Origin of the sequence: Actinoalloteichus hoggarensis, from assembly GCF_002234535.1 — a bacterium.
Classification (GTDB): Bacteria; Actinomycetota; Actinomycetes; order Mycobacteriales; family Pseudonocardiaceae; genus Actinoalloteichus_A; species Actinoalloteichus_A hoggarensis.
This window is the reverse complement of record NZ_CP022521.1, coordinates 3799079-3856749: the sequence shown is the minus strand read 5'-3', so window position 1 is coordinate 3856749 and position 57671 is coordinate 3799079. Positions and strand designations below refer to the sequence as shown.

Genomic DNA, 57671 nt, shown 5'->3' with positions numbered 1-57671 from the left:
GGCCGCCAACCTGATCGAGGCCGCGCGGGCCGAGGGCGTCCCGCAGTTCGTCCACACCTCGGTGTCCGGAGCCGGGCAGCACACCGAGTTCCCCGGCTGGGCCGAGGGCCGCTGGGCACCGATGGAGCCTCACTACACCGCCAAGGCAGGCATCCAGGACCGGGTGCGAGCGGCGGGCTTCCCGTACTACACGCTCCTCAAGCCCGCGTTCTTCATGGACAAGCTTCGGCCTGAGGAGGCGTTCCTGTTCCCACGCGGCCTCGACGGCGGCCTGGTCAGCGTGCTGAAGCCTGCGACCATGATCTCGTTGACCGCGGTCGGCGACATCGGCCGGGCGGCCGCGGCGGCCGTCGCCGATCCCGGCCGGTTCCACGGTGTGGAGCTGGAGCTGGCGAGCGACCACCTGTCGATGACCGCCATCGCCGAGATCCTCTCGCGGGTCCTCGGCAGGGAGCTGCCCGCGCCGGACATGACCGCCGAGGAGGCCGCGGCCGCCGGGATGCCTGCGATGGGCGCCTTTCACGAGATCCTGAACGTGGCGGGTCAACCCGCGCGACCCGAGTTCGCGCGGGCGTTGGGCATCCCGCTCACCGGCTTCGAGGACTGGGCTCGCGAGCACCTGCGGGCGGGCTGAGTCGAGCGGCGGCACCGCTTTCGTGCACCGCCGCGGCCACCGGTCGCGCGGTTCGGTGACCGACAGCCGGTCCGCGGCGCAATGACGGCGGTGATCGCATCGAGGCGATGCGCCCCCGCCCGCGTTCCGGCCGTGGATGAAGCCCGCACGGCGGTGTGGCGTGCGGCGGACGACTCATGTCGCGGCGCGTGGCCGGCAGTCCGTCGCGGCGGCGCGGGCCGTGTCGGACGCCGCCACCGTCGTTCAGCGGCCGGTGCCCCGTCGTGTGGTGACGGACGTGGGCAGGCCGCGCCATCGAGATCACCGTCTCCCCGCCGGCCCCGACACGAGTCCGCCGGAGGCGAGCCTGGCTAAGCCGTCCGTACCGATGAGGACGGTGCGGCTGACGCCGCCCGTCGTGTGATCGCCTCGCGGTCGAGCACCCGCCGCGATCGATCCGACGCGGCAGGCGGACCCCGGCTCGACCGCCGGACCGCCGCGCCGCGGCCGATGTCGGGAGCCCGGCCGGTCGCCGACTCGGCGCGATGACCGTCGCCACCTGAGTGCGACTCAGTGCCGGTGATCGTCGCCGCGCGCGTGCGACTCGGCGAGGACGAACGCGCCGACCACGGCGATCACCGTGCCGGCGAGCAGTTGGAGCAGGTCGACGAAGGGCACCAGCCCGGTCTGCGTCGTGGGCATGCCCGAACCGGCGACTCCGGCCAGGAGCAGGACCATCGAATACAGACCGCTGCCGAAGACGGCGCCGCCGCCGACCCAGCCCAGCGCGAGCGGAACCGCCGTCCGCAGGCGTGGCGGGCGCCGGAAGGCCAGGGCGAGCAGCGCCGCCGCGGCGGCGACCGCGAACGACGCGGTGCCGGCGTCCGCGAGCCGCTCGGCGAGTCCTCGACTCTCGACGAGACCAGTGGACAGGCCCCAGGTCGCCCCGAACGCCCAGGACAGCCGTGCCGCGGCCACGATGACGAGAAGCGTCGTGACCAGCAGGGAGAACAACACCACCACGGGCTGGTGGAGACCCGGCGGTCGATCCCGTACCCGCCCGGTGAGCACCTGCGGCCAGCGGTCTCGGGCGTAGAGCACGAAGGAGGCCGCGATGCCGATCGCCTGCGCACCGAAGCTGAGGTAGACCAGCGGACCGACCCAGGGGGCCATCGAGCCGTCGCCCACGGCCGACGAGTCGATCAGGACCGACGCCGCGACCACCGGACCGGTGATGACGAACGGCGCGAGCAGGCCCGTCCCCACCCAGGTGGGGGCCAGTACCAGGAACGCGGGCACCCGTGCACCCCAGGCGTGGGTGAACAGGAGGATGATCCCGATCGCGCCGATCTCCAGGGCCGCCGTGGCGATGTTCCCGCCCTGCACGACCGCCGCGTCGATGGACGAGGCGCCCGTGATGCCGATGGTCGAGCCGGCGATCCAGGCTGCCTTGAGGAGGAAGTACGGCAGGACGGCCACGATGGCCGCGTACCCCACGATCAGCCGGACACGAGAGTCTCGCCGCCCGCGTGGCGCGGGGGTCGGCACGGTCGCGCCGGCGTCCGTCGCCGTCGATGCGGAACTCATGGGATTCCGACGGTCCTTCCTTGTCGCTCCATGCGGTCTGAGCCCACAGGGAGCGCCGAGGCCCGGCGCCGCGGGCTACGGTCGCCCGCACCTGAGATGTGGGCGACCGTAGCCGAGCGACCGCGACGACGTCCGGCGAACACCGGGATCGGTGCCTCGACCGCGCGTCGCGGAGCGCCCTCAGGGTGCGAGGCGCGTGCCTCCGTGCGGCGCGGCGTCGTCGGTCTGGTGATCCGCCTGTCGCGGCCGGGGGACCGGAATCTTGGACCAGTCCGTGCAGGCGCTCGCCCCGCGCCACCGCATCGCGTCGCGCGTCTGCGGTCCGTAGGTTCCGTCGACGGTGATTCCATGCCGCCGCTGGACGTTCCGCACCGCGGTCTCGGTTCGCGGACCGTAGACGCCGTCCGCCGAGATGTCCTGGCCGTTGCAGACCCGGAGGTGGTTCTGCAACGCTCGTACCGCCGATCCCTGGTTGCCGACGCCGAGGATGCAGCCGACCCCGCTGCTGGTGCTCGCGGGGATCACGCCGACGCTGCCGGGAATCGACCAGGCCGTGTTGCAGCTCGCCTGAGCCGCCGATGCCGAGTCGGACTCCGTCGCGCTCGCGACGGTGACCGACGATGCCAGCAGGATCAGTGCCGCGCCGAGTGAGGCGCTCGCGTTACGCCAGTCCATGAGAGTTCCCCCTGTTCCGTGTCGACGACGGGCGCCGTCGCCTGTCCTTCGATCGATCGAGTGATCGCCTTATCGGTGAGGCCGGGGTGGTCGCCGCCGACAGGCGCCGGGACATCACCCATGCACTGTCGGCGGGCGTAGCCGAGATTCGCGGACGGCAGCCGTGAACCATGACGAGGCGGCGGGCGCGCTCCTGGACGTCGACTGGCCGCCTGCTGATCATCGCCGCCCGGATCGTCTTCGGGATGACGGCGAGAGGTGCGGCGTCACCGTGCTGAGCGGCCCGCGAAGCGTCGGATCACCGGATGCCCAGTCTGCTCCAGGGACCGCAGCCGTTCCTGCCGAACCACAGCATGGCATTGCGTGTCTGCGATCCGTAGACCCCGTCGACGGTGGCTCCGTACCGCCGCTGGACCATCTCCACGGCCGCCTTGGTCTGCGGACCGTAGATGCCGTCCGTCGAGACGGGCTGACTGTTGCAGATTCGCAGGTGGTCCTGCAGGGCGCGGACCGCCGATCCCTGATTGCCGACGCCGAGGATGCAGTTCGATCCGCTGCCGGTGTTGGCGGGCACCACGCCGATCATGCCGCCGCCGGGGATGCGCAGAGTCGTATCGCAGCTCGCCTGCGCCACCGAACCCGAATCCGAGTCGTCCGCCGCCGCGCCGGAGACGGACGAGAGAATCAGTACCAGTGCCGTGCCGAGCGAGGCACCTGTCTTTCGCCACACACCCATGAGAAGACCCCCGTTCTCCATGGCCGATGACGAGTCGTCGACGACTCGTCGATCAGATGAAGCATTCCCCGGCGAGTCAGGGTAGGCGTGCCTGTGCGGCCCGCGCAGGCGTTTCTCGAGAACCGGCGGCGGAATGCCTCGTCGTCTTCTCGGTGGGACGGGCGGCGACGTCGGGTGCCGTCGGGTGGGAATTCGGTGGTGAACAGCGGCGACACGACGAGGCGCGAACGTGGGCGCGGGACCTCGGAGAACCGGCGCGGCCCGGGCGACTCGGTTCGGGCACACCGCCACGTACGGCCTGCCACGGGGCGTGCCGCTCGTCCGCGTCGTACGGGTGTCGACCGTGCGACGGCGACTCGGCGACCACGCGGACGACGCGGTGCGGCGCCCCGGCGCGCCGCACCGGCTGCACCCACCGTCGGGCGCCCTCGGGAGGGCCGATCCACACCTCGTGGCTCCCGTCGGGGGCCATTGTCACCCCGTATCGGTCGGGGGTCGGTCCGCCCGCCGCCGGCCACCACTCGTAGGCGGTGTCGAGCTCCGTCCACAGTCGACGCGGCCCGAGTCGCCGAACCGTCCATGCGTCCGAGTTCCTGATCATGGCGACCCGTGCCCACGACGCGGAGCGCACGTCGTGCGGCTCGATCACCCTGCGGTCGGCGTCGAGGTCCTCGACCGTCGGAGAGCAGAACGGCACCCGCGGTCCGATCGTGAGGCGGCCTCCGCGAAGGCGACCACTCGAACAGCCGCCGGCCGCTACGCACGGCCCGCGTCGTCCCAGCCGTGGCCGGCGCCGATCGGCTCGGTTCGAGGGTGTCCCGTCGTTGTCGCCGAAGCCGCATGAAGGCGAGCCCACGCCCGCACCCACCGGACGCCCCGCCCATCTCGTTCGACCACGGCACGAATCGAGGCGTCCGGGCCGTAACCAGTGCCCCATGGGGTGACGATCGCCGCGCCCGGCGGGGCCTGCGCGATCCACGCCGAGGGGATCGCGCGCACCGAGGTGGTGCGGACGAGCCGCTCGTTCGGCGCTTCCGACGGATGGCCGAGGCACCGTCGCCGGTCACCACCGAGGGCGATCCGTCCACGCCTGCCGGCGCGCGGCGGGCGGCGCCGGCCACGGTCGGATCGATCTCCACCGACACCGCCGGCCCGGCGCCGCCCACCCGAGCGGTCAGGCACGCGGCGTTCCAGCCGGTGGCCGCCCCGATCTCCCGCACCCGATGCCCCGGTCGGACGTCCAGTGCCGTGAGCAGACCGCGACCAGCGACGGCTGGCTGCACGGGCCGGACGGCCACCCGCCGACGCCGGCCGGTGGTGTCGCACCGTCGTCGACCGACGCCTGCCGGCGCGGCGGAGCGTCGACCCACACCGCCGAGGAGATGAATCGATCAGGGGGGACGGCGAGCGCCGTCCGCCAGTCATTCACGGTGAATCGAATTCCCATTCGTCGTCCGCATGTTTGTTCGCATCGCTTCCGTCGCCCCGGTTCTCCCGTCTCTCGGGCTGCGCGTCGCCCTGGCCGCCCCGGGGGAGTCCTTCTCGCCCATGTCGTCCACTCCGTCCTCCGCCATCGGCCCGCGCGACGACGGCCGTGCGTCGACGATCGTGCGCCGCGGGCGGGTGAGAAGAGATTCCGCTGTGGTCGAGATGAAGACGGGAGGTATCTGTTCCGAACCGAGGAGAAGATCCACGACCCGATCGATACCGGACGACTCGCCGGATCGGTGCCGTCGAACAAGCCGGCCTCCGATACTGACGCCCCGGTGTCGAGAACGCCCCGGCAGCGCGTCGCCGCCGAGGACGAGTCCGCCGGATCGTCGTGGACCGGCGTCCGGACGCCCTGACCGCCGCGGGCCGTGATCCCGTGACCTGGCGGATTCCGGACGGGTCGACCCGACCACGGACGGTGAAGTTCCCGGTCCTCCAGGCACGGGTTCGGGTTCCGTGTCGCCGTCGACATCCGGCGGCGACCGCGTCGTCACTGCTCAGCACGGCTCGAGAGCCCGGCGACGGAAGACGGCGTCGTCACGGGGCGGACACGTACCGTTGATGAGATCACCCCCTCAGTCGCGCGCGTCCGCCGCGCGCGTGTCGGGCTGCGATGGGAAGGTTCGTCGGTTCAGCACAGGAATCCAGCACTATGGGAGCGACAAGACATGAGCACAGTGACATCGCACGACGGCACCGCAATCGCCGTCGACCGCTCGGGGGAGGGGCCTGCGGTGATCCTGGTCGGCGGGGCCTTCGACACCCGGACCTCGGCGGCACCGCTCGCCGAGGTCTTGGCGGCGCGCTTCACCGTGTTCACCTACGACCGACGCGGCCGAGGTGACAGCGGTGACACCGCGCCCTACGCCGTGGCCAGAGAGGTGGAGGATCTCGACGCCGTGATCCAGGCGGCGGGCGGTTCGGCACTCGTCTACGGCCGTTCCTCCGGAGCCGCCCTCGCCCTCGACGCCGCCGCGGCGGGACTCTCGATCAGCAGACTGGCGCTCTACGAGCCGCCGTTCATCATCACCGACGGCCCGCGGGAGGGCTCGACCGAGTACACCACCCGACTCGGCGAGCTGGTGTCCACCGGGCGGCGCGGCGAGGCCGTCGCCTTGTTCCTGTCCTCCACCGGGATGTCCGCCGAAGCCGTCGCCGGGATGCGTGCGACGCCGACCTGGGCGGGCCTCGAAGAGCTGGCGCACACCCTGCTCTACGACAACGCCGTGATGGGCGACGGATCGCTGCCCGCGGAGTCGGCCGCCGCCGTGACGGTCTCGACTCTGGTGCTGGCGGGCGGCGCCAGTTCGGCGGCCTACCGGGAGTCGGCCAAGGCGCTCGCCGACGCCGTGCCCAGCGGCAGGCAGCGCGTCCTGGACGGCCAGGGACACGACGTGGCCCCGGCCGCGGTGGCCCCGGTGTTGACGGAGTTCTTCACCGGCTGATGCCATGCCGGCGGCGGGGCGGCGGCCTGTCTGCCCCGCCGATCGTCCGCCGACGTCGGCTCCGCCGCCCGGCGGGTTTATCCACGGCGCGCCGTCGGGTATGGCTGCTGACATGGCTGTCGAGACCGAGGTGTTCTTGGACCGACCGGCCGCGGGCCGGCTGCTCGCCGCCCGCCTGCGGGGACGGCCCTGGCACGAGCCGGTGGTGCTGGGACTGGCGCGAGGCGGGGTGCCGGTGGCCGCCCAGGTGGCCGGGGAACTCGGCGTCCCGCTCGACGTGGCGGTGGCCAGGAAGATCGGCGTCCCCGGACAGCCGGAGTTCGGCGTCGGGGCGGTCACCGCCGACGGCCCGCCCTACTACGCGGAGCGGACGCTGACGATGCTCGGGCTCGACGCCCGGGACCTGAGTCGGGCCTGCGCCGACGAGCGCGAGGAGGCCCGGCGTCGGGTGCGCCGTTATCAGGGCGACCGGCCCCCGACGCCGACTCGCGGCCGCGACGTCCTGGTGATCGACGACGGGCTGGCCACCGGGGTCACCGCCACGGCCGCGCTGCGAGCCCTCCGGCGCACGGACCCGCGACGGCTCGTCTTCGCGGCGCCTGCCTGCGCGCCGGACGCGGCGCAGGCGTTGACCGCCGAGGCCGACGAGGTGGTGTGCCTCTCGCTGCCGTCGTCCTTCGTCGCCGTCGGGCAGTGGTATCAGGACTTCGGCCAGACCACGGACGACGAGGTCATCGCTCTGTTGACCGCCGGGGCCGAGGAACGGCCATGAGCTGATGACCGCGCACCGTGCGGGGCCCCGTCCGCGCGGTCGGGGCCGGTGGTCGACGCCGGATAGGCTGGGCCGGATGAGACGGAAGCTCGCCTCGCCGCTGCCGCAGCGCAACGGCCTCGACCCTGCGCGGCTGCGGCTGCCCGCCGAGGGGCCGTGGGCGACCATCCGCGACCACCTCGTCGAGCGGCTCCCGATGGTCGCGCCCGCCCGGATCGACGAGATGCTGGCCGGTCGGGAGATCGTCGGAGCCGACGGACCGGTGGCGCCCGACGCGCCGTTTCGTCCCGACTCCTTCGTCTGGTTTCACCGCGACCTCCCCGACGAGGTGCCGGTGCCCTTCGACGTCCGCGTCCTGCACCGGGACGAGAACATCGTGGTGGTCGACAAGCCGCACTTCCTCGCGACGATCCCGCGCGGCAGACACGTGCTGGAGACCGCGCTGGTCCGGCTGCGGCGCGAACTCGACCTGCCGTTGCTCAGCCCCGCGCACCGGCTGGACCGGGTGACCGCCGGGCTGGTCCTGTTCGTCGCCCGCCGCGAGCTGCGCGGGGCGTACCAGACGATGTTCCGCGATCGGCGCGTGTACAAGGAGTACGAGGCCGTCGCACCCGTCGAACCCGCGCTGGACCTGCCGCGCACGGTGCGCAGTCGCATCGTCAAGGAACGCGGGATCATCACCGCCCGGGAGGTCGACGGCCCGCCCAACAGCGAGAGCCGCATCGAACTGATGGAGCGGCGCGACGGTCTGGGCCGGTACCGGCTGCTGCCGAGGACGGGGCGGACCCATCAGCTGCGCCTGCACATGAGCGGTCTCGGAGTGCCGATCCTGGGCGACGACTTCTATCCGACGCTCGTCGAGACCGCGCTGGACGACTTCCGCCGCCCGCTGCAACTGCTGGCCACGGTGTTGGAGTTCACCGATCCCGTCAGCGGCGAGCCGAGGCGGTTCGAGACCCGGTCGAGACTGCTGGCCTGGACGTCCTATGCCGAGTGGGCGGGCGTCGAACACTCGGCGGCCTGCCCCACGGCGTAGCGGTGCGCCCGGCGGCCCCCGGGCACGGTCACGCGCGGCGGTCCGGCCGTCTCTCTCGGGCAGGCGTCGGCGGGCTCGGGCTCGTGTGCCGCCTTCAGCCGCTGACGCACGGGGTCGGAAGCGTGGCGCACTCGCCGCTGTCGTGGGACGCGTTCATCACGATCGACGCCCGCGGCTCCCGCCTCGTGACGGCGACCGCCGACGGCGGCGGATCAGTCTGCCGTAGGCGCCTGCGGGGCGCGGCGGACCGCCACGGGCTCGACGTGGTCGGCGAGCGCGTGGATCGGGTCGTCGTCGCCGGCGTCCAACACGAGGCCGCCGCGGCGCAGCGCCGCCACGATGCGGTCCGCGGCGTTGCGCCGTCCGTTCGGGCTCGCCCGGATGACCAGCGTGACGGCGGCCCCGTCGCCGGTGGACTCGACCCGGTAGGAGGTCGCGCGGATGCTGCGCAGGGCACGGGTCGCCTCGGCCACCAGGTCGGCGGTCATCGGTTCGTCCTCTCCTGCCTCGCCGGGCGAGGTCGGTCGGTGCCCGGCCGCCGGCGCAGCGCCGAGGCGGCGCCCGCCGAGCTGGGCGGAGCGGGTCGTGGTGCCGCGGCGTCGTGTCGACGCCGCGGGCGGATGCCGTGGTCCGGCCGGTTTCCACCGCGCGGCGCGTCACGGGGATGCGGGTAGCGCGGACGGCACCTCGGCCGGGTGGTGTCGTGGGCGCCGCCGGAGTCAGGAGACGGCGCGCAGCAGGACGGCGAACTCGGCGTCGTCCAGGTCGATGGTCGCCGCGGCCACGTTGTCCTCCAGATGGGTCACGCTGGAAGTGCCCGGAATGGGCAGCATCACCGGGGAGCGTTGCAACAGCCAGGCCAGCGCGAGCTGCGAAGGGCTCGCCCCGTGCTCCCGCGCCGCCGCCGCGAGCGGGCCCCCCGGCCGGGCCAGTTCGCCCGTGGCCAGTGGGAACCACGGGATGAAGGCCAGGCCGGCCGTCTCCGCGTACTCCAGCAGCGGCTCGGCGTCGCGGCGCGCCAGGTTGTACATGTTCTGCACCGACACGATCGTGGCCGTCCGGCTCGCCTCCTCGACCTCGGCGACGGTGACCTCGCTGAGGCCGAGGTGACGGATCTTGCCCTCCTGCTGGAGGGCGGCCAGCTCCCCGACCTGGTCGGCCAACGGGACCTCGGGGTCGATGCGGTGCAGCTGCAGCAGGTCGATGCGCTCCAGGCCGAGATGCCGCAGGCTCAGCTCCACCTGCTGCCGAAGGTATTCGGGCCTGCCGATCGGCACCCATCTGTCGGGGCCGGTGCGGGAGAAGCCCGCCTTCGTCGCGATGACGAGATCGTCCGGATAGGGGTGCAGGGCCTTCCGCAGCAGGTGGTCGGCGACGAAGGGGCCGTAGGCGTCGGCGGTGTCGATGAAGGTGACGCCGAGCTCCACCGCGCGGCGCAGCACCCGTACCGCCTCGTCCGGGTCCTTCGACTCGCCCCACACGCCGGGGCCGGGCAGCTGCATCGTGCCGTAGCCCAGTCGGGTCACCGGCATGTCGCCGCCGATGGCGAACGTGCCTGCCGCGGCGGCCGGTCGCTCTGCGCTGTTCATCGAGACTCCCCTCACCGAAGTGGGCGCCGAGCGCACCCCGGCGGGCGTCGCCGAGCGCGTCGCCGATCTTAGGGTGCCCGCGACGGCCCGGGTCTACGCCGGGCGGGCGCGGCGACCGCCGCCGCGGTCGTCTCGCCGTCGTGGCTCCGCCCGCGGCGCGGCCAGTCGGACGGGTCCCTGCGTCACCGCCGCGTCCAGCTCGAACCGTCCCGCCCGGCTTCTCGGACAGGTTCGCCGTCAGCGTGGGCATGGCCGGACGGTGGGGGAGGACAGCACCACGGGCCACCGCCGCGATCCGGGCAGGGCACCGCCTTCGAGGACGTGGATCGGGCTCGTCCGCAGCGGCGAGGACCTCCCCCCGACTGCGCGAGCATCATCAGCGCCCCGCCGGTGGAGCGACGTTCGTCGAGCCGCTCGACCTCCTCGACGACGAGCCGGTCCCGGCCGGAGAACCACGGTGCCCGGCGCCGACGGAAGACCGCCAGACCCGATACGGACACGGCCCCGGTTCGGCCCGCGCCGTCGCCCGTCGCGTGGGGGCGCGGGTCCTCGTGGAAAGTGAGGCGGCGGCCGCGTTCGGCGACGTACCGATCATCGGACCCCAGGCAGATCGATGTCTCGTCCGAGGCCCGCGCGTTCATCCGGCCGCGGTCGCGCTCGTGTTCGCGCCGGGGAGGCTCGTCTTCGATCCCGGTCGTCGCCGCACAGCGCGGCCGAGGCACGGCGGCGCCGCGATCGACGCCTCCGCCGAGCGCACCGCGGGCGAGGCCTCGCGTTCGGCGCGGCCCACCGAAGCCGATCGAGTCGGGACGGCGGACCCCCGCGTGGCCGGGACGCCCGGCTGCCGGCCGCCCGAACGGGTCGACGCGGTCAGGGCGAGAGACATGGCACCTCACCGCCGACGAGTGATGGTCGAACCGTGCGTGACAGCCGTCGAGGTGATCAGGAGTTCGACGGAGATCGCCGCGCCGACAAGGATCCGCTCTCCTGTCGCGTTCGGCCGCCCTGCCGTGCCGGCAGGGCTCGTGGCCGGTCACGGGTCGTCCGACGTGCCCTGGTGTTCGGACCGATCGATCGGCGGTCGGCCGAGCAGCGGCCGCAGGACCTCGGCCTGCGGGTCGCCGAGTTCGTCGAAGATGACCAGGGCCCGGCGTCGGTGACGCAGTGCTGTGTCCGTGTCGCCCGTCGCCTCCAGTGCACGGGCCAGGCCGATCAACGCGCGGGCCACCATCCGCTGATCGCCGACGCGCTCGCTCACCACGACGGCCTCCCGATGATGTCGCGCCGCCTCGGCCCAGTCGCCGCCGTCGTGCAGCAGATCGCCGAGACAGGTCAGGGTGAAGCGCAGACTCGCCTGATCGGTCATGTCATGCTGGATGTGCAGGGCCTCCTGAAGGTGCGCGGTGGCCTCGGCACGCAGGCCCAGTCTGCGCAGCGTGTCGCCGAGATTGCTCAGACAGATGCCCTCGCCCTGACGGTCGCCGGTCTCCCGGAAGCCCGGCAGCGCCGCCGCGAAGCAGCCGCGAGCGTCGTCGAGCCGCTCCAGATCGATGTAGCCGATGCCCAGGTTGTTCAGGTTCCAGGCCTGCCCGTTGCGATCGCCCACCGTGTCCAGGATGCGCTGCGCCCGTTGATAGCAGTCCACGGCCTCGGTGAAATGCCGGAGATCGTGCTGTGCGATGCCGAGCCCACGCCAGATGAGGCCCTGTCCGTGCTGCTCATCGAGCGCCCGGGCCGCCTTCAAGGCGATGCGGTGCGTCGTCAACCAGTCCGCCCAGTGGCTGCGCCGGTAGTAGAAGTTCAGCAGGATCGACGGAAGCTGCCAGGCGATCGAGAGCTGTTCGATCTCCAGCGCCGCGTGCACGGCGGCGAGCAGCCCGCCCCGCTCGGCCTCACACCAGGCGAGGGCCTGTTCGTGGTCGGCGGGGACCGGCACGGGATGCCGGGTCAGCAGCGGGTGCAGCCGGACCGGTTGGCCGCGGTGCGGCTCCAGGAGTCGCCTGGCGCCCTCGGCGGCGTGCAGGTACCAGCTGAGGAGCCGGGTCACGGCCCCGTCGCGGTCCGACGCCGACTCCTCGGCGTGGGCGCGCTCCCGGGCGAAGCTGCGCAGCAGGTCGTGGAAGTGGTAACGGCCGGGCGTGGACTGGTGCAGCAGATGTTCGTCGAGCAGGTCCTCCAGCAGGCTCTCGGCGTCGTCGGGGTGCAGGTCGCCGAGCGCGGCGGCGGTGTGCGCGGTGATGTCGTCGCCGGGGTGCACGCCGAGCAGCCGGAACAGGCGGCGATGCCGGGGCGGCAGCGCGCGATAGGAGAGGTCGAAGATGACATGCACGCCCAGGGCGCCCGCCGAGAGCCGGGCCAGTCGTCGCTCGGCGTCGGCGAGCCGCTCGACCAGGTCGCCGACCGTCCAGGACGGACGGTTGCGCAGCCTGCGTGCCGCCAGGACCACCGCCAGCGGCAGCCCGCCGCACAGCTCGACGACCCGCCGGGCCGCCGTGGGCTCGGCCTCGACCCGACCGTCCCCCGCGATGTGGGCGAGCAGCGCGACTGCCTCCGCGGTGCCCAGCACGCCCAACGGCAGCGGCCGGGTGCCGTCCAGCCCGGACAGCCTGCGTCGGGTCGTGATCAGCACGAGACAGTCCGCCGTGCCCGGCAGCAGCGGCCTGACCTGTTCTTCGGTGGCCGCGTTGTCGAGCAGCACCAGCACCCGTCTGCCCACCAGCCGGTCCCGGTACAGCGCCGCGCGCGCGTCCAGACCATGCGGGATGTGCTGCCCCGGCACGCCGAGCAGCCGCAGGAATCCCGCCAGCACCTCGGCCGGGTCGGCGGGCGGATGCTCCGGGTCGAAGCCGTGCAGGTCCGTCCAGAGCTGCATCTCGTCGAAGCGGCCCTGCCCGACGATCCGATGTGCCGCGTGCACGGCGAGCCGGGTCTTGCCGACCCCGGCCATCCCCTCGATCGCGATGACGGGCACGGCCGTGGCCGCCGGGTCGCCGTGCTCCTCGACGATGCGCAGCATCCTGGTGAGCTCGGCCGTGCGGCCGGTGAACTCGACGATGTCCATCGGCAGCTGTCGATAGGCGCGTGCCACCGAGACGGCGTCGTCGGCGTGGGCGGACCCGTCCCGCACGCCGGCCTCGATCGGCTCGACGGACAGGATCTCCTGGTGCAGGCGTTGCAGGCGCGGACCGGGTTCGATCCCGAGATCGGTGACCAGCCGCTGCCGGACCTGGGTGAAGGCGGCGAGCGCGTCGGCCTGCCGGTCGCCGTGGTAGAGCGCCAGCATGAGCTGCGCCCACAGTTCCTCGCGGTAGGGATGCTCGGCGACGAGGGCTCGCAGGCCGCCGATCACGAGGTCGGGCCTGCCCAGGGCGATCCAGGCCTGCGCGTGCTGTTCCACCACGGCCAGTCGGCGATCCTCGATCCGGTCCGCCTCCGCGGCCAGCAGCGTCCCCAGCGTGCTGCCCTCCAGAGGTCTGCCCCGCCACAACGCGAGTGCCCGTTCGAGGTGGTCGACGGCCCTGGTGAAGTCCCGTCGTCGCACCGCGTGCTCGCCCTCACGGGCGTGTTCCTCGAAGACGGCGAGGTCCAGTTCACCGGGGCGGACCGCGAGCAGATACCCGCCGGAGCGGGTGGCGATCCGGTCGTCGGACTCGCCGACCCCGCGCAGGGCTCGCCGCAGCCCCGCGACATAGGTACGGATGTTGGACTCGGGGGCGGCGGGCGGGGTCTCCCAGATCGCCTCGGCGAGGTAACCGGTTCCGGCGACCTCGTTCGAACGAAGCAGCAACGCCGCGAGCACGGAGCGCTGCCGACGACCGCCCAACGAGACGACCGCGCCGTCCCGGCGAGCCTCCAACGGTCCCAAGAGTCGAAACTCCACAGTCACCCCGTGTCCACAGTCACCGAAGCATCGTCGATCAGAACCGTCATGCGGCGGGCTGCTCACGCAGTTCTCGATTGATCTTCGAAATCTACCGTCACTCGCGTCCGGACTGTGCACGATCTGTGCGGCCCGGCTGGGATCATGGAGGTTCACCCTGGACGAGGCAGACGTGGCTCCCCCGGATCACGTCGGGTCTCGCCTGCGCGGACACGCTGCGACTCGCCCGCTCGCGGCACGGGACGTCCGACGATCAGACGATCGCCTGTGCGCGATCTGGGCGGACGATGCGGCATGATCGACCCACACGGGACGGAACGACCACAGCCGAGGATCGACGAGCGGCCTGGTCGAGACGTCCGTGTCGTCCAGTCGGCTGCCGGACGCTCAGGGACACGGATTGATCGGATGTATGGCGACGTCGCTCCGCGCGACGCGGCGCACCCGGCGACCGGGTGTCCTCGGGATACCGGTGGTGGATCGGACGCCCGCAGGCGTCGAGAACGCAGGGAGGACAGTGCACACCACCCGGAGTGTCGGACACACACCGGACCGGACCGACGCGACGGTGTCCCGCCCGGCACACGCGATCACCCGCCGCATCGGATGCGGCCCCGCAGGCGTCCGGCCCGTGGTCCTGTGGCGTGCGCCCTCCGCTGCTCCACCCGCGACGTCTCGTGACCACGTCAGGAACCCCCACCACGCCGACGGCACGCTTCGCCGCAGGCGGTTCCGACGCGGCAGGCGAGGCCGGGTCCGTTTCCGCGACCGCGAGCACGGACCATCCGCCGGGAGACATCCCCGGCGACCAGTCTTCCTCGGCTGTTCGGAGACCGTGGTCCTCGCCGCCCGCCCCGCCGATCGCGGCGACCTTCTCGCGTGGAATCCGCGCGACGCGATCGGTCGATCCCACTCGGTTCTGTCATTGTCGCCGGCTGCCCGGTGAGAACGGAAGTGATGCACAGTTCAGAGAAGAGCTTCACAGTCGATTTCGCGCCGATGATCTGAATCCGTGGCCGCCGGGCCGCCACCGCCGTCATTCGAACCGATCGGGCGGCGAACGTCTCGGCGGTCGCCCGGAACATCGGTCGTCGAAACAGCTCGGACGTGTGTGATGAGACGACGGCGCGCCGCGTCCTGTCTCCCGGGTTCTTGGGGGTTTCGGGAGGCGGGACGCGGCGCTCTGGGGGGGCTGACCTCGATTCGAACGGCTGTGGGGAGCCGTCTTCTCGGGTGATGCGGCAGTTCGCGGGCGTGTGTCGTCGACGCGCCGTGAACTCCGCGCCGTCGATTCTCGGCGGCGCGGATCATCACGCATCGAGACTCCGGGCGGAGAACCCGGCAGCGCCTGACTCCGCATCGAATCGTCATCGCCCCCGATGAGACGAGACGAGTCGACTGCTGCCGGTCTTGTCAGGTCGACAGATCGGCGTGCGAGGCGAGTCGACGGATCGGCACCCCCTTTCCGGGCGGCGACTCGAATCGGGCGTCATGTCAGAGAGGTGAGTTCTCATCATGCCGAGGCCCCCGCGTTCCCAGGCGTCACTGGTCGGCGAGTTCTCGTGGACGGCCGTGGCTGCCTGCTGAAGCAGCAGGCCGATCCGGCGGGCGGCTCCCTCCCCGAGCCGCCCGCCGTGCCTTCTCCCTCCCGCGCGTCAGTGGCCGACGTGATCCGGGTCGTCATCGTGGACGACGACGCGCTCGTCCGAGCGGGACTCGTCGATGATGCTCGGCGCGGGACGACATCGCGGTGGTCGGGCAGGCCGCCGACGGGCGTGCCGGACTCGACGTGATCCGACGGGGAGCAGCCCGTCGCCTGATGGACATCCGGATGCCCAGGATGGACGGGCTCGCCGCGACCGAGGCTCTGCGTGCGGCCGTCCCGAGCCCGCGATCATGTTGACCACCCTCGACACCGACGACCACGTCGTGCGGGCGCTGCGGCTCGGTGCCGACGGCCTCCTGCTCGAGGACACGCCTCCGCTCCGCATCCTGGAGTCGATCCGTCGGGTCGCGGAAGGGGAGACGATGCTCTCGCCCGCCGTCATCGACAGCTCATCGGCCGCGTCGTCCGGGGCCGGGAGGCGGCGGGCCAGGAGTCTGCCGGCCACCAGTCCGCGGGCCACGACTCGGAGGGCCCGGGCCCGACGAACTGGGGTTCGAGAGGTGGGGATTCGACGAATCCCGATCCTCTGGAGACCGCCGCCGTTCCCTGCCGACGCGGCCGGGCCGAGCGGGCGCGCGGCGCCGGCCGTGCTGACGCAGCGGGAACGCGAGGTCGCCGAGGCCGTCGGCGCGGGGCGATCGAACGCCGAGATCAGCGCCGAGCCGTACGTCACCGTCGCCACGGTCAAGGCCTACGTCTCCCGTGTGCCGGCCAAGCTGGAGCGCGCCGATCGGGTGAGGTGGCGATCCTGGTGCACGAGGCACGCGCGGCCGCGAGGTAGACCGCAGTGTCGTTCGCGCGACCCGCGGTGAACGCACATTGCGCCGGGCGGCGGTTGCCTCCCCCGCGGGTCTGTACGTGATCGTGGTCACACGGAACTGTGTCCGCCGCACCGGCGACGAGGGGACGCGAGATGCGTATCGGAGTCGGCCTGCTCGGCCTCGCCCTGCTCGTCGGGTCGACGGCCGGACCTGCCGTCGCCGCCGGACCGATCGCAGCGGACCCGGTCGTCGCGCGGGACGCCGCGTGGGAACACGTGGTGAGCGACTCCTTCGGCAGCTACGCCGCGTTGGAGTCCGAATGGAACTACGGCTACCCGTGGGGATCGGATCACAACGGCACCGCGCGGATGTACGGCAGCCCGACCGACCACGGACACGTGTGGCTCGACGGCGGCGTGCTGAACCTCAAGGCGACCCGTATCGACTGGGACGAGGGCAACAGCGGCGCCGATCCGTTCCTGCCGATCCGCTATCACTCCGGCGCGGTGCACGCCAAGGACCACATCGTCGTCAACGATCGGGACCCGACCTATGAGGTGCGTGGCGAGTTCCAGGCCCCATCCACCAGGGGGACCTGGCCGGCGTTCTGGCTGACCGGCGTGAACAGCCGGCCGCCGGAGAGCGACATCCTCGAGTTCAAGGGCGACTCCCGGAACTGGTTCAACACCTTCCGCAGCCCGACCGACGTCTCCACGACCATCGTCGACGTCGCCGAGCCGGGCAGCTGGCACGAGTATCGGGCCTGGATCGCCAAGGTCGATGACACCGACGTCGACATCCACTACTACCTGGACGGCAGGTGGGTCGCCCAGCACCGCGCGGCGGACTTCGTGAACCAGTCGCTCTGGGTGATCACCAACCATCCAGATGGAGGGTTCCTCGGGTTCGCCCGGCCCCGACGGCGACACCCACTATCGCGCCCGCGACGTCTACATCGGCCGGAGCACCGCCTGAGCGTGGGCGGGCCCTCGCGCTCGGTCGGGGGTCGAGGGCCCGCCGCCCGACGGCTCGGGCCGACGTCGTCGATGCCCGTGTCCGCCACGGCGCCCCGCGGACGTCGACCGGACCGGCGGACTCGGACGAGGGGAACGCGGATGACCGTGCTGTGCGGGGACACCCGGCGGAACCGAGCACGTCGCCACCGGGACGGCCGGACGCGTCGGCAGGAAGCAGGCAGGCACGGCGGGCGGCGAATGACGGACGTACGCCGCGGGCGGTCCGGCGGGCCGCTCCGATGTCCGGACGACGGACGGCATCCCGGTAGGCCGATCGGATGATCGAGTCGCCGTCCGCCACGCGGGCCCGACGGCCCCGTCCGGTCGAGTCTCCTCGGCGGCGGACGCGATCGGGCCCCGGTGTACGGCTCGGCGACGCGCCCGGCGCTCAGTCCTGCTCCTCCTCCTCGTCTCCGGACCGCGACCGGGTCACCCGCAGCTCGCCGACCGCCTCGCGGAGGGACTGCTGCGCGCCGCTGCTCAGCTGATCGTCGGTGATGAGGACGTCGGCCTGGTCCAACCGGGCGATGGTGCTGATCCCGATGGTGCCCCACTTCGTGTGATCGGCGAGCACGACGAGCCTGCGGCCCGCGGCGATCAACGCGCGATCGGTGTCGGCCTCCAGCAGGTTCGGGGTGGTGAAGCCCGCCTGTGAGTCCATGCCGTGGACCCCGAGGAACACGATGTCCAGGTGCAGCATCTGGAGGGTCGAGACGGCGACGGGCCCGACCAGGGCGTCGGAGGGAGTGCGCACGCCGCCGGTGAGCACGACGTTGGGCGCGGTGGGGCCGGAGCCGTGCAGCACGCCCGCGATGCGCATCGAGTTCGTGACCACCGTGAGATCGGGGATCTCCCACAGCAGCCGGGCCAGCGTCCAGGTCGTCGTCCCGGCGGACAGGCCGATGGCGGAACCGGGGCTGATCAGTGCGGCCGCCTCGGCCGCGATGGCCTGCTTCTCGGACGTCTGCTGCACCCATTTCGCCTCGAAGCCCGGCTCCTCGGTGCTGGGCGCGCGGCGGACCGTCGCGCCGCCGTGCACCTTGTCCAGTCGGTGATGCGCGGCGAGGATGTCGAGGTCGCGCCGGATCGTCATGTCCGAGACGTTGAGCAGCTGCGACAGCTCGCTCACCCGTACCGCGCCGCGTCGCTGAACCTCTTCGAGAATGTGTGCCTGCCTCTCGGCTGCGAGCACGGCGTGTCCTCTTTCGCTCGGGGCGCCGAGTCGGATGCCTCCACTCGGCGTGTCATCAGTCAAGCACGTCGATGGGCATTCTTGATCGAGACTGTGTGTTTGTCGCCCCCTTCTCTGCACCGTCCTGTTGAAATCTGATCGAACCTGGTGGTGATCGTTGACATCCGATCGTCATCTGTGTGAAATGGATCACGCGCCCGAGTGTGCTGGGCGTGAAATCGACGTCCCAACGTCACCACGCCGGACCTGCACCGGCATGGCGACCGGTTTAGAAGGGTGTTCGACCTTGACTCCTCCTGGATCGTCGAAACGACGGCACAGACGACGTGGCTCCGTTTCCGCCGGTGCACTGTTCCTTTCCGCGCTGCTGGCGACGGCGGTGGTGTCTCCCGTCGCGTCGGCTCAGAATTCCGAGGACTGGCAGATGGGCGAGCCGAGACTGCCCACGCCCTGGACCGCCGAGGTCTCGCCGGACAACGCGCTGCCGGAGTATCCGAGACCACAGCTCACCAGGAAGAACTGGGAGAACCTCAACGGCGTCTGGGAGTACGCCGCCGCCTCCGAAGGCGAGGCGCCGCCCTTCGGTGAGACGCTCGACGAGCGGATCCTCGTGCCTTATCCGCCCGAATCGGTCCTCTCCGGCATCGAACGGCACGACGATCGCATGTGGTACCGGCGGACGTTCGAGGTGCCACGCGGTTGGCGGGTCGGCTCGGCGAACGCCTTGAAGCTCCACTTCGGAGCCGTCGACTACGACGCCGTCGTCTACGTCAACGGTCAGGAGGTGGCCTCCCACCGAGGCGGCTACGGCGCGTTCTCCGCCGACGTCACCGACGCGCTGACGGGTCGAGGCCCGCAGGAGATCGTCGTCGGCGTCGAAGACCTCGTCGACGCCACCTGGCAGCCGGTCGGCAAACAGCGGCTGGTGCCCGACGAGGGCATCTTCTACGAGGGCGCCTCGGGAATCTGGCAGACGGTGTGGATCGAACCGGTGCCGACAGGCCACGTCGAGACGCTCGACATGGTTCCCGACCTGGACGCCGAGACCCTGAACCTGACCGTCCGCACCGGCGGCGACGCGGAGGGACTGAACGTCGAGGCGATCGTCAAGGACGGCCGCCGCACGGTGAGCCGCACCCGCGGTGCCGCGGACGAGCCCCTCGCGCTGCCCGTCCCGAACACCAAGACATGGTCGCCGGACTCGCCGTTCCTCTACGACCTGGAGGTCGTGCTCCAAGACGGCAGACGACCGGTCGACCGGGTGAACTCGTACTTCGGCATGCGTGAGATCGGCATGACCGAGGGCGAGGACGGCCGCCTTCGGATGACGCTCAACGGCGAGATCCTCTTCCACATGTCCACGCTGGACCAGGGATACTGGCCGGACGGCATCTACACCGCGCCGACCGACGAGGCGCTGGCCTTCGACCTCGAGCAGCACAAGGTGCTCGGCTTCAACACGGTTCGCAAGCACATCAAGACCGAGCCGGACCGCTGGTACTACCACGCCGACCGGCTCGGCCTGCTGGTCTGGCAGGACATGCCGTCGATGCGGACCGGCGGCAGGCCGCCCGCCGAGGCGGGCGAGCAGTTCGAGGCCGAGCTGCGCGAACTGGTCGAGCAGAAGAAGAACTGGACCTCGATCATCGGCTGGGTGCCGTTCAACGAGGGCTGGGGCGAGTGGTCGCAGGAGGCCACCGGCCGCATCGCCGAGGACGTCAAGGCACAGGACCCGACTCGGCTCGTCAACGCGCACAGCGGCGTGAACTGCTGTGCCTCGCTCGGCGACTCCGGCAAGGGCGACGTCATCGACTGGCACGCCTACGTCGGACCGGCCCTGCCTGCCCCGGACGCGACGCGGGTGTCGATGGACGGCGAGCACGGCGGCTTCGGGCTCGAGGTCGAGGGCCACATGTGGTTCGGCAAGGGGCACGCCTACGAGATGACGCCGGACTCCGAGACGCTGACCCGACGCTACGTCGAGAATCAGCAGGACGTCCTGGAGGGCGCGGCGAGCTGCGCGATCAGCGGGGCGATCTACACGCAGATCACCGACGTCGAACACGAGGTCAACGGCTTCTTCACCTATGACCGGCAGGTGGAGAAGATGGACTTCGCCCAGGTGCGGGAGATCAACGAGGCGATCATCCGCTCGGCGGACGGCACCGGAGTCGGCGGCCCTGACCCCGACCCGGGCACGCCGGGCATCGACGGGGTCCACGCCTACAAGTTCGACGAGGGCAGCGGCGTCACGGCGGCCGACGCGGTGGGCGACGCCCACGCGACGCTCACCGGAGCGGCGTGGACCGAGGGCGTCGAGGGCGGTGCCGTCGCGTTCGACGGCGCGGGCCAGGCCGACACCGGTGCCCCGCTGGTCGACACGGCGGGCGACTACAGCGTCTCGGCGTGGGCGAAGCTCAACGAGGCGGGCGACGGCTTCCAGACGGTGGTCAGTCAGGACACCGGTCGGGAGAGCGCGTTCTTCCTCCAGTACTCCGGGCAGGACCAGCGTTGGGCGATGAGCTTCATCGGTCTGCGTGCCCTGTCTCCGGAGAAGCCGGAGCCGAATCGCTGGTATCACCTGACCGGCGTCCGGGACGCCCAGGCAGGCACCCTCGCCCTGTACGTCGACGGTGAGAAGGTGGACAGCAAGAGTGCGTGCTCGGCGGCGGAGTCCACCGGCAACACGATGATCGGACGCGGCCAGTACGGCGGCGAGCCGGTCGATCATCTGCGTGGTGCCGTCGACGACGTGCGTCTCTTCGACCGGGCGCTGTCGGACGCGGAGGTCGCCGAGCTGGCCGCCGTACACAGGCACTGACCGGCAGACGCACCGCGCCTCGGGCGGGGGCCGTTCCTCGGCTCCCGCCCGAGGCAGGTCTGCTCAGTCGAGAACGGGCCGCCGCGCATCACGTCGCACTCCGGTGGCCGTCGCCTTCCGCGAGCACACCGGCTCGAACCCGGTCGGCCGGTCCGTCTCGCCGCGACCCGCGCCGCGGCAGTTCGTCCACATGTAGGGGCCGCGCGCCCGCCGAGATTCGCGCCGCCGCGATTCGCGGGATTCGGATTCGCGTGGCCGTGCCGCGTGCGGTCCGGTTCGTGCCGACGGATGTTGGTTCAGCCGGCAGTCTGTCCAGCCGGCGACCGTCTTCGTCGGAGTCCGGCGGCGAGGAAAGGGACTGCGCGATAGCGACGATTCTCCCACTCCAGTCCGAATCGGACTTTCGGCGATCGGTCATCAAAAAGACCGACACTCGGCCACACCGGTCCGTCGGTTACGACGGATGTCCGCTGAGCTTAGGCCGAATGTCTGAGTCATCCGACTCATTGCGCACCAACGGGGTCGTATCACGCAGCCGTTGTTGTTTCGTGTCAAAGAATTCTTGCAGGAACATGTTCGATCATGTTTGATCGTTGGGGGAAATCGTGTGATTGGCATCACCGATGGACACGACGTGGTGGCCCCCGGCAACAAGGAGTTCGGCATGACACGCACAGGAGTTCCTCGGTCGCGACGGCTGTTCGCGGCGGTCGCGGCGGCGGGGATCGTGTTGACGGGCTGCACCAACACCGGGGAGGAGGACGCACCGTCCTCGGCCCCGGCGGACGGTGGCGACGGTCAGGTCGTCCGCGAGACCGAGGACACGGGCGAGGGCTGCACGCTGGAGGAGTACGGCGCCGAGCCGCTCGACCTGGAAGGCGCCGTGGTCGGCTTCTCCCAGTCCGAGCCCGACACGGCCGCGTTCCGCGCCGCCGAGACCGCCTCGATCCGGGCGGCGGCCGACGAGGTCGGGGTCGGCGAGCTGCTGGTCACCAACGCCGACAACGAGCTGCCCAAGCAGATCGCCGACATCCAGGATCTGCTCAACAGGGGTGTCGAGCTGTTGCTGGTGGCACCGGTCAACTCCGACGGGCTCGACCCGGCCCTGGATGCGGCCAGGGAGGCAGGCGTCCCGGTCATCACGATCGACCGCAAGGTGACCAACACTCCCTGCGAGGACTACGTCACCTTCCTCGGCTCCGACTTCTACGACCAGGGCGCCCGCGCGGCCGACGCGATGAGCGAGGCCACGGGCGGCGAGGCACAGGTCGCGATCCTGTTGGGCTCCTCGGGCAACAACGTCACCGACGACCGCAACGCCGGTTTCAAGGATCAGGTCGAGGCCGAGCATCCCGGCCTGGAGATCGTCGCCGAGCAGCCCGCCAACTTCGCGCGCGACGAGGGACAGGCCGTGGCCGAGCAGCTGTTGCAGTCCAACCCGGACATCACCGCGATCTACGCGCACAACGACGAGATGGCGCTCGGCGCCGTCACCGCCGTGCAGTCGGCGGGACTCCAGCCCGGTGTCGACGTCAAGATCGTGTCCATCGACGGCACTCGCAACGCGGTGGAGGCCATCGTGGACGGTCAGATCAACGCGGTGATCGAGTCCAACCCGCGCTTCGGCCCGCTGGCCTTCGAGACCGCGCAGCGGTTCTACGACGGCGAGACGATCCCGGAGGACGTCATCATCGAGGACGACATGTACGACAGCGAGAACGCCGAGGCGAACCTCGGCAACGCCTTCTGACGTCGTCCGCTCCTCGTCACCCCGCCGGCGCGGTCTCGGATCGAGACCGCGCCGACGACGGCCCACCTGAGGAAGGACGTCGTCGTGATCAGTTCCACCGGCACCGATTCGCCCGAGTCGCCCTCGGCGGCCGCCATCCTGGAGACCGAGGGCGTCACCAAGTCCTTCGGCGGCGTGCAGGCGCTCCGCGGCGTGGACTTCCAGCTCGGCGCGGGCGAGATCCACGCGCTGGTCGGCGAGAACGGCGCAGGCAAGTCCACTCTGATCAAGGTGCTGACGGGCGTGCACCCGCCGGACGACGGGGAGGTCCGCTTCGCGGGTGACCGCGTCGACTTCCACCGGCCCGCCGACGCGCAGCGCGCCGGGATCTCCACCATCTATCAAGAGGTCAACCTGGTGCCGCTGCTGTCGGTGGCGCGCAACATCTTCCTGGGTCGCGAACCCAGGACTCGACTCGGCCTCGTCGACGTCGCGCGGATGAACCGGGAGGCCGCCACGCTCGTCGAGTCACTCGGCGTCGGCGTCGACGTCCGGGCCGACCTGGGCCGCCTCGGCTTGGGCGTCCAGCAGATGGTCGCGCTGGCGCGGGCCGTGTCGGTCTCCGCCCGCGTGGTGATCATGGACGAGCCGACGTCGTCGCTGGAGGCCAGGGAGGTCGCCACCCTGTTCGGCGTCGCACGGACCCTGCGCGACGCCGGTGTGGGCCTGGTCTTCGTCTCGCACCGGCTCGACGAACTCTGGGAGCTGTGCGACCGAGTGACGATCCTGCGCGACGGCAGGCAGGTGCACACCGGCCGGATGGCCGACCTCGGCAGGCTCGCCCTGATCTCGCACATGCTGGGTCGTGACCTGGACGACGTGCGGCGCACCGGGGCGACCGACTTCGGCGAGACGCGTCGGCAGGATCGGGAGCCGGTGCTCACCGCCGCTGGCCTGGACGTCGGAGGCAGACTGCACGGCGTCGGCCTGGCCGTCCGCCCCGGCGAGGTCGTCGGCCTGGGCGGCCTCCTCGGCTCCGGCCGCACCGAGACGGTGCAGACCGTCTACGGGGCGCTGCCGCGTGAGGCGGGCACCGTCCGAGTCGACGGCACCGAGGTACGGGCGAACTCCGTCGGCCACGCCCTCCGGTCGGGCATCGCCCTGCTGTCGGAGGACCGCAAGGCGGAGGGCATCATCCCGGAGCTCTCGGTCCGGGAGAACATCGCGCTCGCCGTCCTGCCCCGGCTCTCCCGCTGGGGACTCGTGTCGGAGTCGAAGGTCGACGCGCTGGTGGCGACCTTCATGGCGCGGCTGCGCATCAAGGCGTCGAGCCCGGCCCAGCCGGTGCGGGAACTGTCCGGCGGCAACCAGCAGAAGGTGCTGATCGCTCGGTGGCTGTGCACGGAGCCGAAGGTGTTCCTACTCGACGAGCCCACCAGAGGAATCGACGTCGGCGCCAAGAGCGAGGTGCAGTCGCTCATCGACGAGCTGGCCGAGCAAGGCCTGGCGGTCGTGCTGGTCTCCAGCGAGATGGAGGAGCTGGTGGAGGGCGCCGATCGGATCGTCGTGCTGCACGACGGCGGCGTGGTCCGAGAACTGACGGGGGAGCAGCGCACGACCGCCGCACTGCTCGCGGCGCTGGCCCATGATCCGCAGGCCGCGGCCGAGAAGAAGAAGGAGGACGCCGGTGACTGACTCCACCCAGGCGGGTCGGCGGCCGTCCGCCGCACCCGGGCACGCCGGCGGGCAGCGGTCGACCGGCGGCGATCCGGCGGTCACCGCCGAGGTGCCCGGCGACGCACCCGGCGATCCCGCGAGCGGCTCGGCAGGCGATGCCCGCGGCGGCTCAACCGTCGTGGACGGCGCGCCTCGGCCACGTCGCCCGCGTCCCCGCCTCGACGCCGACTGGGTCCGGCGCAACGGCGTCTTCGTCGCGCTGGCCCTGCTGATCCTGGTCAACGTCGTGATCACGCCGAACTTCGTCAGCGAGGGGACACTGCGGCTACAGCTGATCCAGGTCGCACCGGTGCTGATCGTGGCGCTGGGGATGGCCCTGGTCATCGGCACCCAGGGCATCGACCTCTCGGTGGGCGCGGTGATGGCGCTGGCCGCGGCATTGATCCCGTTGTACATCGGCTACGGGGCGGCGATCGCGATCCTGATCGCCGTGCTCGCGGGCTGCGTCTCCGGAGCGCTGGCAGGCTCACTGATCGCCAGGATCGGCGTCCAGCCGATCGTCGCGACGCTCGGCCTGATGGTCGCGGGCCGCGGCGTCGCGAACCTCATCGGCGGCGAGATCAAGAGCATTCGCGAGCCGGGCATCGTCCTGCTGGGCTCCGGCAGTCTCCTGGGCATCCCCTACGTGGTCCTCATCGCCGCCGCGGTGTCCGTCGTCGTGTGGTTCGCGGTCCGCCGCACGCTGTACGGCCGCAGGCTCGTCGCCGTCGGCGGCAACCAGCGCGCCGCCGAGCTGGCGGGCCTGCCGGTGAAGCGGGTGCTGATCACGACGTACGTCGTCTGCGGGCTGCTGGCGGCGCTGGCGGGCGTGCTGCTCGCGGCACGTTCCCAGGCCAGCGATCCCACCAGGCTCGGGCTGCTCGTCGAGTTGTCGGCCATCACGGCGGTGGTGATCGGCGGAACCCCGCTGTCCGGTGGTCAGGTGCGGGTCGCGGGCACCATCGCGGGCGCGCTGCTCATGCAGCTCATCACGGCGACGTTGATCTTCCACAACATCCCGGACTCCACCGCGCAGGTGGTGCAGGCCGTCATCGTGATCGCCGCCGTCTACGTGCAACTCGGTCGCCGGAGATCGGGCAGGCCGGGACGATCGGGAAGAAAGGCGTCGCCATGACCAGCTCCGCCGCCCCGACCTCGCCGCGGGCGAACCAGGGCGTCCCGAGCACCCGGGCGCGGCTGGCCCGTCTGGCCCAGCGGCAGGGCGCGTTGGTGATCCTCGTCGTCGCGGTCCTCGCCGCCACGCTCGCCTTCGACTCCTTCGGCACGCCGGGCAACCTGACGAACATCGGGCTGCAGGCCTCGTTCCTCGCCGTCGTGGCGCTCGGCATGACCTTCGTGATCATGACCGGCGGCATCGATCTGTCGGTGGGATCGGTCTTCGCCCTCGGCGGCGTGCTGGCCGCCTGGGCGGCGCAGTACGGAACCTGGGCGGCGCTGCTGGTGCCCCTGCTGGTGTGCGGGGCGATCGGCCTGGTCCAGGGGTTGATCATCGCCAGGGGAGGACTGCCGCCGTTCATCGTCACCCTGGCCGGGCTGTTGTTCGCGCGCGGCGTGCTGCTGCTCATCAGCGACGAGGGCGCCACGACCTACAAGGTGCCCGCCGAGTCCGCGTTCCGCGCGCTGGCGCAGGGCTCGCTGTTCGGCATCGGCCTCCCGATCTGGCTGATGATCGTCGCGTTCGCCGTCGGCGGCATCGTCCTGCACCGGACGTCCTATGGCGCGACCGTGCTGGCCATCGGCGGTCAGGAGGACGCCGCCGACCTGATGGGTCTGCCGGTGGCCCGCACCAAGGTCATCGCGTATGTCACCTCCGGGCTGCTCGCCGGCTTCGGCGGGACGCTGATGGCCTCCTACACCTCCTCGGGGGTGACGGTGCTCGGCGTCGGGATGGAACTGGAGGCGATCGCGGCCGTCGTCCTGGGCGGCACGCTGCTCACCGGCGGCGCGGGCACGGTGCTGGGGACCCTGGTCGGCGTGCTGCTGCTTCAGGTGATCATGAACGTCATCAACCAGGTGGGCTCGCTGAACTCGAACTGGCAGGCCGTCGTCAGCGGCACGATCCTGCTCATCGTGGTGACCGTCCAGCAGTGGCTGGCCAAGGTGCAACGTCGGTAGGCCCCCGGCACGATCAGCGCACGTCGCTCGTGGAGCGCGGTGCGATGGGGAACCCGGTTCCCCCATCGCCGTCCCGGCCGCGCACCACCGTCGGCCCGGGACGGCCCGATCACCCACGTCCACCCCGGACAGGACCCGCCCGGCCGGGATGCCCGGAATCGGCGACCGCGCCGCTCGGGAGAGGAAGCCCCGGGCGGCCCCCGCCCGGCGGGAGAGAACGCGCTTGACAGTGCTTCGTCGCGCGTGTCTGCTCAGCGCCATGCAGGAGGACGACGCCCCTCGTTCGACGGCCGAGGCGCGTCGCGGCACGGTGGTGCGCGAGGCCGTGTCGGTCTTCGCCGCGACCGGTTATCACGCCACCCCCGTCGGGGAGGCGGCCGCCGCCGCGGGGATCTCCCAGGCCTATGTCTTCCGTCAGTTCGACGGCAAGCTCGGTCTGTTCGTCGCCGCGTTGGAGCGCTGCCATGAACTGGTCCGCGCCGCGCTGCGCTCGGGAGCCGAGACGGTGTCCGACGGCACGCCCGCCGAGATCCTGGACGGCATGTGCGCGGCCTACGCGGAGCTGATCGCCGATCGTGACCTGCTGATGCTGCAGGTGCACGCGCAGAGCGCGGCCGACATCCCGGAGATCCGCGCGGCGATCCGACGTGGTCACGCCTCGGTGGTCCTGCTGGCGGGCGAACTCTCCGGCGGGACGCCGGAGCGGGTGCGGCACCTCCTGGCGAGGAGCCGACTCTGTCATCTGATCGCCGCGGCCGGGTTCGACACGGCGGACGAGCCGCGGGCCCGCGTCCCGACCGAGGGGCTGTGCCACGGTCTCCCCCGGGTGAAGGCGGACGGCCCGCGCCCGGGATGACCCCGGACGGACCGTAGGAGCCGCTCGATTCGCCGCCGCGCGGGCGGCCTTCTTCGGCGTGAAGAAGTGACTGACTGCTCACACTCGTCGGCGGGAATGCCCGACACGCCGCACCGCCCGCTCCCGTCTCCGAGAGGACCACCGTCGATGACACCTCACCGCGACGCCGAGGCCGACGCCGTCGTCCTGGCACGGCGCCGCATCGTCATCCGGGCGCCGCTGACGACGATCTGGCGGCTGCACACCGACGTAGCACGCTGGCAGGACTGGCATCCCGAGCTCGGCACGGTCAGCGGCGCGCCGCTGCTCGTCGAGGGCGCCTCCTTCGGCCTGCGCCCGCAGGGTCTGGACATCGCCTCCACCGTCCTCGACGTCAAGCCCATGCGACAGACCCGGTGGACCGGACACGTCGACGGCATCACCGGGACACACCTGTGGGTGTTCCGGTCCCATGAGCGCGGCGTGCTGGTCGACACGCTGGTGTCCTGGGGCGGCGACCCGGTGCGAGCCGACGTCGAGGGCATGCAGGAGCTGCTCGACGCCTCGCTGCTGACCTGGCTCAATCGACTCAAGGCCGCCGCCGAGGACTGTCCGCTGGACCCCGTGTGACCGATGCCCGTCAGCTCTGGGCGCGCAGCTGCGTGGCCAGCCGCTCCCGCAGCTCCGGGTAGTCCCCGAGGCCCTCTCGGATCGCGTACTCGGGCATCGAGGGAGAGAACGCCGCCGTGTCGGCGGTCTCCCAGTCCAGCGGGCCCAGCGGCGGCTCCGGGTCGTACTCGATGACGAGCTGGACCCGGCGGGCCGCGTCCTCCCCTGCGAGCGTCGACACCAGGTGCAGGGCCATGTCGATGCCCGCGGCGACCCCGGCGGCGGTGACCACGGGGCCGTCCGTCACCCAGCGGCGGCGTACCGGGGTCGCGCCGAAGGCGGCCAGCAACGGCAGGAACGCCCAGTGGCTCGTCGCCTCTCGGCCCGTGAGCAGGCCCGCCGCCCCGAGGACCAGCGACCCGGTGCACACCGAGCCCATCAGCCGCGCGCCGGGCGCGGTGTCCCGCAGATACTCCTGAAGTCGCTCGTCGGTCATCGCCCGCATGGTCGGCGCCATCCCGCCGGGCACGATCACCGCGAAGGGGTCGGGGACCTCGTCGAAGGCGCGGTCGGCGCAGATTTGCAACGGGGTGTCGGTCGGCATCGGATCGGTGTGCTCGCCGACCACGGCGATCTCGAATCGCGGGTCCAACGCCGACAACCCGCCCAACACCTGAAGCGGACCGACCATGTCCAACGGGGTCAGTCCCGGATACACGACCATGGCGATGGTGCGCTGTTGTTCACTCATGAACGACACGCTGCCGTCGCGGGACGTACCGCCGCCATGCCGATGTCCGAGATCCTGCGAAGCCGGTCTGATTTCCGGGGCGGAGGATGCCGGAACGGCGGGCCTCGCATGAGGCGGCGACCGCCTCCGCGGGAATCGATGCGGGCCACGCCGTTCCGTCGCGCTCGGCTGTCGCCGTCGCCGAGCTCGCCGCTGCCGCCGGTGATCGGGAGCCCGCGAGGCGCCGCCCGCACGTGGCTCGCGACCGGGCGCCTGCCGGGCATCGGCCGGGCGTCGACGTCCGGTCTCAGCGGTCTCAGCGGGCTCGATCAGCCGCCGTCGGCCGTGCGCGGGCATGTGATGCCCGGCCGCGATGTCGGATCGCCGTCGTCGGCCCGGTGCTGTCGGATCGCCGTCGTCGGCCCGGCGGCGGTCTACGAGTCCACAGCACGCGGTCGGCTGGGTCCGGCCGACTAGACTCACCGCGTGTCCGAGACGCCGCGCCGGGTCGTGATCGTCGGTTTCCCCGACGCGACCCTGCTGGACCTCGCCTCCCCGGCCGACGTGCTCGACGCCGTGAACCACCTCGGGATCGAGCCCGGCTACCAGGTCACCACGGCCAGCCTCGGCGGTCGGGAGTTCCGCACCACCTGCGGGATCGTCGTGTCCGCCCGGTACCCGCTGGAGCGGGTGGCGGGGCCGGTGGACACGCTGATCGTCGCGGGCGGCCACGGGCATCGCGCCGCGGCCGAGGATGTGCGCGTCACCGACCAGATCCGCCGCATCGCGGCGATGAGCAGGCGCGTCGCCTCGGTGTGCACCGGGGCCAGCGTGCTCGCGGGCGCGGGCCTGCTGGACGGCCGCCGGGCGACCACGCACTGGATCTTCCTCGACGAGATCGCCCGTCGGTACCCGGCGGTGTCCTTCGATCCGGCGCCGCTCTTCGTCCGGGACGGCAACGTCTACACCTCGGCCGGGGTCACCAGCGGGCTCGACCTGGCGCTGTCCTTCGTGGAGGACGATCACGGCTCGGCGGTGGCCCGGCAGGTCGCCAGGGGGATGGTCACCTATCTCCAGCGGCCGGGGAACCAGGCGCAGGTGAGTCTGTTCCTGTCCAGCCGGCCGCCCGACTCGGGGCCGGTCCGTGAGGCGTCGGCCTACGTGCAGACCCATCTCGACGGGGATCTACGGGTGTCGGTCCTGGCCGGACACGTCGGGATCGGCGCCCGACACCTGGCGCGGCTGTTCGCCGAGGAGCTCGACACCACGCCCACGCGGTACGTCCGATCGGTGCGGACCGAGGCGGCGGCCGTCCTGTTGAGCGACACCGCGCTGCCGCTCGGCACCATCGCCCGCCGTTGCGGCTTCGGCAGCGGGGAGACGCTGCGCCAGGCCTTCCTGGCCGCCTACGACACGACGCCGTCGGCGTATCGTCGGCTGCACCGACGGCGGACGACCCCGTTCACGGCGTCGCGCTGAGCAGGGTGCGATCGTCGACGACGGCACGGCGTCGATCTCGACCGACCGCGACCCTAGGTCCGCCGGCGTGACGGGCCGTCGAGACTCGTCCTCGCTCCGCCGCGGAGGACGGGGGGCGTGGTGGCCCGGCGGCTCGAACCCGAGGCCGAGCCCGGCACCGTCCCATCCTGGTGCGGTCCCGTCCCTATGTGGTCATCCGAGCAGGTTCTGCGAGACCACGCCTGTCGTCACCTCGTGCAATGCCGTCGTCACGTGGCCGACCACCGCCGTGGGAGTGGCGCCGCCGTGGGAGTGGCGCCGTCCTACAGCCGCCATCGTGCGGCGGGCGGCGGCTCCGTCGCCGCGGCGAGCGGACCGGTGAAGGCCTCGGCGACGTGGTGCACGGCCCATTCGTCACGTGCCAGCACCGGTTCCTTCACGCCCGGCTGCCGGAGCAGGTGGAGCCTGCCGCCGACGAACCGGATGATCTGCCCGGTGAGCGCGCCGGACAGCTCGCTGAGCAGATAGGTCACCACCGGCGCCACCTGATCGGGAGTCAACTCGGGCGGGCACGCCCGTCGGGCGGCCTCGGACCGCACCATCCGCGTGTAGGCGAGCGGGGCGACGCCGTTGACCCGGATGCCGTGTTCGGCGAGGTCCGCGGCCCAGGAGAAGGTCAGCGAGGCCAGCGCCCCCTTGGACGCGGAATAGGCCGCCGCGCCGCGCTGGCCGAGCATCGAGCCGGACACGATGTTCACGATCCGACCGCCGCCCTGCTCACGCATCGCCGCGATGGCGGCGGCTCCGCAGTACAACGGGCCGAGCACATTGATCTCGATCAGCTCTCGCATCAGATCCGGCTCGAGCTCCCATGCCGGAGCCTGATAGTTCACCGCGGCATTGTTGACCAGTCCGTCGATCGACCCGAAGTACGCGACACACCGGTCGATCAACGCCGCCGCGTCGACGGCGCGGGCCACCGAGCCGCCGTCGGCCGCCGCCGTGCCGCCCGCGGCCCTGATCTCGGCCACCACGGCATGTGCCGTCTCGACGTCGACGTCGTTCACCAGGACGGCGGCACCTCGTTCGGCGGCATGCAGCGCATACGCCCTGCCGAGTCCGCGCCCCGCTCCCGTGATCACCACTGCCCTGCCGTCCAGAAGTCCCATGCGGACAGTCTGCGTCGATGACCAGCGCCGTCGGGCCGATTGACGACGAGAGGTCATCCTGCGGCGGTGAACGGGGACGTGGTCGACGGGTCGCGGATCGCCCCGGACACCTGCTCCGCCCGGCAGACCGCGCCCGGGCCGGCACCGATCGATGCGGACCGGGGGACCATGAGCGGCGACCGCCTAGATCGGTGACCATCGGATCCCGCGGCCGTCCGCCCAGCCGGCGACGTCGCCGGCTGGGACGCCCTCTCGCAGCACGACCCTGTGGGCGTCGCCCCGTCGGTGATGGTGCGACGGATGGTGTCGACGTGACGTCGTGCCACCGGGCCGCACATCGAACCTCGACGCGGTGTCGTCGCAGCTCAGCTGGGTCGTTCCCCGTGCGGGACGAGGTCGTCGGTGTGGCACCGCGCGTGAGGTGCTCCTAGGATGACCGGTTCGAGGTGACGCCGGTCACGGTGCCCGACGCCGCCGTGTGCACGAGACGGTCAGGAGCGAGGTGACAGATCGATATGACGGGGAACAAGGCGATCGCCTATGTCGGCAAGGGTGCGGTCGAGGTGCGTGACATCGGCTATCCGAGCCTCACCCTGCAGGACGGTCCCGGCGTCAATCCGGCCAATGTGGGACGCCGCTGCGATCACGGAGTGATCCTGAAATGCGTCGCGACGAACATCTGCGGCTCGGATCAGCACATGGTGCGCGGCAGGACGACCGCGCCGGAGGGCCTGGTGCTCGGCCACGAGATCACCGGCGAGGTGGTGGAGGTCGGCCGCGATGTCGAGTTCGTCAAACAGGGCGATCTCGTCTCGGTGCCGTTCAACATCGCCTGCGGTCGATGCCGGAACTGTAAGGAGGGTCAGACGGGCATCTGTCTGAACGTGAACCCGGATCGGGCGGGCTCCGCCTACGGATACGTCGACATGGGCGGCTGGGTCGGCGGCCAGGCCGAGTACGTGATGGTGCCCTACGCCGACTGGAACGTGCTGCGCTTCCCCGATCGCGACCAGGCGATGGAGAAGATCCTGGACCTCACGATGCTGTCGGACATCTTCCCGACCGGGTTCCACGGCTGCGTCACGGCGGGGGTCGGCGTCGGGTCGACGGTCTACATCGCGGGCGCGGGCCCCGTGGGGCTGGCCGCGGCGGCCTCCGCGCAGCTGCTCGGTGCCGCGGTGGTCATCGTCGGTGATCTCAACGCGGACCGGCTTGCCCAGGCACGCAGCTTCGGGTGCGAGACCATCGACATCTCGCAGGGCGAGCCGAGGGAGCAGATCGAGCAGCTGCTGGGCGTCGCGGAGGTCGACTCGGCGGTCGACGCCGTCGGGTTCGAGGCACGCGGCCACGGCGGCGACGCGACCACCGAGAAGCCCGCGACGGTGCTCAACTCGCTGATGGACCTGACGAGGGCGGGCGGCTCCCTGGGGATCCCCGGTCTGTACGTCACCGGAGATCCCGGCGCCGAGGACGCGGCGGCACGCCAGGGCTCGCTGTCGCTGAACTTCGGACTCGGCTGGGCGAAGTCGCATTCCTTCGCCACCGGGCAGTGCCCCGTGATGCGGTATCACCGCAGGCTGATGATGGCGATCCTGCACGACCGGGTGCAGATCGCCAAGGCCGTCGACGCGCGGACGATCCCGCTGACCGAGGCGCCGCGCGGATACCAGGAGTTCGATCAGGGCGCCGCCCGCAAGTACGTGCTCGATCCGCACGGCCTGCTGCCGCAGCGGAACTGAGACCGCTCCGGCCGCGGGGAGCACCGGGACGGGGGCGGCCTCGCGGCGAGTGACGGAGCCGGGCGTCGAGGCCGCACGCGGGCCCGCCTGGAGCAGGCGGGCCCGCGCCAGTCGGGCGGACGAAGCCCCGGACATTCACCGGCGGACTCTCCGCACCGTTTCCGATCCGTTATCGCCATCCGTCCGGTCGACATATCACGCGATCGTGGATCGAACGACCGTCATCGGTCTGCCTGCTGCCGGATGACTGCGTCGTCGACGGGGCCGGCCGGACTTCCCGTTTACCGTGGAGAAGTCGAACTCCGCAGCCTGCTCACGGGTGGAAAGAGCGTGGCCTGCTATTCGCGCGGCACCCGCTCCGGTCCATTGTCACCACATCGACATCGACATCGGCCGACGTGCCGGGGTGCTCAGCTGAGCCGATCGTCCTTGGCGGCGGCCAGGAATGCGTCGAATGCGCGAGGTGCCACGGTGATCACGCCGCCTTGGCGATCCTTCGTATCACGGATGCCGACGACATCGGCCGTCTGTCCGATCTCGACGCATTGGCCGCCGTTTGCGCTGCGACTACTGGTACGCCACCGGACACTGGTCAATGGATGCACGCCGCGCCTCTTCCTCTTCAGGGAGTGAATTCCGCGACTATCCTAGCGATGAGCTGTGCCGTCTCTCGTTTGGACAGAGCCAGTCCGCGCAGCTCGTCGAACATGAATGTCAGCGCTGCGACGTCGTCACGATCCTCGATGATGTGCCCGCCCAAGGGATTCTCCGACCATCCGACATCGGGATCCTCCTGGGCGGCGAACCGGAGAAGGGTGAATCCGCCCGCCAGGCTCGGATGAGTGCCGACGCTGTTCGGAAGAACTTGAAGAATCACATTAGGAAGTCTGCTCAGCCGCCGCAGATGGTGCAGCTGCTCCGCCATGGTCGCCGGGCCGCCGATCTGACGGTACAGCGCGGACTCGCTGACCACGGCGCGCAGCTCGAGAGGCACGGGAGTCGTCAGGCGCTGCTGGCGCTCCATCCGGGCGGCGACCCGCTTCTCCACGTCGGCCGGGTCGGTGATGTGGCGGCCCGCCGAGTGGATCTCCCTGGCGTACGCCTCGGTCTGCATCAGACCGGGAACCAGCTCGATCTCGAAGTTGTGCACCTCCGAGGCGGCCTGTTCGAGACCGACATAGGGTTTGAACCACTCGGGCAGCCGATATGTCGACCACCATCCGCGTTGTGCGCCCTCTCTGCGTAGTTCTTCCAGTAGATCCCGTACTGTCTCGGGTGTCTCGTAGTAGTCGAGCAGTGCCGTCAGCTCGAACTTCTTGATGCCCGACCGCCCGGTCTCCCAGTTTCGAATCTTCCCGGCACTGCAGCCGATGTGCTCCGCGGCCTCGGCGAGGCTGCGCCGTGCACCGGCTCGGAGTTCGGTGAGCGACGTGCCGAGTCTGCGCCGCCGCGCGGTGGGTCCGAGAGACATCGCAGCCTTGCCTTCCTTCTCGGGCAGCGGATCAACGGCCCCCCACCGTACCCAAACGTCATCATCGTGTCGTCGGACTCACTCGGAAGGCTGAATTTCAATCTTGAGTTCAGGTTTTGCGAACAAGGTTCGATACCTTCCCTGCCGAGGGCGTGTCGGGTGATCCCCGTGGATCGCAGAGCGAGATCCGCGCCCGGTGAAGCGTGTGGCGACACCTCGGATCGTCGGCCCGGCCCGTGCGAGGCCGTTCGCGTGGATCGACGACAGGCTCACCCGAGAGCATTCATGGAGGAGACCATGGGAGATCAGTTCTTGAGCGGTGCGCTGGACACCGCGGGAGACCATCTGTTCCCGGTGGTGGCCGCGACCGGTATCGCGTTGCTTGCCTTCGGCGCGCTGGACTGCGCCTGGCGCTGCTGGCGCCAGACCCATCCGAGGCGCAGAAGCCCCAGCAGGCGCGACTGGGCACGGATACGTGCCGCGGAGACGCGGGTGGCGGCGAACCGATGAACGCCGAGCGCGACGCCTGGTTCGCCGAGGACACCACGTCCGAGACCGGACTGCGTCGCGACAGACACCTCGTGGCCGGCCTGCGGCCGGCGACCGGCACCGTGGTGGTCACGCTCTGCTGCCGCTCCGTGATCGTCGGTGCGGCGACCGAACCCGACACCGACGTGATCGACATCGAAGCGGCGGGCCCGGGCGGGCCCGAGCCGGGGGACGACACCTGCCGAGACACCGCGGGCGGAGCATCGGGCGCCCGACGCCGTATCGGTGCTCCGGGCTTCCGGCTGTGCTGGGAGTGCGCGGAGGTCGCCGCGGGGAGGCGTCCACCGCCGCCGAACGTCCTGGAGTTCGATCCGGTACGCCTGGTCCGGCTGCGCAGCGGACTGGTGTCGGAACAGGGGAGGCTGGTGCACGTCTGCCCGCCGCCGGACCCGGGGCCGGCCCTGTTGCGGGCGCGGTGCGGGGCCGAGCTCGCGATCGTCGACCTCGACATCCTGGACGTGATCGACGCGGCGACGGCGATGCCCTGCGGTGTCTGCCTGGCCGCGTCCCTGATGGTGATGGGTGCGGAGGGGGTGGCCGGGACGGCCGTCGGTGCCGCGGTGAGCCGCAGGCTCGGCGGCGGCCCCCGGCGTTCCTCCCGACTGCGGGCGGCAGGTCGGGGCTGCTGCGGGCGACCGCGTCTCCGAGGCGGCGCGGCCCGCCGAGACGACCGCACGCCTCCGGTGGACGATGCCTGACGGACGCCTCGCCGAGCGACACGATCCGTCGGCGCGGCACCCTCGGCCCGATGGGCGGGCCGGCGGGCGGATCAGGGATCGGTGAGACCCCCTCCGTCGAAGGACGGTCGTGCGGGCCGGACCCGGTCAGCGGGCCGGGACACGGCGAACGGGCCCACCCGCGCGGAACCGAGCGGCCTGCTCCGCTCCGCCGTCCCCGCTCCCACGTGCGCTCGACGCCCGCCGAGCGGTGCCGTGGTCCAGCCGTGACCCGGCGGCGCGGCGTGGGCCTCGGCGTGGTCGCGTCATCTCTGGCACGCTCGGCGGTACCCGGTACCCGGTGCCCGTCCGCCGTGCGTCTGTCGTCGAGGTCCGGTATATCCCGGACCATGACGGACTCGATCAGCATGTCCACCCCGTTCGCCCCGTTGCCCGCCGATGTCCCCTCCGCCGATCGGGCCGCCGTGGTCACCGGCTCGGAGTCCGGCATCGGCAGGGCGGTCGCGCTCGAACTGGCTCGCCAAGGCGTGCACGTGGGCATCACCTACCGCACCGACGAGCGGGCAGCCCGGGAACTCGCCGACGAGGTCGGCGAACTCGGGGTGCGGGCCGCGATCCGGCAGGTGGAGTTGACCGAGCTGCCCGGGGCCGCCGACGTGGTCGACGCTCTCGCCGAGGACCTCGGCGGCCTCGACATCCTGGTGAACAACGCGGGGATCACCACCGACTCGAACTTCCTCGACACCTCGTATGAGACCTGGCGCGACACGCACCGCGTCGACCTGGACGCGGTGTTCCTCTGCTCGCAGCGGGCCGCCAGACGGATGATCGCGGCGGGTCGAGGCGGTCGGATCATCACCGTCACCAGCGTGCACGAGCATCTGCCCCGCGTCGGATTCGCGGCCTACTCGGCGGCGAAGGCGGGCGCGGGCGCGCTGTGCAAGGTGATGGCCCTGGAGCTCGCCCGCCACGGGATCACCGTCAACGCCGTCGCGCCCGGCGAGATCAACACGGCGATGAACCGGCGCGAGGACGTCGATCCGCGGGAGCTGCCCCGGCCAGGTGTGCCACTGGGCAGACCCGGCGGCGTCACGGAGGTCGCGGCGCTGACGGCCTTCCTCGCCTCGCCCGCCGCGTCCTACGTCACGGGCGCCTCGATCCTCGTCGACGGGGGAGTGTCACTGATGGGCGTCGAGGCGGGGCTGTCGCTGCCCTCGGACGACTGGCGCCCCTGACCTCGGGTCGCGCCCACGTCACCCTCGGGACGCCGTTCTCGGCTGGAGGCGACCGGGTGGCCGCCGGGGGCGTCGGTGTTGTTCGGCGCAGGCGGTGTGCGGACTCACTCGACAGGGCCCGCAGACCGATCAGCCGGTCAGGGGACCGATCGATCGGGTGACCGAGTGAACAGGAGTCGGTCGAGCCGAACGAGAGGTGAACAGCCCGCGGCACGACCGGGACGGGCTTGACGGGTCGTGCTGGCGCTGTGCATCGCGGTGGAGCTCGTCTCGGGGACGATCCGCGCCGCGCTGCTCGGTGGGGCGGCGACCGGCCTCGACGGGGCGTCAGCGGCCCGATCCGTCGCCTGACCCGACCACGGCGGCACCGGCACCGGCATCCGTCGAGCCGAGCGGTCGCTCCGCGGCGGCGCGGGCCGAGGGACGTGTGACGCCGCCGTGGGCGGTTCGTCGACGCGGCGTCACGTACGCGCTGCTCAGCGCCGCGATCGTCGTCGCGTCGATCGCGGGCGCGGCACGGCGCTGGTCGGGCCCGCGTTCTACCTGCGGGACACGAGCATCCGCTCCGCGGCCCTGCCGAGATCGTCGGGGCGGGCGGCATCGGGTTCTCCCTGATCAACACCGCGCGGGTGGTGGACTTCGGCGTCGTCACCACGGTGCTGGTCCTGAACTTCGCCACGGTGATGTTGGTGGAGCTGCCGGCGATGTGGCTGCGCGGCCGCTGGGGACCGGGGCGGCGCGCCGCCGGTGTCGGCGGCGCTGCGGCAGACTGTCCGCATGCCGTCGACCACCGCGGCGACGCGGACCGCCCTCCGGTGACGTTCGTCGGTGACGACCGGCACACGGCGTCGGCGGTGGCGGTGTGCAGGGGTGTGGCACGTCGTCGCACCACCCGGAAGGACCCGCGGGCCGACGCCTCGTTGTCGAGGGGACGGCAGCCGTGCCCGTCGCATCTCGGCTCGGCGTCGCTCGTCATGGCACCGGGCCGCCGACGACAGACGGAGGTGTTCGAACGGCATGATCCTCTGGTACGACGAGCCTGCCGAGTCCTGGGAGTCCGAGTCGTTGCCCATCGGCAACGGCGCGCTCGGCGGTGCCGTGTTCGGCGGGGTGGCCGTCGAACGACTCCAGTTCAACGAGAAGACCCTGTGGACCGGCGGGCCGGGATCGGCCCAGGGCTACGACCACGGCGACTGGGAAGCACCGCGCCCCGCGGCGCTCGACGAGGTCCGAAGGACACTGGACGTCGAGCAGCGGGCCGCGCCGGAGTGGGTCGCCGATCGGCTCGGCCTGCCCCGCCGCGGCTTCGGCGCCTACCAACCCTTCGGCGACGTCCTCTTGCACTTCCCGGACGGACCCGTCGAACCCGCCGACTACCGCCGCGAGCTCGACCTGGCCGAGGCCGTCGCGCGGGTCGCCTATCGCGACGGCGAGGTCCGGCACGAGCGCGAGTACCTCGCCAGCCATCCGCACGGCGTCATCGCGGGCAGACTGAGCGCCGACCGGCCCGGTTCGGTGTCCGTCACGCTGCGCATGGCGACGCCGCACCCGGGCGGGGTCCGCACCGTCGTGGGCGGCAGGCTGACGCTGCGCGGCGCGCTGCCCGACAACGGACTCCGGTACGAGGCACAGATTCAGGTGCTCGCCGAGGGCGGCAGTGTCACCGACGACGGCGAGTCGATCACCGTCAGCGGCGCCGACGCGGTGACCGTGCTGCTCGCGGCAGGCACCGACTACGCCTGCGCGTATCCCGACTACCGGGGAGTCGATCCACACGAGCGGATCACGGCGACGCTGGATCGGGCCGTCGCCGCAGGGTATCCGACCCTCCGCGCCGACCACGTCGGCGACCACGCCGCCCTGTTCGGGCGCGTCAGTCTGGACGTGGGACAGCAGTGGCCCGCCGCGGCCACCGACGTCCTGCTCGCCGACTACACCGGTGGGTCGTCGGCCGCCGATCGCGCGCTGGAGGCCTTGTTCTTCGCCTACGGCCGTTATCTGCTCATCGCCTCATCCCGGGACGGATCGCTGCCCGCCAACCTCCAGGGCGTGTGGAACGACTCCACCACCCCGCCGTGGAGCGGCGACTACCACGTCAACATCAACCTTCAGATGAACTACTGGCCCGCGATGTCGACGAACCTCGCCGAGACGACCGGCCCCTACGATGCCTTCGTCGACGCCCTGCGCGCACCGGGCCGCCGCACCGCGGCGACGATGCACGGGGCCCGCGGCTGGCTGGTGCACAACGAGACCAACCCCTTCGGCTTCACCGGAGTCCACGACTGGGCGACGGCGTTCTGGTTTCCGGAGGCGGCGGCCTGGCTGACACAGCAGCTCTACGACCAGTATCTGTTCTCCGGTGACGAGCGTTATCTGCGCGACGTCGTGTATCCGGTGCTGCGGGAGGCGAGCGAGTTCTGGCTGGACACCCTGCACACCGATCCCCGTGACGGGGCGCTGGTGGTCTCGCCGAGCTACTCGCCGGAGCACGGCGACTTCACCTCGGGCGCGGCGATGTCGCAGCAGATCGTGACGCACCTGTTCACGACCACCCTGGCCGCCGCCGCGCGGCTGGGCGGGGACGAGGAGCTGCGCGCCAGGCTCGACGTGGCGCTCGCCGCGCTGGACCCCGGCATCCGGATCGGCTCGTGGGGCCAGCTGCAGGAATGGCGGCAGGACTGGGACGACCCGGACGACGATCACCGACACGTCTCTCAGCTGTTCGCGCTGTACCCCGGCACGGCGATCAGACCCGGCAGTCCGGCCGCCGAGGCCGCCGGAGTCTCCCTGACCGCCCGCGGTGACGGCGGCACCGGCTGGAGCCGGGCCTGGCGGATCGGTCTCTGGGCGCGGCTGCGCGACGGCGACCGTGCGCACGCCATGCTCGCAGGCCAGCTGCGACACTCGGTGCTGCCGAATCTCTGGGACACCCATCCGCCGTTCCAGATCGACGGGAACCTCGGCGCCACCGCGGGCATCGCCGAGATGCTGGTGCAGAGTCACCTCGGTGTCGTCGACCTGCTGCCCGCGCTGCCCGCGGCGTGGCCTTCGGGCTCGGTGACGGGCCTGCGGGCGCGCGGCGACGTCACGGTGGGCGTCAAGTGGTCGGCGGGCCTGCCGACGAGAGCGGAGCTGCGCGCGGGGCGGGACGGCCCGCTGCGCATCGGCGTCGGTCGGTTCGCGGGCGGCGCGGCCCGCGTCACGGTCACCGATTCGGCGGGTGCCGTGGTGGACGTCGATCGAGCGACGGAGGTTCTGCTGCTGGCCGCGACGGCGGGGGAGACCTACACCGTGACGGGGTGAGGACTCCGTCCTGTTCGGTGCGGACGAGGGGCGGGACGGGCGGTCTCGGCGGGCTGTGACTGACGTCGCCGGGCGCCGCAGAACACGCCCGCCCCGGGCTTCGGCGACGTCGAGGCTGATCGAGGACGCCGACTCCCGCGCCGTCGATCCCGTGGCCCGACGGGGCACGGACCGCCCCGACCGCGCGCGCCGGCCCGGTGACCGAGCCGTCGGCATGGTCGTCGGTCCGGCCGGGGGCCATCGGTGCGACGCGTTCCGCGGGAGACGCTCGCCCGCCGCGGCCGACGCGGGTGAGCCGACGGCAGCCGCCTGAACGCCGCTTCCCGCCCGCCGGGCCGGATCGTGATGACCGCCCGCGCGCACCGGCGGCTTGGGCCGACCGACTCCGCCCGCGGCCTGGCGCCCTCGACCATCGAGGAGGCATCGCCGGACTCAGGCCGCCCTGCCCGTCGGCCCCGTCGACGAACCGGAGGAGGGCCGGCGGCGCTTGACGCGGACGCGCCGAAGCGGACGCGCCGAAGCGGTCGCGCCGGACCGCCGACCCTCGGCCGCCTCAGGCGGTCAGACCGAGCCAGTCCGCGTAGTGCGACAGCTCGGGATGCGACCTCCGATACAGACTGATGAGCACCGACGTGGTCTCCCGCACCATCGGATGCAGCCTGGTCTGCTGCGGTGCGATGTGCTTCGCGTGTTGGAGCGCGTTGAGGCAGCTGTGCCGGTCCCCGAGAATCAGATGGGCCCGTGCGAGGTCGAGGTGGTGGTGTCCCCGTCGGGTCCTGGGCATCGTGCGCGGCGGTGCCCATCCGGTGGCGGCGGTGAGTGCCGCCGCGCCGTCGCCCAGTTCGACGTGGGCGGCGACCTCGTGGGTGGTGATGTTGGCGGGCCCGAACGTGAGTCCATAGTGGACGTGGTCGGTGTTCAGGTCCTTGGCCAGGTCACGGGCGGCGGCCAGGTGCGAGCGCGCCGTGTCCGCGTCGCCCGCCCGTGAGGCGAGGGTGACCGACCGCAGATGCAGGCTGCCGTAGACGGTGATGGCCGCCTCGTCGGGTGCCCTCAGGGTGTCGTCGAGTTCGGCCCGGGCGGTGTCCATCAGGCGAAGCCCGTGGGCGTAGTCGCCCGCCGACTGGAAGCTCTGCACCCGCGCCCAGTGCGCCAGCCCGCCTGCCAGCGGGTCGCTCGCCCGATGGGCGGCCTGGGTGAGGTGGTGTTCCACCGACTCCGCGAGATCGGCGTAGCCGAGTCGGTGCAGCAGGGTGTGCGTGGCGTGATAGACGGTGACCAGCAGCCCGAAGACCTGGGGCACGTCGGTGGTCCCGGCCAGTTGGCTCGCGGCGGTCAGCTCCTCCACCAGCGACGGCAGCCGCGCGGCGAGCGCGCCGTACTGGGCATTGCGCCGCATGCGCGCGATGCACTCGACGTCGGCGGCCAGCTCGGGAAGCGGGCGGGGCGTGATGTCGCCGGGCAGGTCGTAGTGCCGCAGCACCGTGCGTAACGCCTCCACGGCGCGGTGGGTCTGTTCATCCCGACGGTTGTCGGCGTAGGGCTGGCCGGTGAGGCGCTCGACCGGGATCTTCAAGGCTCGGGACACGGCGGTCAACAGGGCGTGTGTCGCGACGCGATCGCCGCATTCGACCTTGCCGAGAAGACTGAGTGAGACGGCGGCCTGCCTGGCAAGCCGGGGTTGGGTGAGGTTGGCGGCCAGTCGTGCGCGACGAATGGCGGCGCCGACATGGGAAGCGTCCTCGACCATGACTACGTCTCTTCTCTTCTGGTCGCGCCCCCGTGACGGGGACTCGTGGAGTGGCGGACCCGTGCGGTTGACTTCACAGGGTAGGCGGTTGTGCATGGACTGTGAATGTTCGCGAGCCCACCAGGATGGACACTCTGAGTGTCCGCACGAGCACTGTGCGTGTCAATCAAGGGGGAGTCCATGACCCGTCTCATCGACCGAGATTCGCTCGTCCAGAGTCGATCCATCGTCGTCCTCGGCGTGCGTGCGCCATGACCTGGGAAGAGCAGCCGACCGCCGAGATCATCGGGCGACGACGGGAACGCTCCGCCGTTCCGGCGGCCGTGAACCCGTCGGGTGGCGCGCACCGCGTCATGACGCGGTTCCCGGCGTCGCCGCGGGCGACTCCGCGCGGCTCCGCTGCGGCCGCCCCCCGGTGCGCTTCGGCGTCCCACCTCGCGAACCGCCCGCCGCCGCGACAGGACCCGCCCGCGCCCGCCCGCACCTCCGTCGCGATCGCCGTGGGAAGCAGTCCGGCGCGAGGTGCGTACATCCCTCCGCCGGGCCGGGCGAGAACGAGGTTCCGGCGCCGCTGAGGCGGCCGAGCCCTCGCCCCCACCGCCGAGCCCGTCGCCGCAGGCCCAGGCCCGACGGCCACTGGAAGCCACCACACCGACGGCAGGCCCGCCGGGACCTTCGCATCCCGTGCCATGGCCGCCACCGGCCGAGGACACTCATCGGAGCGTGCACATGATCACCACCGTCGACAGCTACCGACTCCGCCACCGGCTGGCCGACTCGCTGCGGGCGAGCGGCTATCTCCAGAGCCGTCGCTGGCTGGAGGCGTTTCGCACGGTGCCGCGGGAGGCCTTCGTCGACCGCTTCATCATCAGCAGTCCCACCGGGGAGCAGACCCTCTTCGACCTCGCCGTCGACCGGCCCCTCGCGCTGGAGGCCGTCTATCGCGACACGAACCTGCTGACCCAGCGCGACGCGGGGGGCACGGCGACCAGCTCCTCCACCACGCCCAGCCTGATGGCCCTGATGCTGGAACGACTGGACCTCTGGCAGGGACACTCGGTACTGGAGATCGGCACCGGCACCGGCTACAACACCGCGCTGCTCTGCCATGTCCTGGGAGACCACACGGTGACGAGCATCGACATCGACCCCGGCCTGGTCGTCCGCGCCCGCGACGCGCTCGACGGGCTCGGGCACCACCCGCACCTGATCATCGGCGACGGCACGCAGGGCGTCGTCGAGTACGCGCCGTACGACCGGCTGATCGCGACCTGCGGAGTCGCCAGGGTGCCCGCCTCCTGGCTGCGCCAGGTCGCCCCGGACGGCGTGATCCTGGTCAATCTCGGCTATGCCCTGGCGCGGCTGACCGTCGACGCCGACGGGCGGGCCACCGGCCCGTTCACCGACTACGCGGCCTTCATGCGCCTCCGGCCGCATCCGGCCTATCGGACGCCGACCGGCCGCGAGATCGTCGAGATGGCCACCGAGGAGGGCGCGCGGAGCACCGTCCGCATCGACGGATTCCCCGACTACCTCGGTGCTCGCCCGCTGGAATGCCTGCGGGCGCTGGTGCATCCCGACGTGCACAAGGTGATCCGACACGATGGGGGCGGGGAGGCACACGTGCTCGGCGATCCCGCGACCGGCTCGTGGGCCCGCGCCCGGTTCATCGGCTCGTCCCGTGCCGCCATCGTGCACGGCGGCGTCCGGGACCTCTGGGACGACTACATGCGGATCGCCCAGCTGTGGAACGAGCACGGCAGGCCGGAACCCGCCCGATACGGGCTCACCATCACGCCCGACGGGGTCCACACGCTGTGGCTGGACTGCCCGGAGCACCCGGTGCTCGTCCTGGATTGAACCGCGTGGGGAGCGGGCGTCCGTAGCGGACGGATGCCGCTCGGGGACGGACGTCTCGCCTCGGTCGCGCCGATCCGCCGCGGCACGCGACGTCGTCTCCCGGCTCTTCGAGGGGCAGGGCCGGGGCGTGTGCCGCGGCGTGCGGACGACGCGACGTCGGGGCGAACCCGACCGCGGGGGTCGGGCGTCCTTGGTCGGGCGTCGCGGATCGTGTGGAGAGGATCCCGCGGAGAGCGTGCGACGTCGCGTCCTGCCCGTCGAGAGTCGCGGAACCGGGTTCCGCCGCGCCGGGCGTCTGCGTGCCGGGCCGCCGGGGCCGGTGTCGAGGCGGACGGCCGTCAGGGCTCGACGAAGGTCAGCACACGCAGCATGTCCTGCTCGGTCAGCCCGGCGGGACGCGGTTCCAGACATGCCGTCAGCGCCGCGTGCACGGCCTCGACGTCGATGCCGAAGCCGATCAGCACCAGCCGCGTGGCGCGATCCTCGCCCGCCGCCCACCGAGAACGTCGGAAGCGCAGGAACGCGCCCACGGTATGCAGACTGAACTTCTGCCGGTGCCCGGCGACACCGAAGTAGACGAAGCCCTTCGTCCGGTACAGCCCCGGTGGCCGATCGTCCAGAAAGGCCATCAGCCGACGGGGATGCAGCGGCGTCACGGAACTGAAGGAGACCGTCTGATAGCCGTGGTGCAGGTGCGACTCGTCGACGCAGCCGTCCTCCTGGTGGTCTCGCCGCGCCTGCTCACTCGTCCGCGCGGACCCTTCGGCGCCTCCTGGGGCGAGCTGGTCGAAGGAGAGCTGGCCGAAGCGCTCCTCGGGGCGCGGGCGCTCCGGCGGCTCGAAGAGGAGTTCGGGGTCGATCCGACCGTGGGAGGTCGTGACCACGGGCGTGCCGCCGCCCAGTGCCCGCACCGACGCGAGCAGGGCGGCCCGTCCCTCGGCGGGCAGGCGGTCGGACTTGTTGACGACGACGAGGTCGGCCAGGGACAGCCGGGTGCCCAGATCGGGATGACGGGATCGCGTGCTCTCGAACTCGGCGGCGTCGACCACCTCGACGAGCCCGCCGTACTCGACCCGCGGGTTCTCGCTCGCCAACACCAGCCGGATCATGTCGCGTGGCTCGGCCAGGCCGCTCGCCTCGATGACGATGACGTCGATCCCGGCGGCCGGGCGGGCCAGCCGGTCGAGCAGCTCGTCCACCGTGCTGGTGTCCACGGCACAGCAGAGGCAGCCGTTGCCGAGCGAGACCATCGAGTCGACCTGACCCGCCACCGTCATCGCGTCGATCTCGATACTGCCGAAGTCGTTGACCAGGACACCGATCCGTACCCCGGCGCGGTTGGTCAACAGGTGATTGAGCAGCGTCGTCTTCCCCGCACCGAGGAACCCCGCGACGATGACGACGGGAATCCGTCTCCTTGACCGGCCTGCCACCACGCGCACCTCTCCTCCCGCCCCGCGCACCCCGCGAGGCGTCGACGCCCAGCAGATCATCGCGCCCGGCACGCCCCGTGCTCGGGGCGGGGCGCGCGCTCCGCCACCGGTTCGGGGGATCACCCGACAGCATCACCCGGCACGCGGGTTCCGGCGTCGCGGCCGCCCCTGACGGCCGCCGACCACCACCGTGCTTCGCCCACACCGGCCGATCCGGCTCCCGCGTGACTGCCGTGCGACGAGAACCCGTGGATGATGAAGGGCGACGGTCCACCTTCTCCCTCGTCGGCGGCGGAGCGGCCGGTCGGCGCCGATCCGCCGCCCGCGGCGGAGGACGGGTGCGCGGTACCGGGACACGATCGGGTGCCCATCGCACCGGAAGACCGCTTCGGGCCCAGGCTCGACGGGGGTCGGCGACGCGAGCGGGAAGGATGTCGATGTCTCAGGTCACGGGAACGCGCCGCGGTCATCACGAGGAGCAGGGGAGCGACGCCGAGGCGTGGCCGACCCCGGCTCCTCGGATCGCGGCGGCCGCCACGGCCCTGCCGGAGCACGTCTACCGCCAGGAGGAGATCCTGGCGGCCTTCGTCGACGAGTTCCTGCCGGTCGGAAGTCCGCGACGTCGGGCGGCGGAGCGGATCTCGGCGAACTCGGGAGTGGACACGCGGCACTTCGCGGTCCCGATCGATCGGCTTCGGTCGCTCGAGAGCTTCACCGAGGCCAACCAGGCCTACCTGGCGGCGGCACTCGACCTCGGCGAGCGCGCCGTGCGCCGTGCGCTGGCCGAGGCGGGGGTGCGGCCCGACGAGGTCGACCTGGTGGTGTCCACGACGGTGACCGGCCTCGCCGTTCCCTCGCTGGAGGCCCGCCTGGCCGGGCGACTCGGGTTCCGGGAGGACGTGAGACGAGTTCCGCTCTTCGGCCTGGGCTGCGTCGCGGGCGCGGCGGGCATCGCGCGGGTGGCCGACTACCTGCGAGCGTGGCCGGACCAGGTGGCGGTGCTGTTGTCCGTGGAGCTGTGCTCGTTGACCCTCCAACGCGACGACGTCTCCGTCGCCAACGTCGTCGGCAGCAGCCTCTTCGGCGACGGCGCGGCCGCCGTCGTGCTGCTCGGCGGCCGTCGCCGGACGACAGGCGGGTCGGCGCGGCTCCCCGCGGCGGGGCAGGCGGCGGAATCCCCCGCGGCCGGCCGTTCCGCTCGGGGATCGGCCACGGCGGCCGGGCCCGACGGCGGCCCGGAGATCCGGCTCACGGACGAGAGACAGGCGCTTCCCGCGATCACGGCCACGCGCAGCAGGCTCTACCCCGACACCGAGGACGTCATGGGTTGGGACATCGGCACCGGGGGCTTCCGGCTCGTGCTCTCCGCCGACGTCCCGACCATCGCCCGCGACTTCCTCAGCAAGGACGTCTTCGGCTTCCTCGCCGATCACGGGCTCACGGTCGAGGACGTCGGCACGTGGATCTGCCATCCTGGCGGACCGAAGGTCATCGACGCCGTCACCGAGTCGCTCGGACTGCCCGAGACCGCGCTGGCGCACACCCGCGCGTCGCTGGCGGACCTCGGCAACCTCTCCTCGGCGTCCGTCCTCGACGTGTTGCGTCGCAACCTCGCCGAACCGCTCCCGCCCGGGGGCACCCCTGGCCTGCTGCTCGCGATGGGCCCAGGCTTCTGCGCGGAGCTGGTCCTGCTCCGCTGGTGAGCGGAGTTCCCGACGTGATCGGGCTGCGGACGGCCTGGGTCGCGCCGATCGCGGGGCCCGGCGGCGGGGCCCGGCACGGTCGCCGACGCACGGCAGGGTGAGGGGCGGCGGCTCGGGCGCACTTCGTGACCTTGCAGGAGTGAGGTGGTCACGGTCGGATGTCCGCCGGTCGTCTCGTTCCCGATGCGGACGGATCGTCTCCGGGTGCGCGGGTGCTATGCCGGCGAGAGCGACGGCCGGGTCCGCGGGGCGGCCCGGAGTGCGCGGGGCTTGCCGGCGTCGATCTGTGCACGGCGTCCTGGCTCGGGCTGTCCCCGCAGGTGCCGGGAATCACCCTCGTCTCGTCGGCTTCATGTCGAGCGGCCTCCACCCCAGAGCGCGCCGGGCCTATGCGCCACCGATGGGCGGGGGTGAGGCGAACCTGGGTCGAGTCACCGCCCCGCACGGGGACCACCTCGATCGGGACCGCGTTGACGCCGCGAGGAACGGTTCGACCCTGCGGGTGCGGGGCTTACGCCGCGCGGCTGTCCCACGCGTAGCCCGGCAGCGGATCACCCCCGCGCGTGCGGTCCTGCGGGCCCGCGGCCCCGTCGGCCACGTCGCCTAGCAGGCCGCCGGACACCCCCGTATTGCGCGGGGCCCACGCGAGATCGCGCACGTCGAGCGCGACCTCGACCCGATCCCCCGCACATGCTGCACCTGCGGGGCCTGCCCTTGGTGACCTGCGGTGCGGCTCGGGCGTCATTCGTCTGTGACGCGTCATCCCGGGTGGGCTCCGCGATGGACCGATGGTCGGGTGTCGACGCGCCCCCCTTCCGCCTCGATGGTCGATCAACCTCCGTTCACGCCAGCGCGTTGACGACCGCGCCGAAGACCACGGGCAGGCGCGTGGCGGCGGGGACGATCCTGCTCGCGGTGAGGGGATTCCGCCGCGCCGCCACCAGACACTCCGTCAGCAGTCGGTGCCGTCGGGTCGCCCGCGACCAGGATCGTTCGTAGTCCTGCGGCCTGCCTCGGCGAAGGCTGTCGACCAGGGCCGCCGCCCCCGCCAGCGCGAGAGCGATGCCCTCGCCGGTCAGCGCGTCCACATAGCCTGCCGCGTCTCCGACGAACAGCACACGGCCGCCGGCGGCGACTCGTCGTCGCATCCGCTGCCGCAGCGGCCCCGCACCGCGGACGGCCGTCACGGCCAGCTGCGAGGGGAACCGCTCCGCCAGCGCGGGATACCCGCCCAACTGCTCGTCGAACGACGCTCGGCGGCTGGTCAGCAGGGCGACACCGGTCAGGTCGGGGCCCAGCGGAGTCAGATAGGCCTCGCCGAACGTTCCATAGTGCACTTCCACGGCCGGCGAGCCTGGAGCGACGGCGAAGTGTCTGCGCAGGCCGTACCGGGCCGGCCTCGGATCCTCGATTCGGAGACCGAAGGCGCGGGCCGTCGGCGAGTGCAGCCCGTCGGCGGCCGCCAGCCAGCGGCCGCGCAGATCCGGGCCGAGCACGGTCACCCCCGTCGCGTCCGCCCGCACCTCGTCGACTCGGGCGGACACGATGGGCACGCCCGCGGCCAGCACCGCCTCGTGCAGCGCCGCATGGAGCACGGTCCGGCGCACCCCGCGGCCGGGACCGGCGCGGAAGGCCGCCCGCACCCGATGGGCACCCTGGACGTAGTGCACGCCCTCGATCGGCAGTCCGGGCACCGCCACGTCGAGCGCGGTCAACGCCCGCACCGCGCCGGGCATCAACCCCTCGCCGCAGGCCTTGTCCGCCGGTGCGGCACGCGGCTCCAGCACCACCGGCCGCAGCCCGGCCCGGACGGCGTACAGGGCGGTGGCCAGCCCGGCGGGTCCGCCGCCCGCGATCAGCAGGTCGTGATCGAGCCTCATACGGTCGCGAGCTGTGTCAGAGCCTTGTCCTCGCAGCGGATGCGGACCGTGAGCAGCGCCGCGTTGGCCAGGGTGAACACCACCGCCGTCAGCCAGGCCGAATGCACCAACGGCAGCGCGACGATCTCCACCACCACCGCCACGTAGTTGGGGTGTCGGAGAAGGCGGTACGGGCCGCCGCGGACCGGTTCCGCGCCCGGCACCACCAGGACGCGGGTGTTCCAGGCGTCGCCGAGTGAGACGATGCACCACCAGCGCAAGGCCTGGGCCAGCACCACCAGCACGACCATCGGGATGCCGAGCGCGGGGATGAAGGGCCGGTCCAGCAGCGCGGCCTCGGCGAGGCAGGCGACGAGCAGCCCGGTGTGCAGCGCGACCATCACCGGGTAGTGGCCTCGGCCGGACTCCACCGCGCCGCGGGCCAGGCTGCGTCGGCCGTTGCGCCGCGCCACGACGAGTTCGGCGAGTCGCTCGAGCGCGACGGCCAGGACGAGGAGGGTGTAGAACAGCATGGGGACTACCCGTCGTCGAAGGTCGGGACCGGTCTCGTGCGGATCTTCCCGTCGACGATAACCGGCATCGTCCCGCCCCCGCCTCCCGTCGCCACGCCGATCCGCCGGCCGAGGCGCCGGATCGTCCCGACCGGCATCCGTCCAATGCGATCGTCCGGCGGGTGCGTGCCCGCCCCTGCCGGATCAGGTCGCTCGGACCGCATGACGAGGCACCGCGGGTGGGCGAGTCCCAGCGGCTCCGACAGCGGTCGGTAGACGCCGATCACCGACCGGGAGGCGACCGACAGCGCGAAGCAGACCTGCCGGCCCGACGCGAGAGGGTCGTCCCCGAGGTCGTGGCAGGCCCGCTCGGCGGGACGATCGGTGCTGATGGTGATTCTGATCGCGGCACCCGCGACGTCGATGGGGACGGCGGCGACGGCCTCGGCGAGCGGTTGGGCGATGGCTCTGCCGTGGGCGGCGAGCCGCGGACGTGGCGGCGAGGCGGCCGCCGAGATGACGCTCACCCCGATCCGCCGTCTCCGAGGCGGCCGACACGGTCGTTGCCGGCCACCACCTCGGACTGTGTGCGGCCTGTCACCCGGGCGGCGGTGCCTGCCGCCTCCTTCCGGTGCACCCGGTGCGGCTCGTGGCCGACGCGCCTGTGCGGCCGTGATCGGCTTCAGCGTTCGGGTGTTCTCGGCGCGTCCGGCGGAATCGACTCCGGCCCGTCGCGCGGACTCGCGGCCCTGCGGCGGCCCTGCGATGGAGCTCGTCGCCGTGGACGGTGTGTCGACCTGCCGTAGGACAGACCGAGTCGCAGCAGACGCATCGTGACGCCCGCGTCGGCTTCAAGCGCGAGATCGGATCGGTGCCGCGCCGTCCGGTCGATCAGAACGGCCGGCGTCGACGGGCGGCGAAGCAGACAGGGTGTCGGCGTGGCGATCGGGCGGATGACGGCGTTTCGCGTGTATCACTGGGCTGGTGGACCTGGAGCGTCGATCAGCCCCGTCGGTGTCCCCGACCGCCCGCCTGAGCGCGCTGCTGGGCAGCGCCCATCCCGAGCCCGCCGTGGCGGTCACCCTGTTCACCACCGTGCTCGCCGCGGCGATCGGCCGTGGCGTGGGCGGCTCGGTGCTGGTCGCCGCCACGGTGCTGGCCGGACAGCTGTCGATCGGCTGGTCCAACGACGCGTGGGATGCCCGCCGCGATCTCGCCACCGGCCGCCGAGACAAGCCCGTGGCCGCGGGCCTGCTGTCGCCGCGCTCCGTCGGTGTCGCCGCGGTGATCGCGGTGCTGGTGTGCATCCCGCTGTCGCTGGCCAACGGGCTGATCGCCGGTTCGGTGCACCTGTTCGGCATGGTGGCGGCCGGCTGGGCCTACAACGTCGGCCTCAAACGCACGGTGCTCTCCCCGCTCGCCTACGCGGTGGGCTTCGGCAGTCTGCCCGCGTTCGTGACACTCGGCCTGCCGGGCGCTCCCTGGCCCGCCTGGTGGGCGGTGGTCGCCGCCGCACTGCTGGGGATGGGCGCACACCTGGTCAACGCGCTGCCGGACATCGAGGGCGACCTGGTGACGGGGGTCCGCGGCTTCCCGCAGCGCATCGGTCGGACCGCCTGCCGGACGCTGACGCCGCTGGTGATGCTCGCCGCCGTGGGCGTGCTGCTGGTGGGGACCCCGGGACGGATCGGACTGCCGAGTCTGCTCATCGCGGCGGTGGCGGCGGCGGTGGCGATCGCGGGGACGGCGATCCCCGCCGCCCCGGACAGCCGCCGACCCTTCCGCGCCGCCGTGTTGACGGCAGCCCTGGCGATCGTGTTGTTCCTGTTCAACGGCTCCGCCGTCGTGTGACGACCCGGGTGCCGGGCGGCGCGGGGACGGATGGCGCGGGGACGGGCGGAGAGTGGGAATCAGCGGCGATTCCGCGTCGTCGTGGTGACGGCCGCGTTGGTGAACGTGTTGTTCCTGTTCGACGGCTCCACCGTCGTGTGACGACCCGCAGGTGTCCAGACGGCGCGGTGTCACGCGGCGAGGGGGACGGCGGCTCCGCGTCGTGTCCGGCCTGTCGGCCCGGCCGGAGCAGTTCGGCGCGGATGCCGCCGCCGAACCGACCAGGCGTTCGGTCCCCGCCCGCGGACGACCCGGCCGGGCGATGCGCCCCGGCCGATGCGACGTCCCCGACCTCCTGTCCGCCTTCGCCGGCGAACCCCACGCGGGAACACGGCTGTCCTCGTGACGGCGAAGACCGCCGGGCCGGGACTGCCGTGCGCTCGCCGCCGTCCGATGACCGCGCGTTCCCGGCCGCGGACCTCCGGCCCACCGCCGAGTCGGTTCGACGCCGTCTCGCCGAGCGGGCTGACGGGGTGTACGGGCCGTCGCGGTCCCGCCGCTCGTACGACGGCGGCGCCTCGGGTGGCCGGTGCGCAGTCACTCGTGGCACCACCTTCGCGCGCCCGGCCGCGGGTGCGGCGCCGAGGTGCGATGATGCGCTCTGCTCCCGCGGAGACCGGCTTCCGGGGCCGTGACGTCGATCCGCCTCGGCGAGTCGCCGCGACGTCGCCCCGAGGTCGGGCGACGTGCGGCTCCCCGCGCCGACAGCCCCGCACGGGGAGGCGGGAGGCCGTGCAGGCCGCTAGGCCTGCCCCGCGGCTCACCGCCCGGAGCCGGCCGGGCGCCGGACGGCCGCACCACCGCCCGGCCGCCGCGCGACGTCGATCGCCGAACGCGTCATTCGGCCGCGCGGCGACGGCGGGCGATGATCCCGGCGCCGATGCCCAGCACCCAGATCGCGGCGAAGGCGATGATCGTCGCCCACGGCACGCCGCCGGTCTCCGCGGCCTCCTGGGCGGTCTGCTCGGTGCCTTCCGCCGCGCCGGCGGGGTCTCGGCCGCTCGCTCCCTCGGCGGCGGGCGTGCTCTCGGCCCCCGACGGTCCTTCCCCGTCCGTGTCCTCGGGACCGCCCGAATCCGGCGCACCCCGGCCGGACTCGACGTCCGTCGGGGCCGGCCGGCCGTCGGGGGGCGGCGCAGGCTGACGCGGCTGGTCGGCCGCGCCGCCGGGCGCAGGATCTCCCGGCGCGGCGGGCGGCGCGGGATCACCGGGATTCGGCGCGCCGTCATCCCCGCCCGCGGCGAACCGAGCCCTGGCCGCCGCCGCCGTCATCCCCGGTGGCTCGCCCGCACCGAAGGACCAGCCCTCCACCCGATCGGCCGTCGGATAGGACGCCAACGCGCCGCGCGTGCTGTACGACCAGCCGCTGCCGCCCTCGTCGATCCAGTACGACCAGTAGGCGTTCCCGGAGGGCGTGTCGTCACACGGCTCCTGTTCTGGCCCCGGCCGATCGTCGATACGGCAGATGAACCCGGCGCCGTCGTGCGCGGTCCCCGCGAGCCGGAAGCCGGCCTCCTGCAGCGCCGCGTAACCCGTGTCCGGGGTGCCGGGGACGCAGCGGGACACGGTGCCGCCGAGGGCCCCGAAGTCGACGACCACCACGACGCCGGTCTCGGTCGTGCAGGTCTGCGCGGCGCCCGGGGCGGGGGTCGGAGCGATCAGCATGGCCGCGGCGAGCAGCCCCGCCGTGACGAGACGGGCGAGGCTCATCACACCGCACCGCCCCGTCGTCGAGGCCTGCTGATCAGCAGGTAACTGATCGTGGCCAGCAGCAACGCCACCACCGCCGAGGACGTCAGGCCCGCCGGACTGCGTAGGAAGTCGCTCACCGAGGACGCGAGCGAGGTTTCCGGCGCGGCGCCCTGTCCGGTCGGCTCGCCACCGGGCGACGGCGCCTGCGCGACGGCGGGCGGCGGCTCGGGCCGAGGTGTCTGAGCGACCGCGCTCGGTGGTTCGGCCCCCGAACCCGGCGCCCCACCGAGTCCTGGCGCCCCCGCGTCTCCGGCTGCTCCCGGATAGCCGGGATGTCCCGGCTCACCCGGCAGGCCCGGCTGCCCGGGAAGGCCCGGCTGTCCCGGCGCGCCGGGTTGTCCCGGCTGCCCGGGTGCACCGGGGGGGCCGGTCGGACCTGGTTCACCAGGCGGATTCGTCGTCGGCGGGACCGTCGGCGAGTCGGGCGGTTCGGCGGGCGGGGTCGCCGACAGACCCAGCAGCGCCTGTGCCGTCGCCCGCCGCAGCCGGTCTTGATTGCCCGCGCGGCTCCAGTACAGCGGCCCGTCGACCTGGGCGTCCAGATAGTCGCGTGCCGAATAGGAGACGGCGCCGATCATGGCGCCCGGATCGACGCCGTTGCCCAGCTGGATCGACGTCAACCAGCCGCCCGCGCGTCCAGCGGGTCCGGCCTGATTCGCGACGGTGAGCGCGAGGGCGGCGAGCCCGGTGCTGTTGGCGTTGAGCGTCGAGGCGATCAACTCCGGTGACGACGAGTCGAAGCCGAAGGCGCCGTCGGGATGCTGACGGTCGAGCAGCCAGCGCACACCCCGGTCCAGCGCGCCGGGACTGCCGCCGACCTCGGCGAGCGCCCAGACCGCCATCGCGGTGTTGTCGACGCTGACGAGCTTGTCGTCGGCCTCGGAGCAGCGGGAGCCGACGTCCTCCGGTGGGGGGTTCGGACGGAAGCCGCCGCTCGGACACTGCTGGCGGAGGAGGTAGTCCACGGCGGCGCGCTGGTCGACGGGCGTCCCGGTGCGCGCGGCGTACTCGTCCACGGCGATCAGCGCCAACGCCTGGGAGAACGTGTTCGACAGATCTCGGCGGGGATCGTAGTCACCCGCGTTCAGGTTGCGGTAACGGCCGTCGACGTCGAGCGTCGATTCCAGCCGGTCCACCAGATCGATCCGGTCCCCATTGGAGTCGACGCCCCAGTTCGTCGGATCGACCCCGGCACGCAGGGCCACCAGCAGGCGTTTCGCGATGACGCCGGAGTTGGCCAGATTGCCGTTGTAGTACATGTCGCGCAGTGCGCGGACGCCGAGATCGAAGGTGGTTCCCGTTCGACCTGCCGCATACAGCCCCAACAGGGCGTCGGCCTGCAGACCAGGGTCCGGGGTCCCCGGCATGGCGCTGGGATAGACGTAGTCGAGCCGGACGAGCTCCCGTTCCAGGAACTCCGCCGCCGTACCGGCCTCGGCCGACCCGACGTCGAACGCCGGGTCGGCCGAGGCAGCAGAGGGGACGACCGTTGAGACGAGGAGCAGCGCTCCCGCCGTCAGGCCGAGAAGGGACCTGAACATCAGGGAGTCGACGTCCAGTTCGGGTCGAGCGCCTCCTCGAGCGTCAGGCTCATCTCGTTCGGGTCGGCCGCGGTGCCCGCACCGAAGGAGAAGCCGAGGACGTCGCCCTGCGGCGGGTCGTAGGTGTCGACGCCCTCATCGGCGTAACCCCACGCATCGGCGGTCGCGTTCGGCACCCAGAACGCCCAGTACGGCGCGTTGGGCAGGAAGCCGTCGCACGCATCGTCGGCGAGCGAGGGGAGACCGTCGATCCGGCACAGGTACTGGTAGGGACCCGCCTCGCCCTGGCCGATGCCGTGCTCGGGGGCGAGACCCAGCCCGGCCAGCGCGGCGAAGGCCGTCGCCGGGTCGCTCTCGGTGCAGTGCCGGACGACGTCGCCGCCCGCGTGACCGGTGAAGTCGACGACGACCGTGACACCGGTCGGGCCCGTGCAGGGACCCTCGGCGAAGACGACGGCGGCCGAGTCGGCGGCGGAGGTCTCGGCCGGGACGGCCGCGGCGGCGGTGCCGCCGAAGAGAAGAAGCGAACCTGCGAAGAGACCGGCTAAGAGACGACGTCGGACGGAGCGGCTCGAGGACATGTCCTGGAGTTCCCTTCGGTTCGGGCACACCGCAGCCCGGACCCGCCTTAGGGGCACCGAAGCTCCGGTCTGCACACCGCGACAGAGGAGCTGAACAGAACCGTTGACGGGCATTCCGACTCACACCCGAGGACTCGGATGCTCACGGCTGCGGGACAGTGCCGGACTCCCACCGGCTTCCCCCGTCGAACGGCGTCGTGCATTCGTCCCCTGTGGAGGGACGACGTCTCGACGGTAGCCCATCGGACGACGCGGAGGAAGACATCGTCTTCACCGCGGGCTCACACCGACGTCGAAAGCACACCGTGCACCGGCTGGGGGACCGAGCGGAGACGGACGGCCCCCAGGGGAGCACCGCGGCCGCCCCGGTCGTACGGAGCTTCGCCCGACGCGGTACAGGCGCGCGTGGTGACGTCCTGGATGGTGGTGAGACCCCGCGGACCCGGGACGACGCGCCGCCCCGAGAGAGCGGCGCCTCCGGCGCGGCGCGCGAATCGCACGATCGGCGCAGCCGGCCGAGCGCGTCGGCTCTCCCGCCTACCCGTCGGCAGGGCGACGCCTCCGTCGGACGCGCTGTGGTGGAGGCGCTGTGGTGGCGGCGACGTACTGACCGGACGCCGCCGTGACCCCGGAAGGCGTTCGACCTCCGCCGCCGCCGGATCGCGACACGAGCGTCGACGCTCGCCGGCGGGACAGGCCCCGGTCGGTCGATATCGGAATCGGATCGCGTCGCGGTCCCGTCCGACGCGCCGACAGCGGCGTGGTTGCGTGGTCTCGCGGCCTCCGCCCTGTCGGATCGCTGTCGCGGCCCGCCTGCCGCGGTGTCGTCAGGCCGACCATCGACGTGGGTCCGGTGTGTCGATCCTCGGCAGCCGGAGGTTCAGACCGGTGCTCACGGGGTGAGGGAGATGGCCATACCGGGACACACGGCCGCCGCCTCCCGCACAGGTCCGTGCTGCTCTTCGGCAGGCTCGGCGTCGAGCAGCACGACGATGCCGTCCTCTTCGCGTTGATCGAACACCTCGGGTGCGAGCAGTACGCACTGGCCCGCACCACAGCACTTCTCGGTGTCCACGTCCACATGCATCGGCAATCCCTTCGGATCGGAGTCGACCTGCGCAGGCCGACCGAGGCGGAGACCGTACTGAGCGACCCGGCCCGCTGCCGAGCGACAAGGCCCCCGTTGAGCGATCAAGTCGCCGTTGAGCAGCAAGGGCGCCAGGCCGGCTCGGGAGCGGCACAGGCTGCCGCACCCCCACTCGGAGCCGCATTCGGCCCCGCGCCGACGCCCTGCGCCGACGCCCCGCGGTGATCGGAGACCGTGTCCGCCGCGCGGGATCGAGAAGTCGTGCCGCCGCACGGGCGCTCGCCCACGGGCGGTCTCCGACTCCCCCGTGCCGCTGCCCGCCGACGACGCCGGTCGGCCACGGACCTGAGGCGAACCTCCGCCCATCAGAGGCGTCCGCGGATCGCGTTCCGCGGCCAGCGGGCCGTCACCACCGCACGGGCAGCCGTTCGAGCCCGCCCACGAGCAGCCCCTTACGCAACGGCAGCTCCTCGACGGGGACGGCGAGATCCAGACCGGGCAGCCTCCGCACCAGCACACTCAGCACGGCCTGGAGTTCGGTACGGGCCAACGCCTGCCCGAGGCAGGAGTGCGGACCCACCCCGAAGGCGAGGTGCGGATTGGGTGCACGACGAAGGTCCATGTCGTCGGCATCGACGAAGACCTGCTCGTCGCGATTCGCCGACGCGAGGCTGGTGACGATCGTCGTCCCCCGCGGCATCGTCCGGCCGCCGACCTCGATCTCCTCGGTGAGATAGCGGGGCAGGCCGAAGCCGGCGTTGGCGTCGAACCGCAGCGCCTCCTCGGCGGCTGTACGCACCAACGACGGATCCTCGACCACCGCCGTCCACCGGCTCCGTTCGCTGAGCAGCAGCACCACCATCTTCGAGATCATGTTCGCCGTGGTCTCATGCCCCGCCACCAGCAGACCCTGCCCGGTGAGCATGAGCAGCTCCTCGGGAAGCCTGCCGTCGGCGGCGTCCGTGACGGCGATCAGCTCGCTGAGCAGATCGTCGCCGGGCTCGGCCCGCCGAGTCGCGATGTGGGCCGCGAAGTACTCGCCGAACTCCTGCTGAGCGCTGTCG

The 57671-nt window shown here is 72.1% G+C and carries 43 protein-coding genes, 1 pseudogene and 1 riboswitch (2 of these 45 running past the window's edge); of the genes and pseudogenes, 22 read left to right on the top strand and 22 right to left on the bottom strand.

Going from position 1 to position 57671, the window contains the following annotated elements:
• A protein-coding gene (locus AHOG_RS16540; protein WP_093942169.1) for an NmrA family NAD(P)-binding protein crosses the window boundary here: on the top strand, positions 1–634 show its 3' portion. Its footprint begins 287 nt before the window's first position; 634 of the gene's 921 nt are visible here — the last part of the coding sequence; its start codon lies off the left edge, out of view; the stop codon is at positions 632–634.
• 549 nt (positions 635–1183) lie between these two features.
• On the opposite strand, the gene AHOG_RS16530 is transcribed toward AHOG_RS16540, so the two are convergent.
• The 4 genes from AHOG_RS16530 to AHOG_RS30535 all read right to left on the bottom strand — a co-directional run bounded on the left by AHOG_RS16530 (position 1184) and on the right by AHOG_RS30535 (position 4894).
• A complete protein-coding gene (locus tag AHOG_RS16530; RefSeq protein WP_093942167.1) occupies positions 1184–2200 on the bottom strand; it encodes a hypothetical protein in 1017 nt (338 codons plus the stop codon).
• 180 nt (positions 2201–2380) lie between these two features.
• Positions 2381–2875, bottom strand: a complete 495-nt coding sequence (locus AHOG_RS16525) for a peptidoglycan-binding domain-containing protein (RefSeq protein ID WP_093942166.1) — start codon at positions 2873–2875, stop codon at positions 2381–2383.
• A gap of 298 nt (positions 2876–3173) precedes the next feature.
• On the bottom strand, positions 3174–3611 hold the full coding sequence (locus tag AHOG_RS16520) for a peptidoglycan-binding domain-containing protein (RefSeq protein WP_157736861.1): 438 nt from the start codon (positions 3609–3611) through the stop codon (positions 3174–3176).
• A complete protein-coding gene (locus AHOG_RS30535; RefSeq protein WP_169725869.1) occupies positions 3560–4894 on the bottom strand; it encodes a methyltransferase domain-containing protein in 1335 nt (444 codons plus the stop codon). Before AHOG_RS30535 ends, AHOG_RS16520 begins: the two co-directional genes overlap by 52 nt.
• A gap of 876 nt (positions 4895–5770) precedes the next feature.
• Between AHOG_RS30535 and AHOG_RS16505 the strand changes: the two genes are divergently transcribed.
• The 3 genes from AHOG_RS16505 (at position 5771) to AHOG_RS16495 (ending at position 8355) form a co-directional block, all read left to right on the top strand.
• A complete protein-coding gene (locus AHOG_RS16505) occupies positions 5771–6547 on the top strand; it encodes an alpha/beta fold hydrolase (RefSeq protein ID WP_093942162.1) in 777 nt (258 codons plus the stop codon).
• A gap of 112 nt (positions 6548–6659) precedes the next feature.
• Positions 6660–7319, top strand: a complete 660-nt coding sequence (locus AHOG_RS16500; RefSeq protein ID WP_093942161.1) for a phosphoribosyltransferase — start codon at positions 6660–6662, stop codon at positions 7317–7319.
• Between the two features lie 76 nt (positions 7320–7395).
• Entirely contained in the window at positions 7396–8355 is a 960-nt protein-coding gene (locus tag AHOG_RS16495) for an RluA family pseudouridine synthase (protein WP_093942160.1), read from the top strand.
• Between the two features lie 212 nt (positions 8356–8567).
• Here the strand turns inward: AHOG_RS16495 and AHOG_RS16490 are convergent, their stop codons facing one another.
• The 3 genes from AHOG_RS16490 to AHOG_RS16475 form a co-directional block, all read right to left on the bottom strand.
• Positions 8568–8843, bottom strand: a complete 276-nt coding sequence (locus AHOG_RS16490) for a hypothetical protein (RefSeq protein ID WP_093942159.1) — start codon at positions 8841–8843, stop codon at positions 8568–8570.
• A 231-nt stretch (positions 8844–9074) separates the two neighbouring features.
• On the bottom strand, positions 9075–9944 hold the full coding sequence (locus AHOG_RS16485) for an aldo/keto reductase (protein ID WP_093942158.1): 870 nt from the start codon (positions 9942–9944) through the stop codon (positions 9075–9077).
• 1033 nt (positions 9945–10977) lie between these two features.
• Entirely contained in the window at positions 10978–13830 is a 2853-nt protein-coding gene (locus AHOG_RS16475; RefSeq protein WP_169725868.1) for an AfsR/SARP family transcriptional regulator, read from the bottom strand.
• A 1716-nt stretch (positions 13831–15546) separates the two neighbouring features.
• Between AHOG_RS16475 and AHOG_RS30345 the strand changes: the two genes are divergently transcribed.
• Together AHOG_RS30345 and AHOG_RS16455 are read left to right on the top strand one after the other, a co-directional pair.
• The gene (locus tag AHOG_RS30345; RefSeq protein WP_311770145.1) at positions 15547–16302 is read left to right on the top strand and encodes a LuxR C-terminal-related transcriptional regulator; all 756 of its coding nucleotides are present in this window, start codon (positions 15547–15549) and stop codon (positions 16300–16302) included.
• A 101-nt stretch (positions 16303–16403) separates the two neighbouring features.
• On the top strand, positions 16404–17549 hold the full coding sequence (locus AHOG_RS16455; RefSeq protein ID WP_211290417.1) for a LamG domain-containing protein: 1146 nt from the start codon (positions 16404–16406) through the stop codon (positions 17547–17549).
• A gap of 106 nt (positions 17550–17655) precedes the next feature.
• On the opposite strand, the gene AHOG_RS16450 is transcribed toward AHOG_RS16455, so the two are convergent.
• Positions 17656–18459 (bottom strand): DeoR/GlpR family DNA-binding transcription regulator, encoded by an 804-nt coding sequence (locus AHOG_RS16450; protein ID WP_093942153.1) that lies wholly within the window; start codon positions 18457–18459, stop codon positions 17656–17658.
• Positions 18460–18715: 256 nt separating this feature from the next.
• Between AHOG_RS16450 and AHOG_RS16445 the strand changes: the two genes are divergently transcribed.
• From AHOG_RS16445 to AHOG_RS16415, 7 genes are all read left to right on the top strand, one after another.
• The gene (locus AHOG_RS16445; RefSeq protein ID WP_093942152.1) at positions 18716–21280 is read left to right on the top strand and encodes a LamG-like jellyroll fold domain-containing protein; all 2565 of its coding nucleotides are present in this window, start codon (positions 18716–18718) and stop codon (positions 21278–21280) included.
• A 664-nt stretch (positions 21281–21944) separates the two neighbouring features.
• Positions 21945–23030, top strand: coding sequence for an ABC transporter substrate-binding protein (locus AHOG_RS16440; RefSeq protein WP_093944512.1), 1086 nt, complete (start codon positions 21945–21947; stop codon positions 23028–23030).
• Between the two features lie 84 nt (positions 23031–23114).
• Positions 23115–24704, top strand: coding sequence for a sugar ABC transporter ATP-binding protein (locus tag AHOG_RS16435; protein WP_245856267.1), 1590 nt, complete (start codon positions 23115–23117; stop codon positions 24702–24704).
• A complete protein-coding gene (locus tag AHOG_RS16430; RefSeq protein ID WP_245856266.1) occupies positions 24697–25860 on the top strand; it encodes an ABC transporter permease in 1164 nt (387 codons plus the stop codon). The genes AHOG_RS16435 and AHOG_RS16430 overlap by 8 nt, the downstream gene beginning before the upstream one ends.
• Positions 25857–26861, top strand: a complete 1005-nt coding sequence (locus AHOG_RS16425; RefSeq protein ID WP_093942150.1) for an ABC transporter permease — start codon at positions 25857–25859, stop codon at positions 26859–26861. Before AHOG_RS16430 ends, AHOG_RS16425 begins: the two co-directional genes overlap by 4 nt.
• Positions 26862–27090: 229 nt before the next feature.
• A complete protein-coding gene (locus tag AHOG_RS16420; RefSeq protein WP_245856993.1) occupies positions 27091–27717 on the top strand; it encodes a TetR/AcrR family transcriptional regulator in 627 nt (208 codons plus the stop codon).
• Positions 27718–27864: 147 nt separating this feature from the next.
• Complete coding sequence (locus AHOG_RS16415; RefSeq protein WP_157736859.1) at positions 27865–28326, top strand: SRPBCC family protein; 462 nt, start codon at positions 27865–27867, stop codon at positions 28324–28326.
• Positions 28327–28336: 10 nt separating this feature from the next.
• Here the strand turns inward: AHOG_RS16415 and AHOG_RS16410 are convergent, their stop codons facing one another.
• On the bottom strand, positions 28337–29056 hold the full coding sequence (locus AHOG_RS16410; RefSeq protein WP_093942147.1) for a DJ-1/PfpI family protein: 720 nt from the start codon (positions 29054–29056) through the stop codon (positions 28337–28339).
• A 465-nt stretch (positions 29057–29521) separates the two neighbouring features.
• Between AHOG_RS16410 and AHOG_RS16400 the strand changes: the two genes are divergently transcribed.
• Positions 29522–30514: a GlxA family transcriptional regulator gene (locus tag AHOG_RS16400; protein WP_093942145.1), complete on the top strand. Its 993-nt coding sequence runs from the start codon at positions 29522–29524 to the stop codon at positions 30512–30514.
• A 302-nt stretch (positions 30515–30816) separates the two neighbouring features.
• Here the strand turns inward: AHOG_RS16400 and AHOG_RS16395 are convergent, their stop codons facing one another.
• Positions 30817–31662 carry an SDR family NAD(P)-dependent oxidoreductase gene (locus tag AHOG_RS16395; RefSeq protein WP_093942144.1) on the bottom strand — a complete coding sequence of 282 codons (846 nt, stop codon included), beginning with the start codon at positions 31660–31662 and terminating at the stop codon, positions 30817–30819.
• 515 nt (positions 31663–32177) lie between these two features.
• Between AHOG_RS16395 and fdhA the strand changes: the two genes are divergently transcribed.
• Positions 32178–33401, top strand: coding sequence for a formaldehyde dehydrogenase, glutathione-independent (gene fdhA, locus AHOG_RS16390; RefSeq protein ID WP_093942143.1), 1224 nt, complete (start codon positions 32178–32180; stop codon positions 33399–33401).
• A 410-nt stretch (positions 33402–33811) separates the two neighbouring features.
• Here the strand turns inward: fdhA and AHOG_RS16385 are convergent, their stop codons facing one another.
• Positions 33812–34006: a DUF397 domain-containing protein gene (locus tag AHOG_RS16385; protein WP_093942142.1), complete on the bottom strand. Its 195-nt coding sequence runs from the start codon at positions 34004–34006 to the stop codon at positions 33812–33814.
• A 17-nt stretch (positions 34007–34023) separates the two neighbouring features.
• A complete protein-coding gene (locus tag AHOG_RS16380) occupies positions 34024–34872 on the bottom strand; it encodes a helix-turn-helix domain-containing protein (RefSeq protein ID WP_093942141.1) in 849 nt (282 codons plus the stop codon).
• 297 nt (positions 34873–35169) lie between these two features.
• On the opposite strand from AHOG_RS16380, the gene AHOG_RS16375 reads away from it, so the two are divergent.
• The 4 genes from AHOG_RS16375 to AHOG_RS16355 all read left to right on the top strand — a co-directional run bounded on the left by AHOG_RS16375 (position 35170) and on the right by AHOG_RS16355 (position 40639).
• Complete coding sequence (locus AHOG_RS16375; protein ID WP_157736858.1) at positions 35170–35382, top strand: hypothetical protein; 213 nt, start codon at positions 35170–35172, stop codon at positions 35380–35382.
• On the top strand, positions 35379–36119 hold the full coding sequence (locus tag AHOG_RS16370; RefSeq protein ID WP_093942139.1) for a hypothetical protein: 741 nt from the start codon (positions 35379–35381) through the stop codon (positions 36117–36119). The genes AHOG_RS16375 and AHOG_RS16370 overlap by 4 nt, the downstream gene beginning before the upstream one ends.
• Before the next feature lie 368 nt (positions 36120–36487).
• On the top strand, positions 36488–37333 hold the full coding sequence (locus tag AHOG_RS16365) for an SDR family oxidoreductase (protein WP_245856265.1): 846 nt from the start codon (positions 36488–36490) through the stop codon (positions 37331–37333).
• 1017 nt (positions 37334–38350) lie between these two features.
• Positions 38351–40639: a glycoside hydrolase family 95 protein gene (locus tag AHOG_RS16355; RefSeq protein WP_093942137.1), complete on the top strand. Its 2289-nt coding sequence runs from the start codon at positions 38351–38353 to the stop codon at positions 40637–40639.
• A 553-nt stretch (positions 40640–41192) separates the two neighbouring features.
• Here AHOG_RS16355 and AHOG_RS16345 read toward each other — a convergent pair.
• On the bottom strand, positions 41193–42389 hold the full coding sequence (locus AHOG_RS16345) for a helix-turn-helix domain-containing protein (RefSeq protein WP_093942135.1): 1197 nt from the start codon (positions 42387–42389) through the stop codon (positions 41193–41195).
• Positions 42390–43118: 729 nt separating this feature from the next.
• Between AHOG_RS16345 and AHOG_RS16335 the strand changes: the two genes are divergently transcribed.
• Positions 43119–44249, top strand: a complete 1131-nt coding sequence (locus tag AHOG_RS16335; protein ID WP_093942133.1) for a methyltransferase domain-containing protein — start codon at positions 43119–43121, stop codon at positions 44247–44249.
• Between the two features lie 338 nt (positions 44250–44587).
• Here the strand turns inward: AHOG_RS16335 and AHOG_RS16330 are convergent, their stop codons facing one another.
• Positions 44588–45682 (bottom strand): CobW family GTP-binding protein, encoded by a 1095-nt coding sequence (locus AHOG_RS16330; RefSeq protein ID WP_245856264.1) that lies wholly within the window; start codon positions 45680–45682, stop codon positions 44588–44590.
• A gap of 437 nt (positions 45683–46119) precedes the next feature.
• On the opposite strand from AHOG_RS16330, the gene AHOG_RS16320 reads away from it, so the two are divergent.
• A complete protein-coding gene (locus AHOG_RS16320; RefSeq protein ID WP_211290415.1) occupies positions 46120–47385 on the top strand; it encodes a type III polyketide synthase in 1266 nt (421 codons plus the stop codon).
• 842 nt (positions 47386–48227) lie between these two features.
• On the opposite strand, the gene AHOG_RS16315 is transcribed toward AHOG_RS16320, so the two are convergent.
• The 3 genes and pseudogenes from AHOG_RS16315 to AHOG_RS16305 form a co-directional block, all read right to left on the bottom strand.
• Positions 48228–49265 carry an NAD(P)/FAD-dependent oxidoreductase gene (locus AHOG_RS16315; RefSeq protein ID WP_093942130.1) on the bottom strand — a complete coding sequence of 346 codons (1038 nt, stop codon included), beginning with the start codon at positions 49263–49265 and terminating at the stop codon, positions 48228–48230.
• Positions 49262–49777, bottom strand: a complete 516-nt coding sequence (locus AHOG_RS16310) for an isoprenylcysteine carboxyl methyltransferase family protein (protein WP_093942129.1) — start codon at positions 49775–49777, stop codon at positions 49262–49264. Before AHOG_RS16310 ends, AHOG_RS16315 begins: the two co-directional genes overlap by 4 nt.
• A gap of 200 nt (positions 49778–49977) precedes the next feature.
• A pseudogene (locus AHOG_RS16305) lies at positions 49978–50148 on the bottom strand (MarR family transcriptional regulator); the annotation flags it as partial.
• A gap of 592 nt (positions 50149–50740) precedes the next feature.
• Between AHOG_RS16305 and AHOG_RS16300 the strand changes: the two are divergent.
• Positions 50741–51607, top strand: a complete 867-nt coding sequence (locus AHOG_RS16300; protein WP_245856263.1) for a UbiA family prenyltransferase — start codon at positions 50741–50743, stop codon at positions 51605–51607.
• Positions 51608–52483: 876 nt separating this feature from the next.
• Here the strand turns inward: AHOG_RS16300 and AHOG_RS16290 are convergent.
• The 5 genes from AHOG_RS16290 to AHOG_RS16270 all read right to left on the bottom strand — a co-directional run.
• Complete coding sequence (locus AHOG_RS16290; RefSeq protein ID WP_093942127.1) at positions 52484–53356, bottom strand: hypothetical protein; 873 nt, start codon at positions 53354–53356, stop codon at positions 52484–52486.
• A complete protein-coding gene (locus tag AHOG_RS16285) occupies positions 53356–54939 on the bottom strand; it encodes a prenyltransferase/squalene oxidase repeat-containing protein (protein WP_093942126.1) in 1584 nt (527 codons plus the stop codon). The genes AHOG_RS16290 and AHOG_RS16285 overlap by 1 nt, the downstream gene beginning before the upstream one ends.
• A complete protein-coding gene (locus tag AHOG_RS16280; protein ID WP_093942125.1) occupies positions 54939–55520 on the bottom strand; it encodes a hypothetical protein in 582 nt (193 codons plus the stop codon). The genes AHOG_RS16285 and AHOG_RS16280 overlap by 1 nt, the downstream gene beginning before the upstream one ends.
• Before the next feature lie 88 nt (positions 55521–55608).
• Positions 55609–55746, bottom strand: a riboswitch (cobalamin riboswitch).
• A 666-nt stretch (positions 55747–56412) separates the two neighbouring features.
• Positions 56413–56607: a ferredoxin gene (locus AHOG_RS16275; RefSeq protein ID WP_093942124.1), complete on the bottom strand. Its 195-nt coding sequence runs from the start codon at positions 56605–56607 to the stop codon at positions 56413–56415.
• 406 nt (positions 56608–57013) lie between these two features.
• Positions 57014–57671, bottom strand: the 3' portion of a protein-coding gene (locus AHOG_RS16270) for a cytochrome P450 (protein WP_245856262.1). It continues 554 nt past the right edge of the window; 658 of the gene's 1212 nt are visible here — the last part of the coding sequence; its start codon lies beyond the right edge, outside the window; the stop codon is at positions 57014–57016.

Coding starts and splice junctions, on each gene's coding strand:
- AHOG_RS16310 (WP_093942129.1), bottom strand. CDS start 49,777: ATGCTGTTCTACACCCTCCTCGTCCTGGCCGTCGCGCTCGAGCGACTC.
- AHOG_RS16365 (WP_245856265.1), top strand. CDS start 36,488: ATGACGGACTCGATCAGCATGTCCACCCCGTTCGCCCCGTTGCCCGCC.
- AHOG_RS16495 (WP_093942160.1), top strand. CDS start 7,396: ATGAGACGGAAGCTCGCCTCGCCGCTGCCGCAGCGCAACGGCCTCGAC.
- AHOG_RS16355 (WP_093942137.1), top strand. CDS start 38,351: ATGATCCTCTGGTACGACGAGCCTGCCGAGTCCTGGGAGTCCGAGTCG.
- AHOG_RS16445 (WP_093942152.1), top strand. CDS start 18,716: ATGGCGACCGGTTTAGAAGGGTGTTCGACCTTGACTCCTCCTGGATCG.
- AHOG_RS16285 (WP_093942126.1), bottom strand. CDS start 54,939: ATGTTCAGGTCCCTTCTCGGCCTGACGGCGGGAGCGCTGCTCCTCGTC.
- AHOG_RS16380 (WP_093942141.1), bottom strand. CDS start 34,872: ATGTCTCTCGGACCCACCGCGCGGCGGCGCAGACTCGGCACGTCGCTC.
- AHOG_RS16410 (WP_093942147.1), bottom strand. CDS start 29,056: ATGAGTGAACAACAGCGCACCATCGCCATGGTCGTGTATCCGGGACTG.
- AHOG_RS16440 (WP_093944512.1), top strand. CDS start 21,945: ATGACACGCACAGGAGTTCCTCGGTCGCGACGGCTGTTCGCGGCGGTC.
- fdhA (WP_093942143.1), top strand. CDS start 32,178: ATGACGGGGAACAAGGCGATCGCCTATGTCGGCAAGGGTGCGGTCGAG.
- AHOG_RS30345 (WP_311770145.1), top strand. CDS start 15,547: ATGATGCTCGGCGCGGGACGACATCGCGGTGGTCGGGCAGGCCGCCGA.
- AHOG_RS16485 (WP_093942158.1), bottom strand. CDS start 9,944: ATGAACAGCGCAGAGCGACCGGCCGCCGCGGCAGGCACGTTCGCCATC.
- AHOG_RS16520 (WP_157736861.1), bottom strand. CDS start 3,611: ATGGGTGTGTGGCGAAAGACAGGTGCCTCGCTCGGCACGGCACTGGTA.
- AHOG_RS16335 (WP_093942133.1), top strand. CDS start 43,119: ATGATCACCACCGTCGACAGCTACCGACTCCGCCACCGGCTGGCCGAC.
- AHOG_RS16530 (WP_093942167.1), bottom strand. CDS start 2,200: ATGAGTTCCGCATCGACGGCGACGGACGCCGGCGCGACCGTGCCGACC.
- AHOG_RS16370 (WP_093942139.1), top strand. CDS start 35,379: ATGAACGCCGAGCGCGACGCCTGGTTCGCCGAGGACACCACGTCCGAG.
- AHOG_RS16345 (WP_093942135.1), bottom strand. CDS start 42,389: ATGGTCGAGGACGCTTCCCATGTCGGCGCCGCCATTCGTCGCGCACGA.
- AHOG_RS16275 (WP_093942124.1), bottom strand. CDS start 56,607: ATGCATGTGGACGTGGACACCGAGAAGTGCTGTGGTGCGGGCCAGTGC.
- AHOG_RS16505 (WP_093942162.1), top strand. CDS start 5,771: ATGAGCACAGTGACATCGCACGACGGCACCGCAATCGCCGTCGACCGC.
- AHOG_RS16425 (WP_093942150.1), top strand. CDS start 25,857: ATGACCAGCTCCGCCGCCCCGACCTCGCCGCGGGCGAACCAGGGCGTC.
- AHOG_RS16280 (WP_093942125.1), bottom strand. CDS start 55,520: ATGTCCTCGAGCCGCTCCGTCCGACGTCGTCTCTTAGCCGGTCTCTTC.
- AHOG_RS16415 (WP_157736859.1), top strand. CDS start 27,865: ATGACACCTCACCGCGACGCCGAGGCCGACGCCGTCGTCCTGGCACGG.
- AHOG_RS16290 (WP_093942127.1), bottom strand. CDS start 53,356: ATGAGCCTCGCCCGTCTCGTCACGGCGGGGCTGCTCGCCGCGGCCATG.
- AHOG_RS16455 (WP_211290417.1), top strand. CDS start 16,404: ATGCGTATCGGAGTCGGCCTGCTCGGCCTCGCCCTGCTCGTCGGGTCG.
- AHOG_RS16375 (WP_157736858.1), top strand. CDS start 35,170: ATGGGAGATCAGTTCTTGAGCGGTGCGCTGGACACCGCGGGAGACCAT.
- AHOG_RS16395 (WP_093942144.1), bottom strand. CDS start 31,662: ATGGGACTTCTGGACGGCAGGGCAGTGGTGATCACGGGAGCGGGGCGC.
- AHOG_RS16490 (WP_093942159.1), bottom strand. CDS start 8,843: ATGACCGCCGACCTGGTGGCCGAGGCGACCCGTGCCCTGCGCAGCATC.
- AHOG_RS16500 (WP_093942161.1), top strand. CDS start 6,660: ATGGCTGTCGAGACCGAGGTGTTCTTGGACCGACCGGCCGCGGGCCGG.
- AHOG_RS16525 (WP_093942166.1), bottom strand. CDS start 2,875: ATGGACTGGCGTAACGCGAGCGCCTCACTCGGCGCGGCACTGATCCTG.
- AHOG_RS16320 (WP_211290415.1), top strand. CDS start 46,120: ATGTCTCAGGTCACGGGAACGCGCCGCGGTCATCACGAGGAGCAGGGG.
- AHOG_RS16315 (WP_093942130.1), bottom strand. CDS start 49,265: ATGAGGCTCGATCACGACCTGCTGATCGCGGGCGGCGGACCCGCCGGG.